Consider the following 57,671-nt stretch of genomic DNA (forward strand, 5'->3'; position numbering starts at 1 on the left):
CCTTGCGCTGGGCGCCGGTTGGGTCATCGCCTACGCGTCCCGGCGCCTCACCGACCGCGAGACGAAGCTCGCCGTGATGTGGATCCCCGGCAGCGCGGTCGCGGCGGGGATGCTGTGGCTGTGGGGCCGCGGCCAGGGCCGCTGGGGCGAGCCGATCGCCGAGGGGCACATGAACGACGCGGTCTCCGAGACGTGGCCGTGGGTGGTGCGGGGAGCGGCCGTCGCCTCGGCCCTGTACCTGGTGTGGCGGTCGCAGCGGAACAAGTAGCCGCGAAGGGCCACGTACGGCCGAAGTCGTAACCGGGTAGTACCCAAGGGGCGATCACGGCTGCTGAGACACTCGGAGACATGACCGCACCCGAGCCCACCCCGGCCCCCGCCCCTGCCTCCGCCCCCTTCCCGCCCCTTACCCCCGTCGTCGGCTTCGACCTCGACATGACCCTCGTCGACTCCCGCCCCGGAATCCGCGCCTGCTACCAGGCCCTCGCCGAGCGGACCGGCGTGTACATAGACGCCGACCTCGTGGTCAGCCGGCTCGGGCCGCCGGTCGAGGACGAGATGGCCCACTGGTTCCCGGCGGACAAGGTCGTCGAAATGGCCGCGCTCTACCGCAGGTTGTACCCCGAGTACGCCGTGACCGGGACCCTCGCGCTGCCCGGCGCCCCCGAGGCGATCGAGGCCGTGCACGCGGCGGGCGGTCGCGCCATCGTCGTCACGGCCAAGCACGAACCCAACGCGAAGCTGCACATGGAGTACCTGAGGCTTACCCCTGACGTGGTAGTCGGTGACCTGTGGGCCGAGCAGAAGGCGGAGGCGCTCAAGGAATACGGCGCCCACGTCTATGTCGGCGATCACGTGGGAGACGTCAGGGGTGCCCGGACGGCCGGCGCGCTCTCGGTGGGGGTGACCACCGGACCGTGCGGTGCGGAGGAATTGCGGACGGCCGGTGCGGATGTGGTGCTCGACGATCTGCTCGCGTTCCCGGGATGGCTTTCGGCCTATCTCGCGGACGCCCCGGAAGCCGCTGATCCCTCCCTCGCCTGACGCCGCCCGGCGGCGATCGAACGCAGTACACCGGCTCCCGCGATCAGGAAGCCGACGCCCATGAGCATGCTCAATCCGAACATGTACGCAGGAAAAGGCGTCGTACCGAGGAACAACGGGGTCACGGTGACGAGAGTGGCCACCGTACCGGCGAAGAACACGATCGCACCGGCGCGGATCAGTCGGTCACCGGGAGCGGCGGAATTCGTTTGGGTTTTGTCACGCACCGGACCAGGGTAGTTCCCAGCGCGAAGGAACAACCGGGGGACGTCTTGTCACCCGCGCACAGACCATTAGCCTTGGTACCGGCGGGTCATGGTCGACCCGCTGTACTGCTATCCGGAGCCGTTCGCGCGGTGCCAGGGCCGAGGTGCCGACGGTTCCGCGGGCGGTTTTCGGAAGCGGTTTTACGACAGAAGCAGTTTTCCGACGAGTACGAGGACGAGGACAGACGTGCCTACCGGCAAAGTCAAGTGGTTCAACAGCGAGAAGGGCTTCGGCTTTCTCTCCCGCGACGACGGCGGTGACGTCTTCGTTCATTCCTCGGTCCTCCCCGACGGAGTCGAGACACTCAAACCGGGACAGCGCGTCGAGTTCGGAGTCGTCGCCGGTCAGCGCGGCGATCAGGCCCTTTCGGTCGTTCTCCTCGACCCGACCCCTTCGGTCGCAGCGGCACAGCGCCGTAAGCCGGACGAACTCGCCTCTATCGTCCAGGATCTGACCACGGTCCTGGAGAACATCACGCCGATGCTGGAGAAGGGGCGTTATCCGGACAAGGCTTCCGGCGCGAAGATCGCGGGATTGCTGAGGGCGGTCGCGGACCAGCTCGACGTGTAGGAATCCCCGGGTAACTCTCAAGTATCACGGAAACCGCAGTGCGTCCGGTCCGAGGGGCGGTACCAGCCCCTCGGCCGCCGCCCGCGTGAGCAGCCCCCGTACGGCGGCATACCCCGCCTCCCCGAGATCCGCCGTGAACTCGTTGACGTACAGCCCGATGTGCTGGTCGGCGACGGCCGGGTCCATCTCCTGCGCGTGCTCCATGACGTACGGCCGGGACGACTCGGGGTCGTCCCAGGCGGCCCGCACCGACGCCCGGATCGACTCGGCCAGCAGCTCCAACCGGTCGGTGCCCAGGGACCGTTTGGCGATGATCGCCCCCAGCGGGATCGGCAGACCGGTCGTCTCCTCCCAGTGCTCGCCCATGTCCGCGAGCTTGTGCAGCCCGTAGTTCTGGTACGTGAACCGCGCCTCGTGGATGACGAGCCCCGCGTCGACCTTCCCGTCCCGGACGGCCGGCATGATCTCGTGGAACGGCATCACCACGATCTCCCCGACCCCGCCCGGCACGGTCTCCGCCGCCCACAGCCGGAACAGCAGGTACGCCGTCGACTTCTCGCTCGGCACCGCGACCGTACGCCCTACGAGGGAGACGCCCGCCTCCCTCGTGAGGACCAGAGGTCCACAACCGCGCCCCAGGGCCCCGCCGCAGGGCAGGAGGGCATAGTCCTCCAGTACGTACGGAAGGACCGCGTACGACACCTTCAGGGCGTCGTACTCCCCCTGCTGCGCGAGGCCGTTGGTGATGTCGATGTCCGCGAACGTCACATCGAGCGCGGGGGCGCCCGCGATGCGGTCGTGGGCGAGGGCGTCGAAGACGAACGTGTCGTTCGGGCAGGGGGAGTAGGCGATCCGCACAGGCCGCTCGGAGGTCATGGGCTGCTCAGAGGTCATGCTGTCTCCAACTCTCCAGAACGGGGGCGAGCTTCCCGAAACCCGCCGTCAGCGACTCCAGCGCGTCCTTGATGCGCCAGGCCGAACGGTCGCGCGGGCCAACGGGGTTGGAGACCGCGCGCAGTTCGAGGACGGGGACGCCGTGCGCGCCGGCCGCCTCCGCGACGCCGAACCCCTCCATGGCCTCGGCGAGCACGCCGGGGTGCCGGGTGCGCAGGGCGTCGGCCCGGCTCGCGGTGCCGGTGACCGTCGAGACGGTCAGGACGGTGCCCGTGCGAGCGCCGGTCGCGTCGGCCGCGCGGCGTACGAGGTCGGGGGGCGGGAGGTGGGTGACGGTGCCGAAGCCGAGGTCGGTGACCGGGAGGAACCCGTCGGCGGTCTCCGCGCCCAGGTCGGCGGCGGTGATGTGGTCCGCGAGGACCAGGGAGGCTACGGGGGCGTCCGGTGCGAAGCCACCCGCGATGCCCGCCGAGACGACGACGTCGTACGGGTCCCTCTCCAGTACTGCGGCGGTGAGGGCGGTCGCGGTGGAGGCGGCGGCGAGGGCGGGGCCTACCCCGGCGGCCAGGACGTCGTACCTGTGGGGTACGGGGGTGAGGCGGCGGACGGTCAACCCGCCCGGCAGCGTACGGAGTTCGCCGGACGGGTCCGGGAACGCCTGTGCCACCGCGTCCCGTTCGGCCGGGACGGCGGTGGCGACAAGGATGCGGACGGCGGACGTGGTCAGCTGTCCTTCTTCAGGCGGAACGACCACAGACCCGTGACGGCCTGGCTGTCCTTCTTGCCGTCACCCGCCTTGATGGTGACGAGCGTGGAGTCGCCCTGCGCGCCGTACTGGGCGTTGAAGAAGACGCTGCTCGGGATGGTGAGGTACGTCTTGTCGCTGTCCCCGGTGAGCGGCTGGCCGTTCATCAGGACCGTCCACCGCTTGTCGGCGATGTCGGGGTCCACACCGAACCGGACGTTCCCCGCCTCGGGGTCGACCTTGATGGACTCGATGTCCTCGTCCTTCAGGCAGGCCGTCAGCTTCGACGTGTCGAGCTTGGAGCTCTCACCGCCGCAGGTGGCCTCCTCGCTCACCGACGACGAGCCGAAGGTGATCGTGGCCCGAGGCGTCGGCTTGTCGCAGGCCGAGAGCACGAGCAGTCCGGCGGACACGGCGCCGGCGGCGGCGACGGCGCGGCGGCGTCGCACAGCAGCGGATTGCTTGGTCATAGGCGGAAGGCTATCGGGCCCGCCCGGCGCAGTTCCTACGCGGGGTACGGCGTCGCTGTGCGTTAGGCCACGCGGGGTGGGGGGGCGGCTCTCGGGGAGGGGCGGGGGGCGTGGCTCTCGGGTACTACCCGGGTACGACCGGGCCGCGCTCGCGCCGGATCCCTCGCCAGCCCGCTCACCCCCAGGTACTACCCGGGTACGACCGGCCCGAGCCCATGCCCGCCCCTCGCTCGCCCCTGTCGCCCTCGGGTACTAGAGCTCTACTCCACCCGGGCCCGGCCCCCGCCGCCCCCGCCCGCCACGCCTCCGTGCCGGGCCGACCCGAGTAGCCCCTTCGCGGTAGCGACCCAGCCGACCGCCACCACTCCCGCCGCCACCGACAGCCCCAGCGTCCCGTTCAGCGGCATCACGATCCCCACCGCCCCGCCGAACACCGACGACACCTGGAGCAGCGTCTCCGACCGGGCGAACGCCGACGTCCGCACCAACTCCGGTACGTCCCGCTGGATCAGCGCGTCCAGCGACAGCTTGGCCAGCGCCTGCGAGAACCCGGCGACCGCCGCGAGGCAGGCCACCAGGAACGCCCCGAACAGCAGCGCCGCCGTGATCGTCGCGCCGAGGACCACCGCGACGACCGTCACGACGATCACCTCCGGCGCCCGCGACCGCAGCCACGCCCCCACCGTCGTACCCAGCGCGTTCCCCGCCCCCGCCGCGACCGCGACCATGCCGAGCGAGACGGCGGCGCTCTGCCCCGTCAGGGGGTGCTCGCGCAGCAGGAACGCGAGGAAGAACGTGAGGAACCCCGACAGCCACCGCAGCGCGGCGTTCGCGCCGAGGGCGTGGGTGACGCCGATGCCGACCGTGCGCAGGCCGGGCCGCTTGGCCGACTTGAGCGGGCCGTGCAGATGGTTCTCGTCGGCGGCGAGGAGCGCGACGTCCTCCCCCTTCGCCGAGTCCACCTTCGGAGGGAGCGTGAACGACAGGAACGTACCGAGCACGAAGATCACGAACGCGCCGTACAGCGGCCACCCGGGCCCGATCTGGTGCAGCCCCGCCGCGATGGGCGCGGCGATCCCCGTGGCCAGGAGTCCCCCCAGGGTGACCCGGGAGTTGGCCTTCACGAGGGACAGGCGTGGTGGGAGTAGCCGGGGTACTACGGCGGAACGAACGACGCCGTACGCCTTGGAAGCTACGAGTACCCCCAGGGCCGCCGGGTACATCTCCAGGCTCCCCGTCGCGACGGCACCCGAAAGTACTAGGGCGAGCAGGGCCCGCGCGAGCATCGCACCGGCCATCGCCGCGCGCCGCCCGTGCGGGAGCCGGTCGAGGAGCGGGCCGATGACGGGGGCGAGGACGGTGAACGGAGCCATCGTGATCGCGAGGTAGAGCGCGACCCGCCCGCGCGCCTCGTCCGTCGGGACGGAGAAGAAGACCGTGGAGGCGAGCGCGACCGTGATCATCACGTCGCCCGCGCCGTTCACGGCGTGCAGTTCGATGAGTTTGCCGAGGCCCGACTCGCCCGCGCCGTGCGCGTGCGTGGCCTTTCTGATGCCGCGCGCCGTACCGGTGAACGGGAAGTGCAGGGCACGGCCGATCGAGCGGACGGGTCCGCCCAGCCGACCCGAACCGCCGCCTCTCGTCTTCCCCTGCCCGCCGATTCCGGTCGCGCCCTGGGGTGTCCGCGCGGTTGCCACGACGTTCATAGTGCCCCGAGAACGCGGTGCGTAGTGCGGTTAGCGCGCGGACGGCGCGGTAGTTCTCCGGGTTTACCCGGGTAGTCCTCGGGTACGGAAGGGCCGCTCGGGGCGCTGCCGGAGGGCTTCCGGTACTACCCGGGGACGACCTCAGGGTGACGATCCGGGTGTCGTTGTCGACCGTCGGGTCCCGTCGGTGTGGGCTGAGCGGCCGTGAACAGGTAGCGTGCGTATCTCAGCCATCCCGCACAATGGATGGCACAGGTGCGCCCGAGCACGATCGGACGCGGACGTCGACGCGGCCCACAGGTCCGCTCCGTCCGTTCCGCGGCCCGAGACACCGCACCCGACAGACGGCGTAGGAGAGAAGCGATACCTGTGAGCGCAGCGACCACGCGAAGCCGCACCCCCGACCGCCTGTGCGCCGAGGCCGTCGACCTCGCACGCACCGCAGCCGAGGAGGCGGCGGCACCCGGAGTCGTCGGTGAGCACGTGGGCCTCGTCTCCGAGGGTGACCGCGTCGTCACCCACTTCTTCGAGTGCAAGGAACTCGGCTACCGCGGCTGGCGCTGGGCGGCGACCGTCGCACGCGCCTCCCGCGCCAAGATCGTGACGCTCGACGAGGTCGTCATGCTCCCCGGCCCCGACGCGGTCCTCGCGCCCGAGTGGGTGCCGTGGAGCGAGCGGCTGCGCCCCGGCGACCTCGGCCCCGGCGACCTCCTGCCGACCGACGCGGACGACGACCGCCTGGAGTCCGGGTACGCCGACGACCGTCTCGCCCCCGGCGACTCCGGCGACGACGAGCCCGCGCCGGAACTCGCCGCCGCGTCCGACGACACCGAGGACACGCCCGGCCTCGTCACGCCGCCCACCCGCGGCACGATCGCCGCCGTCGCCGACGAACTCGGCCTGCGCCGCGCCCGCGTCCTGTCCCGCTACGGCCTCCACATCGCCGCCGACCGCTGGGAAGAGGCGTTCGGCGCGCAGACCCCCATGGCCCAGGCCGCCCCCGCGACCTGCGTGAGCTGCGGTTTCCTCACACCGATCGGCGGCAGCCTCGGCCGGGCGTTCGGCGTCTGCGCGAACGAGTTCTCCCCCGCCGACGGTCGCGTCGTCTCCCTCACGTACGGCTGCGGCGGCCACTCCGAGGCGGCGGTCATGCCCGCGCCGCCGCGGCCCGCTCTGCCGGTGGTCGACGAGACCCAACTGGACCCGTTCCCGCTGCGGCCCGCCGCCGATTCGGGGTCGGTGCCGGTGGGGGACGGGGACGAGGAGACGGCTGAGCTGGGGCACTCGTAGCTCGTTCGGCGGAGTACCTGCGGGGTAGTACCGGGGAGCGACTACCTGGGAGGTAGTACCTGCGGGCGGCTACCTGGGAGGTAGTACTTGAGGGCGGCTACCTGCGGGGGACTACCCGGGTACTACGCGCTCAGGCAGTCGGCGGTCTCAGGCGGTCGGCAGTCCCGGCAGAGGGTGCCCGGGGGTGTGGGGCGCCGGTAGGGGCGCTCGCACTCGGGGCAGGCCGTGGGATTCCGGAGGCCCGGGGGGAGCGCGGGTTGTACGGGTTGTACGGGTACGAGGCTGTCGGCGCCGATCGCCGGGGGCGCGTCCGGCGTGGTGTACACGGGTAGTACCGGGCGTCCGGCGCCGAAGTACGGCAGGGGCGGGAGCAGTACCGTCAGCCGGTGGGCGACGAACGCTGCCGGGCGGTAGAGGGGGTCCAGGGGGAGGTTCTCGGCCAGGACCCGGCGTACGGTCCTGGGGGAGACCTCGCGTTCCAGCCAGGCGGCGACGCCGGGGGCCAGGTGGGCGATGTCGGCGGCGGAGAGGTGGAGGCGGGGGTCGTGGCGGCGGAGGTCGGCGAGGACCTCGGAGGCTTTCTGGAAGATGCCGGGGGTGGTGCAGGAGGGCTGGGGTACGGAGGGGAGGGCCTTCTTGCGGGGTTGCTGTGAGGGCGGGTGGCAGGGGGAGTGGTCCGGGGTGTCGTGGGCCTGGACGCACTGAGGTTGGCTGCCGGGGGTGTTGTCGTCGATGTGGCCCACGCGGTGGCCCTCGCCGTGGTCGCTCCCGTCGCTGTGGCCCCGACTGCCCACGTCCGGGCCGGTGTTGCCCTGCGTGCCGTGGCCTCCCCCGGCGTACTCCGCGCCGCAAGGTGTGGAACTGCCCTTGTGGCCAGCCCTGTTGGTGCGGCCCGGCTGGTTGCAGGAGACGGTGCGCGTGACGATGCGCCCGCCCTGGATCTGGTGGCGTTCGCGGCGGAGGTAGCCGTGGGTCTCCAACTCCCGTAGCCCCGAGGCGATTCGGTCGGCGCCCTCGGTGAAGCGACCCGTGAGGGCCTTGATGCTGATGGGAGTGCCGGCGGGGAGTGACTGGATGTGCGTGCCGAGTCCGATCGCGAGCAGCGACAGGTCCGGGTGCTGGGCGAGGTGGTTGCCGATCACCGTGAAGCGTTCGGTGTGGCGGGTGTTGTCGTGAACCAGACCTGCGTGCGGGTGACGCCGGTTCGGGTGTTTCCCGTCACGGGGACGGGACTGGGCACGCGGGGACGCGTTAATGTCTTGGGTATCCATCGGGAAGGGTCTTTCTTCCTTGGTGGTGAGGCCCTCGCATTGGGATGCCAGTCCCGGCGGGGGCCGTTGAGTTTTCTGAAGGTGTGTGAGGCAGAGCGTAAGGCATACAACCCGCCCCAGATCAAGTCCGGTTGGCGAACATCACTCACGGGAGTGACCTCAGCTCCCGCTCGTCGGGCGCGGGCGGGAGGGGTGGGGTTTGGCGGGTTCCTTTTCCCTCACCGTTCCTTTCGGGAGGGGCTGGCAGCACCGCGACACGGAAACCCGGGTCCCGGCGAACCCAACGCGATCTCGGCCCAGACGGTTTTGCGCGGGGTCGGCCCCTCGGTGACGCCCCACGCGGTGCTCAGCGCGTGCACGAGGGCGAGCCCGTACCCCGACTCCGCGTCGGGCCCGGCGAGTTGAGGCTGAGGGAGGCGGTCCGTCCGCGTGTCGGACACCTCGATGCGCAGGGTGCCGCCGAGGTCCTGGAGGAGCAGCAGGAAGTCCCGTCCGGGTACGCGGCCGTGCTGGACGGCGTTGTTGGCGAGCTCGGCGATGACGAGACGGGCGGGGTCCAACGGGAGTCCCCAGGAGCGGAGTTGTTCCGTGGAGAGGAGACGGGCGAGGCGGGCGCCGCGTCGGGTGGGGGAGAGTTGGACGCTGAAGTGGCGGACGGGGGTGGTGGGTTGGGGCGCGGGCTGGGCCGGGGGAGTTTTGTGAACCATGTACCGCGACTCCAGCCCCCGCCTCGCCGTGATCCCCGCCACGTGGACCGGCTTCCTCGCCTGCGCCGCCCGCTGAACGCCGTCGCCGCCGGTCACGCAACCGGCAGCGCGGTCTGTCGTGGCGGTGGCGGCAGCTGCATGATCCTCAAGACGTCGTTGCACCCGAAGATCCGTCCGTAGTTCCCCTCGGACCGCTGCGTGAGGATGCCCAACTCGGCGAGTTTCGCCACGGCTTGATTGGCGGCCTGGTACGTCACCCCGTACCGCTCGGCCGCATCCCTCACCGTCAGCATGGGGTAACCGATCAGGTCCTCGGCGATCTGGAGCGAAACCCCCTTGGCTCGCAGTGCGCGGAGCTGGTCCATGAACCGCTGCTTGATCTCGATCAGGCCGTCGACCTGGCGCATCGCTTCGTACGCCTGTGCCTCCACGGCCTGGCAGAAGAACGTGACCCAGGGGTTGTAGTCCCCGGTGACGCTGACGTCGAGCAGGTGGTCCTGGTAGGCCCGGCGGCGTACTTCGAGCCACGGCGACAAGTTGAGGATGGGGTACTGGAGTTCCCCCGCCGCCATGAGTTGGAGGATGACCACGAGGCGACCGAGGCGACCGTTTCCGCCGTTGAAGGGGTGCAGGGTCTCGAACTGGTAGTGCCCGAGAGCCATTTTCACGAGGATGTGCATCTCCTGGGCGCTGTTGATCCACCCCTCCCACATGAGCAGGCCGTCGCGGAGCCGGTGATCGGGCGGTACTGGAACGAAACGCGCGTCTTCCACGTTGGCGCTGTTGAGGCCGATGAACACCTGGGTCGTTCTCACCTGCCCGGCGTCGCGCGTCTCGCTGGGGGTTCCTCGGACCAGGATTCCTTGGAGATGCTGGAGCAGCGCGAGGGTGATCGGGCGCTCGTGCACCCAGGCGATGGCTTCCTCCGCCGCATGGACGTAGTTGAGCACTTCGGCGACCGACGCGGACAGCTGGGCCTGGTCCTTGAAGTCGGCTTCGAGGACGTCGGTGAATGCGGCGTACGTACCTTCCAGGGCGGAGGTGCTCACCGCCTCGCGCCGGATGGAGGGGCGGACCAGGAGTCGGGGGTTGGGTAGTTGGCGAGCCGCTTGGTCGGCCCTCGCCACGGCAGCGGCGGCCTTCGCGACTGCCAGATGGGTCGGTCCGGTGAGTTCGACGTCGTTCGGCAGGTTGTCCGGGACGTAGGCATCGGCGTGATACTCGCGGCCGGCGCGGGGGTCGTAGCCAGTGATCGGCACCAAGGTGCCGATCGGTGATCGTCCCAGGAGGTCAGCATCCACAATGTCAAGGATACTCGGGCAACCTTGAATTTGGTCGCGAGGATTTCAAGGGTGTCGAGCCATGGACGAGGTCGGGCATAGGGCATTTGAGCTGGCAGTTTAACCAAATCGGCGCTACTCCCTGGCGTTGTGTGACCTTGAAGTCTGCTGTGCCAAATTCAAGGTACGAAGCACTCGCCCCCTCCGGAGTGCTGTGACTCCAGGCGTGGCGCTCACGTGATACCGAAGTACACCCCCGTAAGACCTGAGCGGTACGGTCTCCTCACGCCGATGAGGAGAGTGAACGTGAGTAACTTCGTGCGGCCCGCGACGGAGGGCGCCGACCCCTTCGGCACCGCCCGGCTGCGACGCGGAGTCCTGGACGCCTGGGCGACCAGTCCCGCCCGCTTCCGGGAGGACGCGAACGCCGAGGAGGACCTCGTACTCGGGGGTTACCGCGATCGGCTGATCGTCGAGCTCGCACAGAACGCCGCCGACGCCGCCGCCCGCGCGGGCGTACCGGGACGACTCCGGCTCACCCTGCGTGAAGGCGTACTCGTCGCTGCCAACACCGGCGCCCCCCTGGACGCCGCCGGAGTCGAGTCGCTCGCGACGCTCAGGGCCTCGGCGAAACGCGACACCCCGTCCATCGGCCGCTTCGGCGTCGGCTTCGCGGCGGTCCTGTCCGTCACCGACGAGCCGGCGGTCGTCGGACGGCACGGCGGGGTGCGCTGGTCCCTCGCCGAGGCCCGCGAACTCGCCGCCGACACGGCCCGCCACAGCCCCGGTCTGGGCGACGAGGTACGCCGCCGCGACGGCCACGTACCCGTACTACGCCTGCCGTACGCCGCCGAGGGCACCGCCCCCGACACGTACGACACGGCCGTCATCCTCCCCCTGCGGGACACGGCGGCGGCCGACCTCGCCGAGCGGCTCCTCGACGCCGTCGACGACAGCCTGCTCCTCACCCTCCCCGGGCTCCAAGAAGTCGTCGTCGAGGTGGGTGACACCCCCGCCCGCACCCTGTGGCGCCGCACCGACGGTCACCTCACGGTCGTAGAGGACTCCCGCGACGGTACGACGACCTGGCGCACCCTCTCCGCGCACGGCGAGAGTGCGCCGGACCTCCTCGCCGACCGCCCGGTGGAGGAACGCCTGCGCCCGCACTGGTCGTTGACGTGGGCGGTGCCGGTGGATACCCAGGGACTACCGGTACGACCCCGGACCGCGCCCGTCCTGCACGCCCCCACCCCCAGCGACGAACCCCTCGGCGTCCCCGCCCTCCTCATCGCCTCCTTCCCTCTCGACACCATCCGCCGCCACGCCGCACCCGGCCCCCTGACCGACTTCCTGGTCCAGCGCGCGGCCGACGCGTACGCCCAACTCCTCGCGGACTGGCGCCCCGTGGGCACCGGCATCATCGACCTCGTCCCCGGCCCGCTCGGCAAGGGCGAGCTGGACGGGGCGCTCCGCCAGGCCGTGCTGGAGCGGCTGCCGCGCACCGCGTTCCTGCCGCCCGCCGCAGCACAGGGAGACCGACGAGGCGAGACGGCCGGACCGGCCTTCGGTGTCGCCGGGGAGCTGTACACCGGAAGTGCTGCCGACGCCCCTGGCTCCGAGGTACTACCCCTGCCGGGGGACGACCAGGGAGCTACCTCCGAGGTACTACGACTCCCGGCCGACGACCCGGGAGCTACCCCCGAAGTACTCCTCCCCGAAGCCCTCCGCCCCCGCGACGCCGAGATCGTCGAGGGCGCCGGAGCCGACACCGTCCGCGTCCTCGCCGAAGTCCTCCCCACCCTCCTCCCCGCCGGACTCGAACGCCGCGTCGAACTGCGCACCCTCGGCGTCCCCCGCGTCCCCCTCGCGGACGTCATCGACCGGCTCGCCGGGCTGGAGAAGGACCCGGACTGGTGGTACCGGCTGTACGACAGCCTCGCGGGCACCGACCCGGACCGCCTCTCCGGCCTGCCCGTCCCCCTCGCCGACGGCCGTACCACCATCGGCCCCCGCCAGATCCTCCTCCCCCTCCCCGACACGGCGACCGGCACCGACCCGGAGGTCCTCGCCCGCCTCGGCCTCAAGGTCGCCCACGAGGACGCCGCGCACCCCCTGCTGGAGAAGCTCGGCGCGCTCTCGGCGACCCCGCGCGCCGTCCTGACAACTCCCCAGGTCCGCGCGGCCGTCGCCGCCTCCCTGGACGACGACGACGGCGCCTGGGACGAAGACGCCCCGGACGCCGAGGAGTTGGCGGACACCGTGCTCGCCCTCGTCCGCGAGGCGGGCCTCGAACCCGGCGACGAACCCTGGCTCGGCGCCCTCGCGCTGCCCGACGAGGACGGTGAACTCGTGCCCGCCGGTGAACTCGTCCTGCCCGGCAGCCCGTTCGCCTCCGTCATCCGCGCCGACGAACTCGCCGAGGTCGACCACGAGTTGGCGGAGAAGTGGGGCGAACAGCCCCTCACCGCCTGCGGCGTGCTCGCGAACTTCGCCCTGGTCCGCGCCACCGACGTCGTCCTCGACCCCGACGAACTGGAGCCCCGCGAGGGCGACTTCGCCGAACCCGACGACGCGGGCCTGCTGGACGCCGTCGACGTCTGGGCCGAGGACGTCCTCGACCGCTTCCCCGACTCGCCGGTCCCCCCGGTCGCGACGGAACTAGTCGCCGTCCGCGACCTGGACCTCGTGGACGACGACAAGTGGCCCCAGGCGCTGGCCCTGCTGGCACAGCCGCCGCTGCGCGACGCCCTGGTCCAGCCGCTGCGGATCCTGCTGCCCGACGGCACCCACGAGGTCGTACGGCCGTACACCGCCTGGTGGTTGAGGGGGCACCCGGTCCTCGACGGCCGCCGACCGGCGGGCCTGCTCGCGGCGGGCGGCGACCCGCTGCTGCACGGGCTGTACGACGAGGCCGACGCGACCGGCTTCGACGACGAACAGGTGCTGCGCGCCCTGGGAGTCCGCACGTCCGTGTCCGCGCTCCTCGAAGAGCCCGGCGGCGCCGCCGAACTCCTGGAACGCCTCGCCGACCCGGACCGCGAGGTCACCCCGGCCCAACTCCACGGCCTCTACGGCGCCTTGGCCGACCTCGACCCCGAACAGGTCACGCTGCCGGACGACTTGAGGGCCGTGGTCGACGGCTCGGTGGACGTCGTGGACGCGGCCGACGCCGTCGTCGTCGACTCCCCGGACCTCCTCCCCTTCACCGACGGCACCCCCCTGCTGCCCGTACGCCCCACCAGGGCAGCCGAGTTGGCGGAACTCTTCCAGGTGCGCCGCCTCAGCGAGTCCGTCACCGGCGGGGTCGACTCCGAGGGCGCCGAACACGACGTACCCGACTCCGTGGCCGTGCTCCTCGGCCCCCGTACCCCCAAGTCCTACGTGGAACACGACGAGTTGATCGTCGACGGCGTCGAGATCGACTGGCGGCTCACCGACGACGGGGTGCTCCACGCGTCGACCCTCGAAGGCGTCGCCGCCGGGCTCGCGTGGGCGGCGGGGCAGTGGCCGCGGCGGTTCGAGGTGGCGGCGCTGCTGGAGGACCCGTCCAGGACGGCGGAGCTGGCGCGGGACCGCTGGTTCGACTGAGGGGTGGACCCGTAGCTCTTGAGAGGGATCGGGGTGTTCAGGGTAAAGGTTTCACCAAATGCCCTCACATCCGCACAACTGTTCCCAAGGGCTACGGGTCTCACGCGTGAGTCAACAGACTCCCTGGACATTCATTTTCACTGGGGAACGCACATGCGCATACGCGCCACCGCCACCGCTGCCGCCGTCCTGGGCGCCGTGGCACTCTCCGCCCTCGCCGCTCCCGCCGCGCAGGCCGCTCCGGCCGCCGCCGGTCCGAAGGTGACCTTCTCCAACGTCAAGATCGCCAAGACCCTCGTGGTCGGTGCTTCCGGCCGGGCCTCCTTCCCCGTCACGTACACCGTGACCAAGCCGGAGGGTCTGGACGCGAAGTCGTTCCAGAGCGGTCCGGTGATCTACCGCGGCGCGACGATCGCCAAGCCGTCGGACATGTTCATCAGCGAGAACCCCGGCACCTGCAAGGCCGCAGCTGCCTCCAAGACGGTCCTGAACTGCACGGCCGCCTTGGTCTTCAACGTCACCGACGGCGACCTCATCAACTCCGAGTCCGGTGCCTGGAAGGTCGGCGCCGTCGCCGTCCACACGAACAAGGCCGGCGAGACCTGGCAGGGCGACCTCGGCTCCACCAAGCTCCTGCGCCAGGCCAAGCTCACCACCGACGCCACCCCGGAGCCGGTGAAGAAGGGCCGGACCATCACGGTCAAGGGCACCCTCACCCGCGCCAACTGGGAGACCAACAAGTACGCCGGTTACGGCGCGCAGACGGTCCAGCTCCAGTACAAGAAGGCCGGCGCCAAGACCTGGACGACCGTCAAGTCCGTCAAGACCACGGCCAAGGGCACCCTGAGCACCACGGTCAAGGCCACGGCCGACGGGTACTACCGGTACAACTTCGTGGCTACGTCGACGACGGGCGCGGTCGCCTCGGCGGCCGACTACGTCGACGTCCGCTGACCTCGGGTACTACCCCTTAAGAGGTACGCCTCCTGAGACACGCAAGAGCGCGGCACCCGGAAACAGGTGCCGCGCTCTCCTCGCTCAGGGCCTAGTCCGCGAACCGCCGGTCCACCCACCGCCACACGACCTCCAGCACCGCCGACGCCGCCACGGCGATCCCCACCGCGATCCACGGCATCGTCGTCCCCACCAGCTTCAGCGCGAAGAAGTGCTGGAGCCACGGCACGGCGAGCACGACGAGGAACGACAGCCCCATCGTCGCGACGAGCAGCACCCGCCACCACGTGTACGGCCGCGCCACGATCGCCAGCACCCACATCGACACCAGGAACAGCGTCAGCGTCGCCGCACTGGTCTCAGCGTCCAACGCATCGGCCCCCGTGTAGTAGTGACGGGCGATCAGATACGACGTGAAGGTGGCCACCGCCGCGATCACCCCGCCGGGGATCGAGTACCGCATCACGCGCCGTACGAAGTGGGGCCGCGCCCGCTCCTTGTTGGGCGCAAGGGCGAGGAAGAACGCGGGAATTCCGATGGTCAGCGTGGACAGCAGGGTCAAGTGCCGGGGCAGGAAGGGGTATTCGACCTGCCAGCACACCACCAGCAGCGCGAGCAGCACCGAGTAAACGGTCTTGACGAGGAACAGCGTCGCCACGCGGGTGATGTTCCCGATGACCCGGCGCCCCTCGGCGACGACCGAAGGCAGCGTCGCGAAGCTGTTGTTGAGGAGCACGATCTGCGCGACGGCCCGCGTCGCCTCGGACCCGGAGCCCATCGAGACGCCGATGTCCGCGTCCTTGAGGGCGAGGACGTCGTTGACGCCGTCACCGGTCATCGCGACGGTGTGCCCCCGAGACTGGAGCGCCGCGACCATCTCCCGCTTCTGCTGCGGAGTGACCCGCCCGAACACCGTGCCCTCGTCGAGCGCCTTGGCCATCTCCTCCCGGTCGGAGGGGAGTTGGCGCGCGTCCACGGCCTTTCCCGACAGGCCCAGCTTCCCGGCGACCGCGCCGACGGACACCGCGTTGTCCCCGGAGATGACCTTCGCCTGGACGTTCTGGTCGGCGAAGTACCGCAGGGTCTCCGCCGCGTCGGGCCGCAGCCGCTGCTCCAGCACGACAAGGGCGGCCGGTTCAACACCTACGGCGACGTCGGGATCGCCCAGATCACGGGCCGTACGCGCCAACAGCAGGACACGCAGGCCCTGTTCGTTGAGCCGCTCGGTCTCCGCGAGGGCGGGGGCGCTCGCGCTCAGCAGCACGTCCGGCGCCCCCAGCAGCCAGGTGCTCGACTCCCCGCCGGCCTCGCTGAAGCTCGCGCCGCTGTACTTGCGGGCGGAGGAGAAGGGCAGCGACTCGGTGCAGCGCCAGTCCTCCGCGTCGGGGTAGGCGTCGATGACCGCTTGCAGCGAGGCGTTGGGCCGCGGGTCCGACTCGCCCAGGGCGCCCAGGACTTGGCGTACGTACGACTCGTCGTGGCCGTCGAGGACGCGCAGCTCGGTGACGTCCATGCCGCCCTCGGTGAGGGTGCCGGTCTTGTCGAGGCAGACCGTGTCGACGCGGGCCAGGCCCTCGATCGCCGGCAACTCCTGGACGAGGCACTGCTGTCGGCCCAGCCGGATGACGCCGATCGCGAAGGCGACCGAGGTGAGCAGGACCAGGCCCTCGGGGACCATCGGGACGATGCCGCCGATCGTGCGGGCGACGGAGTCCTTGAAGTCGTTCTCCTTGACGACGAGTTGGGTGATGACGAGGCCGATCGCGGCCGGAATCATCATCCACGTCACGTACTTGAGGATCGTCGAGATACCGGTGCGCAGTTCGGAGTGGACCAGCGTGAACCGCGAGGCTTCCTCGGCGAGTTGAGCGGCGTACGCCTCACGGCCCACCTTCGTCGCCCGGAACGCCCCGCCGCCCGCGACCACGAAACTCCCGGACATCACCTGGTCGCCGGGGCGTTTGACGACCGGGTCCGCCTCGCCGGTCAGCAGCGACTCGTCGATCTCCAGGCCGTCGGCCTCGACGCAGGCGCCGTCCACGACGATCTTGTCGCCGGGGCCGATCTCTATCAGGTCGTCCAGCACGATCTCCGAGGTGCCGACCTCGACCGCGGCACCGTCGCGCCGTACCGTCGGCCGCGCCTCGCCGATCACCGCGAGGGAGTCCAGGGTCTTCTTGGCCCGCCACTCCTGGACGATGCCGATCCCGGTGTTGGCGAGGATCACGAACCCGAACAGCCCGTCCTGGATGGGCGCCACGACCAGGGTGATCAGCCACAGGACGCCGATGATCGCGTTGAACCGGGTGAAGACGTTCGCCCGGACGATCTCCCCGAACGTACGACTGCTGCGGACCGGGACGTCGTTGACCTCGCCGCGCGCGACGCGCTCCGCGACCTCGGCGGTGGTCAGTCCGGACGCCGGGAGCGCCGGGGCGACTGGTACGGCGTCAGCCGCATCGGTGTGGGCCATGCCAACGACGGTACGTGTGGATCGCCCGGTTCACCCGCTGAGGGTGCCGAAGATCCGACTCGGGGAGGAGGGGCGTAGTGCCCTGGTTGTAGGGGGTGTCACCTACGGGGGTACTACAGGGACGACCCCCGTCATACCCGTACTACTCGGGAGCTACCGGCGACGACGCCTCCGGCGACTCCGACGCCTTCAGCGCCGCGTCCCGCTTGATCGCCGCGTCCCTGCGCCGGACGAACCAGATGCCGAACAGGCCGAGCCCGGCACCCGCGAGGCAGGTCCACACCCACCAGAGGTGGCCGTGCTCGTCGTACCACCCGTAGAAGGGGAGCTGGGCGAGGAAGAGGACGAACCACAGGATCGTGCCGCCGGTGATGGTCGCGACCACGGGGCCCTCCAGGGGCTCCGGCGCCTCGTGCTGGGGTGTCCACTTCGCCATGGGCCTTAGCTTACGAGGCGATTACATCTACGCGCGGAGATGGTTGTTTCCTTCCTCATATGTTCATACTGAAACCGATTACACGTGACCGCTTCTCTTCGTAGGAACCACCAAACGATGCCTACCCCGGCCCTCGGCGCCCTCGACCGCTACTTCAGGATCTCCGAACGCGGCAGCACGCTGTCCCGGGAGGTTCGAGGTGGTTTCGCCACTTTCTTCGCGATGGCGTACATCATCGTGCTCAACCCGATCATTCTCGGAAGCGCGAAGGACATGTACGGACATCAGCTGGACAACGGCCAGCTCGTCACCGCGACCTGCCTCACCGCCGCTTTCACGACACTGCTGATGGGTGTCATCGGCAACGTCCCGATCGCGCTCGCCGCGGGCCTCGGCGTCAACTCCGTCGTCGCGCTCCAGCTCGCGCCCCGGATGTCCTGGCCCGACGCGATGGGCATGGTCGTCCTCGCCGGTCTGATCGTCATGCTGCTGGTGGCGACCGGGCTGCGCGAGCGGGTCATGAACGCGGTGCCGTTCGGGCTGCGCAAGGCGATCTCGATCGGTATCGGCCTGTTCATCATGCTGATCGGGCTCGTCGACTCCGGCTTCGTCAGCCGTATCCCCGACGCCGCCCACACGACCGTGCCGCTCCAGCTCGGCACCGGCGGTCACCTCCTGGGGTGGCCGGTCCTGGTCTTCGTGCTCGGCGCGCTGCTCACCCTCGCCCTCATCGTCCGCAAGGTGCCGGGCGCGATCCTCATCTCCATCGTCGCCATGACCGTACTCGCGATGATCATCGAGGCGGTCGTACACGTGCAGTCCTGGGGTCTGACGACCCCGAAGTGGCCCGGTAACCCCGTAGCCACCCCCGACTTCGGGCTGATCGGGAAGGTCAGCCTGTTCGGCGGGTTCGGCGAGGTCGGCGTACTGACCGGGATCCTGTTCGTCTTCACCGTCCTGCTGTCCTGCTTCTTCGACGCCATGGGCACGATCATGGGTGTCTCGGACGAGGCGAAGCTGACCGACGCGTCCGGCCAGATGCCCGGGATCAACAAGGTCCTGTTCGTGGACGGCATCGCCGTCGCCGCCGGTGGCGCGACCTCCTCCTCGGCCACCACCTGCTTCGTCGAGTCCACCGCCGGGGTCGGCGAGGGCGCGCGGACCGGCTTCGCGAACGTCGTCACCGGCGCGCTCTTCGCCGTCGCGCTGTTCCTCACGCCGGTCGCGACCATGGTCCCCTCGCAGGCCGCGACCCCGGCGCTGCTCGCGGTCGGGTTCCTGATCCTGGCGGGCTCGGTCAAGGAGATCGACTGGGCCGACCACACCATCGCGATCCCGGCCTTCATCACGATGGTGATGATGCCGTTCACGTACTCCATCACCAACGGCATCGGCATGGGCTTCATCGCCTTCGCCGTCCTGCGCCTGGCCGCTGGGCGCGGGCGGGAGGTGCCGGTGGCCATGTACGTGGTGTCGGCGGTGTTCGCGTTCTACTACCTGATGCCGGCACTGGGTCTCACCTGATCGGGCAGGCCCGACCTTGAGAGGTACCCGGGGACTACCTGAGGGGTATCCGGGGGCTACCTGAGAGGTAACGCTCCTCAGGTGAGCCCGTAGAACTTCTCCGTCTCCTCGACGGCGGCCTGGAACCGCTCGTCGAAGTCATCGCGAACGAGCGTCCGGACGACATAGTCCTGGACGCTCATTCCTCTTCTGGCCGCGTGGTGCCGGAGCCGTTCGAGCAGCTCGTGGTCTATTCGCAGGCTGAGCACTGTGGTCCCCATGGGTACGAGGGTCGCGGGACGGTTCGGGGTGATGGGAGGGCTTCTGGGACCCTGTCACCCGTTTGAGTGAAAAAGTGCTGTGAGGGCGCCCAGTGGTGGGTATCACGGGCGGACCGGCGCGTTCCGGCTGGTATTTAGCCAGAGTAATGAGTTAGGCTAAGAAACATGCCGGACCTCACCCACGACGACGATGCCGCCGCCGTGAACGACCTCAGATCAGCCGTGATGCGGCTCTCCCGCAGACTGAAACACCAGCGGGTGGACGAGTCGCTGAGCCCGACCGAGATGTCGGTGCTCGGGACGCTGTCGCGCTGCGGCAGCGCCACCCCCGGCGAGCTGGCGCGCAAGGAGCACGTCCAGCCGCCCTCCATGACCCGCATCGTGGCCCTCCTGGAGGCCAAGGGGCTGGTCAGCCTGGAGCCGCACCCCGAGGACCGGCGCCAGAAAGTGGTCACCCAGACCGAGCAGGCCGAATCCATGCTGGAGCAGAGCCGCCGCAAGCGGAACGCGTTCCTGGCCGGTCTGGCGGAAGAGCTCGACGACGACGAGTGGGCGAAGCTGAAGGCCGCCGCCCCCGTGCTGGAGAAGCTCGCGCATCTGTAGGCAGTCACAAGGAGGCGAACCCCTTTGAGTCCGGGACCCGGAGCAGACTCCGCACCCGCACCGATCCGCACGACCCCGGAGGGACCCCCGGGGGATACCCGTAGTACCCGTAGTGCCCGTAGTACTTCGGAGGGCACCCTTAGTACCCCTAGTACTTCCGAGGGACCGGAGCCGGCCGCGGACCCCGCGGAACCCGCCCGCAAGTCCTCGATGTTCAGCTCGCTGACGGTCCGCAACTACCGCCTCTTCTTCCTCGGCCAGGTCGTCTCCAACATCGGCACCTGGATGCAGCGCATCGCCCAGGACTGGCTCGTCCTCAGCCTCACCGGCTCCGCGACCGCCGTCGGCGTCACCACCGCGCTCCAGTTCCTGCCGATGCTGCTGTTCGGGCTGTACGGCGGTGTCCTCGTCGACCGCTTCCCCAAGCGCCCGACCCTGCTGGTCACGCAGACGTCGATGGGCGTCGCCGGCATAGCGCTCGCCGCCCTGACCCTCTCCGGACACGTCCAGGTGTGGCACGTCTACGTCGCCGCCTTCGCCGTGGGACTCGCGACCGTCGTCGACAACCCGGCGCGCCAGTCCTTCGTCTCCGAGATGGTCGGCCCTGGCCAGCTCCAGAACGCGGTCAGCCTGAACTCCGCGAACTTCCAGTCCGCGCGGCTCGTCGGACCCGCCGTCGCCGGTCTGATGATCACCGGGGTCGGCACCGGCTGGGCGTTCCTCTTCAACGGGCTGTCCTTCGTCGCCCCCATCGCCGGCCTGCTGCTCATGCGCGGGCGCGAGCTGCACGCCGTCGAGCGCGCGCCGCGCGCCAAGGGGCAGTTGCGCGAGGGGCTGCGCTACGTCGCCGGGCGGCCCGACCTGATCTGGACGATCGCGCTCGTCGGGTTCATCGGCACGTTCGGGTTCAACTTCCCCGTCTACCTCTCCGCCTTCGCCGACGACGTCTTCCACGCGGGCGCCGGGTCCTACAGCCTCTTCAACACGCTGATGGCCGTCGGCTCGCTCGCGGGCGCGCTGCTCGCCGCGCGGCGGGGGACCTCGCGGATGCGGGTGCTGATCGGGGCTGCGGTCGCCTTCGGCGCGGTCGAGCTGGCCGCCGCGTTCGCGCCCTCGCTGTGGCTGTTCGCCCTGTTCATGGTGCCGATCGGCATGTTCGGCATGACCGTCAACGTCACGGCGAACACGGGCATCCAGATGTCCACCGACCCCGCCATGCGCGGGCGCGTCATGGCCCTCTACATGATGGTCTTCCTCGGCGGCTCGCCGGTGGGCGCGCCGATCGCCGGGTGGATCACCGACGCGTACGGGGTGCGGGCCGGCCTCGCCGTCGGGGGCGCGATCTCCCTGCTGGCCGCCGTCGCGATCGGGCTCGTGCTGACACGTGTCGGAGGGTTGCGGCTCTCCTTCGGGTGGAATGGGGGGCATCCGCGGGTGCGGTTCGTGCCACGGGGTCCGGTGGGGGAAGAGGCCGGGGCCGAGGCGGGGTTGGCTCGGGCGGCGTAACTCTGGGGGGGTAACCCCGGGGGTGTACGGGGGCGGGGGTACCGAGGTAGTGGTACGGGGGTAGGGGTACGGCGTGACCCGGGCTCGGGTGGGTCCGGGGTACGCCGTACCCGTCGTACGTCCGTGGAGTGGCGCGGCGGCGTGGCTCTGGAGGGGGACGGGGTGTACGGGGTGAGGGGGCACGGGGGTTGATGGCTCTGGAGGGGTACGAGGGTCAGACGCGGCGTTCCAGGAGTTGCCCCGGCCAGCTGTCGTTCACGGTGAACGCGTGGGTCGGCGTGAAGCCGTTGGCCTCGTAGTAGGCGACCAGCCCTCGGTCGTCGCCCGCGTAGCAGTCGACGCGCAGGAGGGACACTCCGGCCGCGTGGGTCGCTCCGGCGGCATGGGTGAGGAGGGCGCTGCCGATGCCGTGGCCCTTGAAACGGCGGTCCGAGGCGAGCCAGTGGATGTAGCGCTCGGGTTCGCCGGGGGAGGGGAGGTGGGCGAGGTAGGCGCCGGGGGCGTCGGTGAGGGTGAGGGTCGCGGCCGGTACGCCGTCCGCCTCCGCGATGTACGTCACACCCTCGTCCATGTACCGGGTCACCGACTCCAGCGTCTTCGGGTTCTCCGAGAGCGGCTTCGACCCCCACTGGCCCGTACGGCCCTGCGCGGCCAGCCACTCCACGGCGCTGTCGAGCATGGCGAGTATGACGGGTATGTCGTCCGGGGTGCCTTCTCTGATCGCGATCTCCATGCCGACCATCATGCCGGGCGGCACAATCCCGGTATGAGACTCTTCGCCGCAGTCCTGCCGCCGGACCGGGTCCGTGCCGAACTCGACGCCGTGGTGGGTGAGTTGCGCACGCTGCCCGGCGCGGACGCGCTGCGCTGGACCGGGCGGGAGGGGTGGCACTTCACCCTCGCGTTCTACGGTGACGTCGACGACGACGCCGTACCGGAACTGTCGGCCCGGCTGGAGCGCGCGGCCGGTCGCACCGAGCCCTTCGAACTCGCCGTGCGCGGGGGCGGGCAGTTCGGGCAGGGGCGGGTCGTGTGGGCCGGGGCGGCGGGAGAGGTCGCGGCACTGCGGCTGCTCGCGGACCGGGCGGAGGCGGCGGGGCGCAGGGCCGGGGTGGAGATGGAGCACCGGCGCTACAAGCCGCACCTGACGCTGGCGCGCGGTCGGGAGGGCGTGGCTCCGGAGGCGTACGTCGGCGCGCTGGGCCGGTTCTCCGGGCGGGGGTGGCGCGTCGGGGAACTGGCGCTGATGCGGAGCGAGCTGCCGCGGTCGGGGGTGGCGGGGGAGAGGCCGCGCTATGAGGTGGTCGGTCGGTGGGGGCTCGGCGGGGGCGGTTAGGCTCGGTGGCGTGGATCCTAAGACCCGGAACCGGATCATGGCCGGTGCGCTCGTGTTGATGTTCGCGGTGGTGGCGGTGGCGGCGGCTGTGGGGAGGTAGGCCCCAGGCGGGGATACCCGGGAGGTAGCCCTCAGGTAGGGGGTACCCGGGAGGTAGCTCCCTGGTACGGGGTACCTGAGAGTAGCTCTCGGGTACGGGATACCGAGGGCGGTACCCCTCACGTACGGGGTATGGGGGAGGTAGCCCTCAGGTACGCCCTACGGGAGGCGTACCCCTCGGGTACGGGATACCAGAGGGGTAGCTCTCAGGTACTGCCTCCTACCAGGCGAACGCCTCCGGCGACGGGCCCGGCCCCGGGAACACCTCGTCCAGCCCGGTCAGCAGCTCCTCGCTCAGCTCCAGCTCCACCGCGCGGATCGCCGACTCCAGCTGCTCCGCCGTACGCGGGCCGACGATCGGGCCGGTCACGCCGGGGCGCGTGAGGAGCCAGGCCAGGGCGGTCTCGCCGGGGTCGGCCCCGTGCTTGTCGAGGAGATCCTCGTACGCCTGGATCTTGGCCCGGACACTCGCGTCGGCGATCGAGTCGGCGGCCCGGCCCGAGGCGCGACGGCCGCCCTGGACCTCCTTCTTGAGGATGCCGCCGAGGAGCCCGCCGTGCAGCGGGGACCAGGGGATCACGCCCACCCCGTACTCCTGCGCCGCGGGTATGACCTCCATCTCGGCGCGCCGCTCGTACAGGTTGTAGAGGCACTGCTCGCTGACCAGCCCGAACGAACCGCGGCGCGCGGCAAGCTCGTTGGCCTGGGCGATCTTGTAGCCGGGGAAGTTGGAGGAACCGGCGTACAGGATCTTGCCCTGCTGGATCAGGACGTCGACGGCCTGCCAGATCTCCTCGAAGGGGGTCAGGCGGTCGATGTGGTGGAACTGGTAGAGGTCGATGTGGTCGGTCTGGAGCCGCTTGAGCGACGCGTCGACCGCGCGGCGGATGTTCACCGCGGAGAGCTTGTCGTGGTTGGGCCAGGCGTCGCCGTCGGCGGCCATGTTGCCGTACACCTTGGTCGCGAGGACGACCTTGTCGCGGCGGGCGGCGCCACCGGCCGCGAACCAGTTGCCGATGATCTCCTCGGTGTGGCCCTTGTTCTCGCCCCAGCCGTAGACGTTCGCCGTGTCGAAGAAGTTGATGCCGGCGTCCAGCGCCGCGTCCATGATCGCGTGGCTGTCGGCCTCGTCTGTCTGCGGACCGAAGTTCATCGTGCCGAGCACCAGTCGGCTGACCTTGAGTCCCGTGCGTCCGAGCTGCGTGTACTTCATGGTCCTCAAGCCAACGACTTGGAGTGGACTCGACGCAAGCGACTTGAGGGGTGGGAGCAAGGCCGTACCGGGGAGGGGCTAATACCTGCGAGTGCTATCTAGAAGTTAGCGCTTCCCTGTGGTTAGGATCAGGGTCGAGGGGTGAGGTTGAAAGTTCAAGCTGACCCCTGCCTGAGAGCCATGCCTCTGGAAGGAAACGCCGTGTCCCCCACCACGTCCGCCCGTCGGGTGCTCGCCGCGGTCCTCGCGGCCGGTGCTCTGACGGTCACCGCCGCCACCGTTCCCGCCGTCGCCGTGCCGTACGACCGGCCCGGTCACGTGTCCGTCGACTCGCCGCTGCGCCTCGCGTACCAGAAGGACGTCGCCGTCCGGGTTCTCAAGGGGGTCTTCGAGCGGGGAGACGGGGCCGTCGTCGACCGGTACGTCCGCGCCGACTACATCCAGCACAACCCGTTCGCGCCCGACGGCGCCGCGACGCTGAAGAACCTCGGCACGTCCGTCCACCAGCAGTTCCCCGACGCGAAGTACGACGTCAAGAGGGTCATCTCCGAAGGGGACTTGGTCGTCGTCCACTCCAACGTCGTGATGACTCCCGGGAGTTCGGGGAGCGCCGTCTTCGACATCTTCCGGTTCCAGGGCGGGAGGATCGCCGAGCACTGGGACACCGGGCAGAACGTGCCCGACACGACCGCCAACGGCAACGACATGTTCTCCACGGTGAGTTGGCCCCGTACCCAGCAGCCCGGGCCGGCCTGGCTGACGTCGTACGACAAGAAGCTCGTGGTGAAGGCGTTCGACCAGTTGCTCGTGCGGAAGGACGTCGGCGCGATCGACCGGTACTGGAGCACCGGCTACCAGCAGCACAACCCGAACATCCCCAACGGGGCCGCCGGTGCCAAGGCCGGGCTCGGCGCGTACTTCGCCCAGTTCCCCCAGCTGAAGGTCGAGCCCAAGCGGGTCATCGCCGAGGGCGACCTCGTCGCCGTCCACAGCCACTACATCCCGGCGCCCGGTCAGCGGGGGCAGGCGATCGTGGATCTGTTCCGGGTGCGGGGCGGGAAGATCGTCGAGCACTGGGACGTCATCCAGGACGTGCCGGAGACCTCGGCGAACGACAACACGATGTTCTAGAGCGGGAGCCGGGGACTCCGGGGGTAGTACCGGAGTCCCTGAGAGCTAGGGCCTGTCCGGTGGATCAGGCTGCACGAGAGTGACGGTTTCCGTATCAGACCCCGCGACCGCGGCCTGATCCGCCGGGCAGGCCCTAGTCCCGGGGGAACCCGTCGGTCTTCAGGACCAGGTCGATGACGGTGCCGGTCAGGTCGATGTCCTTGCCGAAGTCGACCCTCAGCATTTTGGCGTAGTCCCCGTCGGTGGGGTCGGTGTAGACGTTGCAGCGGCCCTGGTAGGGGTCGGCCACGAGGTAGACGGGTACCTCGGCGGTCGCGTACGCGGTGAGTTTGGGGCCGTAGTCGTTGGCGGCGGTGCCCCGGGAGATGACCTCGGCGACGAACTCGACGTCCTTGTGGCTCCAGCGGCCGTAGTCCTTTTCCGCGGAGTCGCGCAGCTTGACGACATCCGGGCAGAAGGCGTTCCCCTTGCCCGGGAAGTCGATGCGGACGTCCGACAGGACGTTGACGTCCATCCCGAACCGGTCCTCGATGGCCCGTACGATCCGCCGGATGATGGCCCAGTGGGTGTCCCGCTGCGGTGTCATGAAGACGCTGCCCTCGACGATCTCGACCCTGAATCCTTCGGGGACGGGCATCCGCTCCAGCCGCTCGAACCACTCGTCCAAGCGCTCGGTGTTGGCGTCGGCCATGGCGATCCTGTCGTCAAGGACGGTCATCGTGGCGCTCCTCCCCGGCTGCCCTCGTGCAGGCGCAGCCGCGCAGTACAACGATACGTACGGTGCCGAGGCCACGCACGAGCTCACGGGGCCCGCACAAATGTGCTTGCGGCCACCACCCCGGCGCTGCCTACCGTGCGCCTATGGCGTTCAGAGCTCGCCGCCTGCCACCGGCGGACGCGCTCAACTTCGAGTGGGCGGAGCGGCATTGTGCTGGGGAGCAGGGAAGCGGAGTTGCTGCGCGGGGTGGTGGGGGAGGGGGAGTTGCTCGGCGCTTATCTGCACGGGTCGGCCGTGCTGGGCGGGCTTCGGCCGCACAGCGACATCGATGTGCTCGGGGTGGTGCGGAAGTCATTGAGTGAGCGTCAGAGAAGGGCGCTCGTCGGTGAGTTGCTGGATCTGTCCGGGCAACGCGGGTATCGATACGTCGAGTTGACCGTCGTCGTGCAGGGGGACGTGCGGCCCTGGCGGTTTCCGCCTGTCTGCGATTTCCTCTACGGGGACTGGCTGCGCGGGGAGTTCGAGAGCGGGGTGCTGCCCGTGCCGGAGGCCAGTGCCGATCTGGCGCCGGTGCTCACCATGGTCCTTCAGGGGAACGCGCCTCTTCTCGGCGGCCCGCCTCCGTCCGCCCTCCTCGACCCCGTCCCGCACGCCGACCTTCTGCGGGGGATCACCGCCGGCGTCCCGGACCTCATGGCCGACCTGGAGCACGACACCCGGAACGTCCTGCTGACCCTCGCCCGTATCTGGATGACCCTCGGTACGGGGGGCGTGGGTGCCAAGGACGAGGCGGCCCGGTGGGCGGAGGCGAGGCTGGCGGGGGAGCACCGGCCCGCGCTGGCGCGGGCCCGCGCGGCGTACCTGGGTGAGGACCAGGAACCGGGGGCCGGGGCGAGGGCGTGCGCCGAGGCGATGGCCGAGGTCATCGAGGGGTTCGGTGAGGGGTTCGGTCCCCCGTAGGTACTACCCGGGGACTACCTCGGGGCCGGGGACTACCCGGGGCCGGGGACTACCCGGGGCCGGGGACTTGCCCTGCGCCCCGAGTGCTGCTCGGGTACTACCCCTCCTCGTAGGGCCCGCCCAGCCCCCACCCCTGGTACATCGCCTCCGCGAACGCCTCCGCCAGCTTGTGCTCGCCGCTCGCGTTGGGATGCGTCCCGTCGTAGGTATCCGTATCGATGTCGTACCTGGGAGGGATGGAGGCGAGGAGCAGGGGTGACCCCGGCTCGTCGAGGTCGGCGACCGTCTTCGCGAGGAGCTCGTTGAAGAGGCCGACCTGTTCGGCGAATTCGGGGTCCGCGGTGGCGCGGACGTTGGGGATGACGGGAAGGAGGACGGCCCGGACGCGGGGGCGCGCGGCGCGGGCCTCGGCGATGAACTCCCGTGCGTTTTCCGCGGTTTGCTCCGCGTTCGTATAGAAACCCAGGTCGATGAGGCCGAGGGAGACGAGCAGCACATCCGCGCGTCCGGCGCGCACCGCGTCGCCGATCAGCGGAGCCATGTGCTGCCACCCCTCACCCCACCCGGCGAGGTGCCCGCGCGGAAAGTCGGGTTCGGCGTACGCGTAGGAGACCGGAGAGCCGGCCCCCGGGTCGTACAACGTCTCGCGCGGCCCGACCAGCGTGAACGGGCCGCCGTACGTGGCGCACAGATGCCGCCAGAGACGGTACCGCCACGTGTGATCGCCCGCGCTGCCGATCGTCATGGAGTCGCCGACGGGCATGAACCTGAGCATCCGCTCATGATGGACGATCACCGCCCCGGCCGGGGTGTGAGTCCCGACACCCCGCGTGTTGCGCCGCGCGGGATGGCAGGCTGGGGGGATGCGCCGACCGTTCGCCGTCCTCGCCGGGTTCCTGCTCGTGGGGGCCCTCGCCGTACCCGCGTCCGCCGCCGACGACGGCGGGTTCACCATCAAGGACCCGCGGATCAAGGAGTCCAGCGGCCTCGCCGCCTCCCACCAGCACCCGGGCGTCTACTGGACGCACAACGACAGCGGTTACGGCCCGCAGATCTACGCCGTCGACGGCGCCACCGGCGAGACGGTCGCCACGGTCACGCTGCGCGGCGTCGGCACCCCGCGCGACGTCGAGGCGATCTCCGTCGGCCCCGACAACCAGATCTACGTGGGTGACATCGGCGACAACTTCGACGGCCGCTGGCCCTACCTGTGGATCTACCGGCTCCCCGAGCCGAAGGTACTCAAGGACCAGACGGTCAGGGCGACCCAGTACATCGTCAAGTACGCGGACGGCGGGCGCGACGCCGAGTCGATGATGGTCCACCCCAAGACCGGCCGGGTGTACATCATCGACAAGAAGGAGGACGGCGGCCACCTGTACGAGGGCCCGGCCAAGCTCACCGCGTCCGGCGACAACATCTTCAAGCCCATAGCTCCGGTGGACCTCTGGGCCACCGACGCCGCGTTCTCCCCCGACGGCCGGCAGCTGGTAGTACGCGGGTACTTCGGAGGTATCACCTACGACTGGAACGGCGGGAAGATCCAGAAGACCGGCCGCCTCGACGTCCCCCTCCAGCGCCAGGGCGAGTCCGTCACCTACTCCGCCGACGGCAGGAAACTGCTGTTCGGCAGCGAGGGCGTGGAGAGCGGCGTGGTCGCGCGGGACGCCCCCGGCGCCGACAAGTCCTCGCCCGCCAAGGGGAGTTCGACCGACTCCGGCTCCGCCTCCACGAGCGGCGGCGACTCCGGCGGCGGGGTCACGAAGGGCGCGATCGCCATCGCCGTCGTCTGCGCGGCGGTGTTCGGGCTACGGCGGCTGCTGCGCCGCAGCTGAGTCACTCCCCGGCGCGTCCCCCCGGCGTCACTCCCCCGCGCGTCCCTCGGCGGCGCGCCGGGCGACGAGCGCTTCGAGGCCGTCCAGGATGCGCTGGAGGCCGAAGCCGAAGTGGTCGAAGGAGGTCGTCCAGGTATCGGCGTCGAGGGAGGCGAGCACCGGGAACCGGCCCGGCTCCATCACCCTGGAGAGGTAGGGGGATTGCGCCTCGTAGAAGTCGGACGTCGGCATGCCCGAGGTGCGCTCGGCCTCCTGGTAGTACACCTGGGTGCGCGCCGCGCCGACGACGTACCCCTCGACCGTCATGATCGCCGAGACCAGCTCGGTGTCGGTGAGTCCCATCGGCCGGATCCGGGCGAGCACCTTCTCCAGCCCGTCCATCGCGCTCGGTCCGAGCAGGGGGCGGGAGCGGCTGGCGGGTAGTACCCAGGGGTGACGGTGGTAGAGGCCGAGCATGGAGTGGGCCATGACCTCCAGGGCCTCCCGCCAGGAGCCGTCGCCGAGGTCGCCGGGGTCCTGCGAGACGCGGTTCACCCGGTCCAGCATCAGCTCGACCAGCTCCGACTTGCCGGGGACGTAGCGGTAGAGCGACATCGCCCCCGTGCCGAGTTCGGCCGCGACCCGGCGCATCGACACCGCGTCCAGGCCCTCCTGGTCGGCGATCTCGACGGCGGCCTCGACGATCCGGTCCAGGGTGAGCGTCGGCCTCGGGCCGCGCGCGGGGCGCCGGGCGCCCTCCCAGAGGAGTTCGAGCGTGCGCGTGATCTGGTCCCGGCAGTGCTGGGCCTGGTCCTGGCTGCTCGTCATGGGGGCAGTCTAGTTCCGGGCCGAAAAACTGAGTACGTCGTACGCGAAATCGGGTACGGTGTACTCGGTTATCGGGCGGGACAGGACCCGAGAGCTACCGCCTGAGGGCTACCGCTCGGGAGCTACGACCTCAGAGTTACGACCTGAGAGCTACCGCCCGAGGGCTACCACCGCAGAGTTACGACCTGAGAGCTACCGCCCGAGGGCTACCACCGCAGAGTTACGACCACGGAGTTAGGGGACCCCATGGAGTACGCCGTCCGCGCCGAGGCCTTACGCAAGAGCTACGCCGGAAAACCCGCCCTCGACGGCTTCGACCTGGCCGTCCGCGAGGGCACGGTCCACGGGCTGCTCGGCCCGAACGGAGCCGGCAAGACCACCGCCGTCCGTATCCTGGCCACCCTGCGCCGCCCCGACGGCGGCACCGCGGAGGTCGCCGGGCTCGACGTGGTCCGCAGGGCGCGCGAGGTGCGCGCGCGGATCGGGCTCACCGGCCAGTACGCGGCGGTCGACGAGGTCCTCACCGGCAGGCAGAACCTGGAGATGTTCGGCCGCCTCTTCCACCTCGGCGGCAGGCGGGCCCGGCAGCGCGCCGCCGAACTCCTGGACCGCTTCGGCCTGACCGAGGCCGCCGACCGGGGCGTCGACGGCTACAGCGGCGGCATGCGGCGCCGGCTCGACCTCGCCGCGTCGATGATCCTCGCCCCCGCGGTCCTCTTCCTCGACGAGCCGACGACCGGCCTCGACCCCCGCGCCCGGGGCGAAGTCTGGGAATCCGTACGGGCGTTGGTGGCGGACGGCACGACGGTCCTGCTCACCACGCAGTACCTGGAGGAGGCGGACCGGCTGGCCTCCCGCGTCACCGTGCTCGACCGGGGCCGCGCCATCGCCGACGACACCCCCGACGGCCTCAAGGACATGATCGGCGGCGACCGGATCGAGGTCGTGCTCGCCGAACGGGCCGACATCCAGCGGACGATGAAGGTGATGGCCGGCGTCGCGGACGGCGAACCCGAGGCGGACGAGGGCGAGTTGAGGGTCCACGCCACCGTCACCGACCGGGTCCTCGCGCTGACCGCGGTGGCCCGCACCCTCCAGGACGAGGGCGTGCGGGTCGAGGACATCGGCCTGCGCAGGCCCAGCCTCGACGACGTGTTCCTGCGCCTGACCGGCCACCGCACCGAGACCGGCCCGACCGCGAAGGAGGCCGCCGCGTGAGCGCCGTCGACCTGACTCCGATCCGCCGGCACGGCCGCGCCTACTGGGCGTTGGCCGACTGCTGGAACCTCGTCCGCCGGGGGCTCACCCACTACCGGCGCCAACCGGTCAACATCCTCTGGCAGTTGGGCTTCCCGATCCTCTCCGTCCTGCTCTACGGCTACGTCTTCGGCAGCGCGATGCACGTGCCGGGCGGCGGGGACTACAAGGACTTCCTGATGCCGGGCATGTTCGTCATGACGATGGCGTTCGGCTTCATCAACACGGCGACGGTCGTCGTGTACGACGCGCAGAAGGGGGTCGTCGACCGGTTCCGCTCCATGCCGATGGCGTCCTCGGCGGTCGTCGCGGGGCGCGGGGTGACCGATCTCCTCGTCGCCTGCGCCGAGTTGGCCATCATGATGCTCACGGCACTGGCCATCGGCTGGCGCCCGGAGGGTAGTTGGGGATTCGTCGGCGCCTTCGGGCTGCTGCTGTGGCTGCGGCTCGCGCTGATCTGGCTGGGGGTGTGGCTCGGCTTCGTCGTCCCCAACCCCGAGGCGGCGGGCGGGCTGTTCGCCGTGGCCTTCCCGCTGACGATGATCTCCAGCGTCTTCGTCGCGCCCCAGCTCATGCCGGACTGGCTCGGGTTCGTGGCCGCGTGGAACCCGATCTCGGCGACGGCCGGGGCGACCAGGGAACTCTTCGGGGCACCGGCGGGCGCGGGCGACACCTGGGTTGAGCAGAACGCCCAACTGATGGCCCTCGTCTGGCCGTTGATCCTGGGCGCGCTCTTCCTGCCGCTGGCGGTGGGGAGGTTCAGGAAGCTCGGGAAGTGATGTCGTAGTCCTTGACGGGGTGATGGGACCGGTCTTCTCTGGGAGGTGCGGAAGTGGGAGCGCTCCCATAGTTCCGGATCCGCACCCCCGAGAGGAACAAGGGACATGTTCCGCAACGTGCGAAGAGCGCTGTGCGCGGTGGCCGCCGCGCTGCTGCTGCCCGTGGGTCTGGCGGTCGCGCAGCCGGCGCGGGCCGCCGAGGCGCCGGGAGCCGGGTACTGGCACACCAGCGGCCGTCAGATCCTCGACTCGGCCGGGCAGCCCGTCCGGGTCGCCGGGATCAACTGGTTCGGCTTCGAGACCGGCAACTACGTGGTCCACGGCCTGTGGTCGCGCGACTACAAGAGCATGATCGACCAGATGAAGTCGCTGGGCTACAACACGATCCGCATCCCGTACAGCGACGACATCTTCAAGTCCTCGACCGTCCCCAACAGCATCGACTTCTCCAGCGGCAAGAACGCCGACCTCCAGGGCCTCAACTCCCTCGGCGTACTGGACAAGATCGTGTCGTACGCGGGCCAGGACGGCCTGCGCGTCATCCTCGACCGGCACCGCCCGGACTCGGGCGGCCAGTCCGCCCTCTGGTACACGGCGGCCGTCCCCGAGTCGACGTGGATCGCCAACTTGAAGTCCCTGGCGTCCCGTTACGCCGGGAACCCGGCCGTCGTCGGCATCGACCTCCACAACGAGCCGCACGATCCTGCCTGTTGGGGCTGCGGGGACACGGCGACCGACTGGCGGCTGGCCGCCCAGCGCGCCGGGAACGCGGTCCTCTCGGTCAACCCCGACCTGCTGATCTTCGTCGAGGGCATCCAGACCGTCAACGGAGTCTCCGGCTGGTGGGGCGGCAACCTGATGGGCGTCGCCCAGTACCCGGTCCAACTCTCCGTCCCGGGACGGCTGGTGTACTCGGCGCACGACTACGCCACCAGCGTCGCCCAGCAGAGCTGGTTCAGCGACCCCACGTTCCCGAACAACATGCCGGGGATCTGGGACAAGTACTGGGGCTACATCTTCAAGCAGAACATCGCCCCGGTGTGGGTGGGCGAGTTCGGTACGACGCTCCAGGCGTCCGTGGACCAGAAGTGGCTGGCGGCGCTGGTGAGTTACCTGCGCTCGACGTCGGCGAACGGCGCCGACTCCTTCCACTGGACGTTCTGGTCGTGGAACCCCAACTCCGGTGACACCGGCGGGATTCTGAAGGACGACTGGCAGACCGTCGACACGGTGAAGGACGGCTACCTCGCCAGCATCAAGGCGCCGGCCTTCCCGCCGGTCGGCGGGAGCGGTGGCGGTGGGGGCGGCGGAGGCGGTGGCGGGAGCGCCGCCTGCACCGCGACCTACGCCGTCACCAGCGACTGGGGCGGCGGCTTCAACGGCGAGGTGAAAGTGGTGAATTCGGGGACGACGGCCATCTCGTCGTGGAAGGTCGCCTGGAACTTCCCCGGCTCCCAGCAGATCTCCAGCATGTGGAACGCGTCGTACACCCAGAGCGGGGCGGCGGTGACCGCCGCCAACGCGGCCCACAACGGGGCCTTGTCAGCGGGGAGTTCGGCCACCTTCGGGTTCGGTGCCGCACCCGGCGGGGGCAGTGCGCCGACCCTGACCTGCACGGCGACCTGAACTGCGCGAAGGGCGCCCGGAGTTCACCGGGCGCCCTTCAACCTCGTACCTGTGCGCGGCGGACAACTACGCCGTGCGGCAAGGGAGTCAGAGGTTCTCGATCACGTGGTCGACGCACTTCGTGAGGGCCTCGACGTCCGCCGGGTCGATCGCCGGGAACATGGCGACGCGCAGCTGGTTGCGGCCGAGCTTGCGGTAGGGCTCGGTGTCGACGATGCCGTTGGCGCGCAGGACCTTGGCGATCGCGGCGGCGTCGATGTCCTCCGCGAAGTCGATCGTGCCGATGACCTGCGAGCGCTTCGCCGGGTCGGTGACGAACGGCGTCGCGTGCTTCGACTCCTCGGCCCAGGTGTAGAGGCGGGTGGAGGAGTCCTTCGTCCTGGCGGTGGAGAAGGCGAGGCCGCCCTGCCCGTTGATCCACTTGAGCTGCTCGTTCAGCAGGAACAGGGTGGAGAGCGCGGGGGTGTTGTACGTCTGGTTCTTGCGGGAGTTGTCGATCGCCGTGGGGAGGCTGAAGAACTCCGGGACGTGCCGGCCCGAGGCGTGGACGCGCTCGGCGCGCTCGATCGCGGCCGGGGAGAACACGCCGATCCACAGGCCGCCGTCGGAGGCGAAGGACTTCTGCGGGGCGAAGTAGTAGACGTCCGTCTCGGCGATGTCGACCGGGAGGCCGCCCGCGCCGGAGGTGGCGTCGACCAGGACCAGCGCGCCCTCGTCGGCACCGGCGACGCGCTTGATCGGCGCCGCGACACCCGTCGACGTCTCGTTGTGGGTGAAGGCGTACACGTCTACACCCGCCTCCGCCTGAGCCTCCGGGTGGGTGCCCGGGTCGGAGGAGATCACGGTGGGCTCGGCCAGCCAGGGGGCGAGCTTGGCCGCCTTGGCGAACTTCGAGCTGAACTCGCCGAAGGTGAGGTGCTGCGACTTGTTCTCGATCAGCCCGTGGGTCGCGACGTCCCAGAACGCGGTCGAGCCGCCGTTGCCGAGGACGACCTCGTAGCCCTCGGGCAGGGAGAAGAGCGCGGAGATGCCCTCGCGGACCTCACCGACCAGATTCTTCACCGGGGCCTGTCGGTGTGACGTACCCAGGAGGGAGGTACCGGTGGCGGCGAGGGCGTCCAGCGCCTCGATCCGCACCTTGGAGGGACCCGCGCCGAAACGACCGTCCGCGGGCTTGATGTCAGAGGGAATCCGGATCTCAGCCACGGGGGGAGGGTAGCCGTTACGGGAAACGTGAGCGAAACGTGGTCCGTCCGGTGAGACACCGTGTGGACGTCAGGACGGGGGTAGTACCGGTCCCTCCCAGGTACTACGCGAGGCACCGTCTCGAAGGATCTTGAACGTCCGGACCCCTGCCCCCGGACGCCCGGCCTGATTTCCTGTACCCATGCCGAACCTGGAAGCGGATCTGCGCGCGGCCCTGCGAGGCGACGTCGGCTTCGACACCACCTCCCGTGCCCTCGTGACCATGGACGCCTCGAACTACCGGCGGGTCCCCCTCGGGGTCGTGGCTCCCCGGGACGACGCCGACGTGATCGCCGCCCTGGAGATCTGCCGGGAGCACGGGGTACCCGTAGTACCCAGGGGTGGGGGTACCTCCATCGCCGGGCAGGCCACCGGCACCGGCGTCGTCCTCGACTTCACCCGGCACCTGAACCGCGTCCTCGACCTGGACCCCGCCGCCCGTACCGCCGTGGTCCAGCCAGGCCTGGTCCTCGACCACCTCCAGGACGCCGCCGCCCCGCACGGCCTGCGCTTCGGCCCCGACCCCTCCACGCACAGCCGCTGCACCCTCGGCGGCATGATCGGCAACAACTCGTGCGGCTCCCACTCGGTCGCGTGGGGGACGACCGCCGACAACGTCCGGAGCCTGGACGTCGTGACCGCGCGCGGCGCCCGCCTCACCCTGGGGAGGGACTGGTCGGGCAGCCCCGAAGGACTACGCCGGCTGGTCGACACCGAGCTGGCCCGCCTGCGCACCGGCTTCCCCGAACTCCCCCGGCGCATCTCCGGGTACGCCCTGGACGCCCTGCTCCCCGAGAACGGCGCCGACACGGCCCGCGCCTACTGCGGCTCCGAGGGCACCCTCGCGGTCCTCACCAGGGCCACCGTCCGCCTCGTCGAGGCACCCCGCGCGCGGGCCCTCGCCGTCCTGGGGTACGGGGACGAGGGCGACGCGGCGGAGGCGGCGGCCGGGCTGCTGCCGTACGGGCCGTTGACGGTCGAGGGTATGGCGGCCGACCTCGTACCCGAGAGCTACGGGTTGCCCCGCGGCGGTGCCTGGCTGTTCGTCGAGACCGGCGGCGATACCCCGGACGAGGCACGGGTACGGGGTGAGGCGATCGTCCGCGCGGCCGACGCCGTCGACGCGGTGGTCGTCACCGACCCCGCCGGACAGCGCGCCCTGTGGCGCATCCGGGAGGACGCGAGCGGTACCGCGACGAGGACGCCGGACGGCCGCGAGGCGTGGCCCGGCTGGGAGGACTGCGCCGTACCCCCGGCCCGCCTCGGCGCCTACCTGCGCGACTTCCGCGCCCTCCTCGCCGCGCACGGGCTGCGAGGTACCCCCTACGGCCACTTCGGCGACGGCTGCATCCACGTCCGCATCGACTTCGACCTCCTCACCGGCCCCGGCATCGCCCGCTTCCGCCGCTTCTCGGAGGAGCTCGCCGACCTCGTCACCGCCCACGGCGGCTCCCTCTCCGGGGAGCACGGCGACGGCCAGGCACGCGCGGAACTACTACCCAGGATGTACGGGGTGGAGATGGTCACCCTCTTCGAACGCGTCAAGGCGCTCTGGGACCCCGACGACCTCCTCAACCCCGGCATGCTGGTCCGCCCCGCCCCCCTCGACGCCAACCTCCGCTTCGCACCGCTGCCCCGCGAGCCCGTCCCCGTCGTCTTCGGCTACCCCGCCGACGACGGCGACTTCTCCGCCGCCGTACGCCGCTGCGTCGGCGTCGCCAAGTGCCGTACGACGACGGCGTCCGGCCCCGCCGTCATGTGCCCGTCGTTCCGCGCGACCGGCGAGGAGGCCCACTCCACGCGGGGACGCGCGAGGCTCCTGCACGAGATGCTCGCGGGTGAACTCGTCACCGACGGCTGGCGGTCCACGGAGGTCCGCGACGCCCTCGACCTCTGCCTCTCCTGCAAGGGATGCCGCTCGGACTGCCCCGTCGGCGTCGACATGGCCACCTACAAGGCCGAGTTCCTGCACCACCACTACGAGGGGCGACGGCGTCCGGCCGCGCACTACAGCATGGGACGGCTGCCGCAGTGGCTGCGGTGGATCGCCCGGACCCGGACCGCTCCGATCATCAACTCCCTTGCCTCCGTACGGCCGTTGGCGGCGCTGGGGAAGCGGGTCGGGGGCGTCGCGCCCGAGCGGGGGATTCCACGGGTGGCGTCGGAGACGTTCAGCCGGTGGTGGCTGCGGCGGTTCAAGACGGTGCTGAAGCGAGCCCGGGCCGGGCGGCGGGCTCCCGTCGAGTGGCGGCGGGACGGACAGCTGGTCGTGCTGTGGCCGGACACGTTCACTGATTACCTGTCACCAGCCGTCGGCACGGCGGCAGTTCGGGTGCTGGAGGCGGCCGGGATGACGGTCCTGCTGCCGCCGACCGTGCGCTGGAAGGGCGGGGCGGCGCCGTGGGCGGTGCGGCGGGGGAAGGTGTGCTGCGGGCTGACGTACGTCTCCACGGGGCAGTTGGAACGGGCGCGGGAGGTGCTGCGGACGACGCTGGATCTGCTGGATCCGTACCTGATCTCGGCCGACGATCTGCGGGATGCGCGGGAGGAGGAGCTGCTGGAGGAGGTACGGGACGGTGGACTCGACGCGCTCAGCGGTCTCGGCGGACTCGATGAACTCCCCGACGAGGACGACGACTTGCCGCTCCCGCCCTTCGTCGTCCTGGAACCCAGCTGCGCCGCCGCGCTCCGCGCCGACCTCCCCGAACTCCTCCCCGACGACCCGCGCGCCGCCCGGCTCGCCGCCCGGGTGCTCACCTTCGCGGAGGCGCTGGAGAAGTACGCCCCCGACTGGACGCCGCCCCGGCTGGACCGGCCGGTGGTCGGACAGACCCACTGCCACCAGCACGCGGTGCTCGGCGACGCGGCCGACCGGCGGCTGAGGGAAGTCGCCGGTCTCAGCGGGGAATTGAGCGGCGGATGCTGCGGCCTCGCCGGTAACTTCGGCTTCGAGAAAGGGCACTTCGAGGTGTCATCCGCCTGCGCCGAGGAGCAGCTCCTGCCGTCCGTACGGGAGGCACCGCAGGACGCGGTCGTCCTCGCCGACGGCTTCTCCTGCCGGACCCAGCTGGAGCAGCTGGCCGGGGTGCGGGGCAGGCACCTCGCGGAGGTCCTCGCCGAGGCGCTGGACGACGAGAGGGACACCAAGTGACGTACGGAGACGCCGAGTCGACGTATAGGGGTGCCAAGTGAGGTACGGAGACGCCGAGTCGAAGCACAGGGAAGCCGAGCCGACGTACGGGAAAGCCGAGTCGGTCGCCGTCCTGTCCGACATCCACGGCGTCCTGCCCGCCCTCGAAGCGGTGCTCGCCGAACCGGACGTCGCCGCCGCCGACCGGATCGTCCTCACCGGGGACATCGCGGCGGGACCCCAACCCGCCGAGGTCATCGACCTGTTGAGGGAGCAGGGCGACCGCGTGCTGTGGGTCTCCGGCAACGCGGACCGGGAACTGGTCGAGTACCGGCGCGGCCTGCGCGCCGAAATCCCGGACCCCATCGGCCCGTTCGCCGCGCGGGCGCTGACCGAGGAGCACATCGCCTTCCTCGCAGCCCTCCCGGCGACCCGCACGCTCACCGTCGCCGGGCTGGGCGCGACCCTGTTCTGCCACGCAACTCCCCACGACGACGAGGAAGTCGTCCTCGTCGACTCCCGCCCGGCCCGCTGGCGCGAGGTCCTCGCCGGGCTCGACCCCGCCGTGCGCACGGTTGTCTGCGGGCACACCCACATGCCGTATCTCCGCCTCGCCGAGGGCAAGTTGGTCGTCAACCCCGGCAGCGTCGGGATGCCGTACGGCCGTTCCGGCGCGCACTGGTGCCTGCTCGGGCCGGGGGTGGACCTGCGGGTCACGCCGTACGACGTGCCGGGAGCCGTCGCGCGGCTGGTCGCCGAGTGCGCGTACCCGGGGATCGCCGAGTGGGCGGACACCTATCTGTACGCGCGGGTCACGGACACGCTGGCGCTGGAGACGTTCGGGCCGCGTGACGGACGCGGCTGACCAGGCACTCTGTGAATCAGCTGGGCGGCTCCGACGAAATGCCCAGCTTTTTCAAAGGTATTCACAGCGCCTCTTTGCCAACTTTGCCGACCCTGAACAAGGGAGCCGTGTAAGTTCCTCGGTATCGGGTTCCGGACGCGGAATTCGACGAAATCGAAGGTACAGTGCAATCCCCCTTAGGAGTTGGAATGAGCTTCAAGAAGCTTGCCCCGCTGCCCCCGAAGCCCAAGTCGAAGCAGCTCCCGCCCCCGCCGAAGCCGAAGCCCAAGGGTAAGCGCCCGGTTCCGCCGGCCCCCAAGCCGATCCCCGGCCGGGACAACTGATCCCGAGCTGAACTCTGAAAAGGGGCCGGTGGTGCACCGTCGGCCCTTTTTCGATTCATTTGCCGATGGCGGGCCGACGGTGAGGAAAGGGCGTGTCGCATGGCCGACAAGAATGCGGGGGTCGATGATCTCGATACCGATTCGGACGCCGAAGAATACGCGTACGGCACTCCGGCCATTCCGCCCCGGGTCGCGTTCCGCCGTTTCTGGCCGCTGACCAGAGGACTGCGCACCTGGCTGCTGCTCGTCTGGGTCTGCACCGTCCTCGCCGCCCTCGCCGAGACCGAAGCCGTGCTGCTGTTCGGCGAGTTGACCGACCACGCCCTCAACCAGGGCTCCCTGAACGCCTTTTGGGCCCCCGCCGCGAAGTGGCTCGCCGTCGCGGTCGTCGGCGCGGTCGTCGCCTACGCCGGCAACTCCCTCGCCGCCTGGGCCACCGAACGCTTCGTGATGAGACTGCGCGAGCATGTCTTCGACCACGTACAGCAGTTGCCCCCGCACTTCTTCCAAGTCCACCGCCGGGGCGACCTGTTGTCCCGGCTCACCAGCGACGTCGAGGCGATCGAGACGCTCGTCGTGTCCGGCCTCGTGGGCGCCGCCTCCGCCGGGTTCAGCGCCCTCTTCTACGCCGCCGCCGCGTTCTGGCTGCGCTGGGACCTGGCCGCCGCGACCTTCGTCCTCGCGCCCTTGTTCTGGCTCGCGGCCCGCCGTTTCTCCGGCTCCATCAAGGACGTCTCCCGCGCGGGCCGGGTCGCGGACGGCGCGATCACCTCCGTCGTCGAGGAGTCCCTCGGCAACATCGTCCTCACCCAGGCGTACGGCCGCCGCGACGCCGAGCGGCGGCGGCTGCACGAGGAGGCGACGGCGTGGTTCCGCGCCTCCGTGCGCTCGACCCGGCTGAACGAGGCGTACGAGCAGCTCGTCCAGGTCATCGAGACCGTGTGCGTGCTCGCGGTGATCGGCGTCGGCACCTGGGAGATCTCCACCGGGCGCATGACGCTCGGTCAACTCCTCGCGTTCGCTGCCTTCTTGGGCTACCTCTACCCGCCTGTGCGCGGCCTCGCCCAGCTCGGGCTCACGGTCACCGCGGCCACCGCCGGCGCCGAGCGGCTGATCGAGATCCTCGACGTACAGCCGTCGGTCGCCGACCCCAGGCACGCCGCCGACACCGGCCGCCCCGACGGCGCGATCACGGTCCGCGACGTCGCCTTCCGCTACCCCGGCGCGGACCGCGACGCCCTCCGGGGGCTCTCCTTCGACGTCAGCCCTGGCGAGCTGGTGATCGTCACCGGCCCGAGCGGCGCCGGGAAGTCCACGGTCTCGAAGCTCCTCCTCAGGTTCTACGACCCTGATACCGGAGAGGTGCGCCTCGACGGCACTCCTCTGAGGGACCTCCCCCTCACCCGGCTGCGGGAGTACGTCACCCTCCTCCCCCAGGAGACGCTGGTCCTGCACGACACCGTCCGCGCCAACATCGCCTGCGGCCGGCCCGGTGCCAGCGACGAGGCGATCGAGGCGGCGGCACGCGCGGCCGACGCCCACGACTTCGTCGTACGCCTCCCCGACGGGTACGACACGCGGATCGACCCCGGCACCGCGCGCCTGTCCGGCGGTCAGCTCCAGCGGCTCGCCATCGCCCGCGCGATCCTGCGGGACTCCCCGGTGCTGGTCCTCGACGAGCCGACGACCGGGCTCGACGCGATGTCCGCACGCCGGGTGGTCAAGCCGCTGCGGCGGCTGATGGCCGGGCGGACGACCCTGATGATCACCCACGACCTCAACCTCGCGCCCGACGCCGACCGCATCCTCGTCGTCGACCGGGGGCGGGTCGTCGAGACCGGGCGGCACGAGGAACTGCTCGCGCGCGGCGGGGCGTACTCCCGGCTGCACCGCTCGCAGAACAACGCCGTCATGGACACGGGGGAGCTGCGGATGCCGGTGTTCCTGGAGGAGGGAGCGGCGGAGACGGGGTTGGGCGATGGCGTGGGCCAGGGGTACTACCCCGGTGACACGGATGGAGCGGGGCCCTACGGGTACGGGCCCTACGGGTACGGGGGCTACGGGTATGACGTACCGGCTTCCGTACCGGCACCCGAGCCCAACCCCTACACCGCATACGACACGAACCACCCCTACTACGGTCACCTCTTCCGGCCCGGCGACTGAAGGCATCTCACGCTCCGAGACAGCGGCAAACCCGGTTCACACGCCTGACCGAGTCCATTACCGTGGACTCGTAAGTGCATCATGATGAACTCGCCGAGCACCGGGACCGCCAGTGACCACCCCTGAACCGACGATCGCGATCCCTACTGGCGGCGTACCCGGAACCCTCCGAGGCGAGGGCGGCACTCGGGGCGGTACCCCTGGCGGGGGACGGGTACGGGGTACCAGCCCCCTCGGGCCCATCGGCCTGGTGCTGGCCGGCGGCGTGTCGGTGCAGTTCGGCGGCGCCCTGTCCGTACTTCTGATGCCGAGGGCGGGCGCGCTCGGCGTGGTGACGCTGCGACTGGTGGTCGCCTCGGTCGTGCTGCTCGTGATCTGCCGCCCCCGCCTGCGCGGCCACTCGCGCGCGGACTGGGGCACGGTGATCGTCTTCGGCGCCACGATGGCCACCATGAACGGCCTCTTCTACCAGGCCGTCGCCCGCATCCCCCTCGGCCCGGCCGTCACCCTGGAGGTCCTCGGCCCGCTGGCCCTCTCGGTCCTGGCCTCCCGCCGCGCGGTGAACGCGGTCTGGGCGGCCCTCGCCCTCGCCGGCGTCTTCCTGCTCGGCGGCGGGAGCTTCGACAGCCTCGACCCGGCCGGCGTCGCGTTCGCGCTCTCGGCGGGCGTCGCCTGGGCGACGTACATCGTCTTCAGCGCCCGCACGGGCCGCCGCTTCCCGCAGGCGGACGGGCTCGCGCTCGCGATGGGCGTCGGGGCCGTCCTCTTCCTGCCGCTCGGGATCGCGGAGGCGGGTACGAAGCTGCTGCACCCGGCGACCGTCGGCCTCGGCGCGGCCGTCGCGATCCTCTCCTCCGTCCTCCCCTACACCCTCGAACTCCTCGCGCTGCGCCGCCTGCCCGCCTCGACCTTCGCGATCCTCATGAGCCTCGAACCCGCGATCGCCGCGGGGGCCGGGTTCCTCATCCTCGACCAGGCCCTGACCTCGCTCCAGGCGCTGGCGATCGCACTCGTCATCGCCGCGAGCATGGGGGCGGTACGTACGCAGGTGGGGAGGGGGAGGGCGGAGGTGCCGGACGCGCCCGGCGCCTCCGGCAAGCCCAGCGCCTCCGGCGGCTCCGAAACCTCCACCGGCTGAGGCGCCCCGTCGTCCCTCTGCGGGTGTACCCGGGTAGTACCCGGGAGGGACGACCGAGGTGAGGAGGCCGGGACCCCGTACCCGTCCCCGTTTCGTCCCTGTACTCGTACTCGTCCCTCCCAGGTATCCCCTACCTCAGTAGCGCTGTACGTCCTTCGTCAGGACCCCTTGCTCGGTCGCGAGCGTGTGGTCGTAGCAGACCCCCGGCCCCCGGACCCGGTACCGCTCACTCGTCGTGGCCACGGCGTGCCGCTGCTCGCGGGGTACGCCGAGCGTGAAGGTCGCGTCGCCGCGGTACTCGTCGTCGACGCGGGTGGCGCCGACGGCCGAGCGGTCGCCGACGGACATGATCACGCGCAGCCGGTTGGCGCTGTCGATGGTCGCGCGGCCGTCGAGGGTGTAGGTGCGGTCGGTGCGGGAGACGTGCCCGCCGGTGGTGACGGCCTGGTGGTCGGTCCACGTGCCGGTCTGGTCGTCGGTGTTCTCGTCGGGCGTCCACCGGTGGTCGATCGCGGTCGTGACGGTCCGCTCGACCGTCGTCGTGACCCGGCCGTGCGAGGTGTCGACGTACCCGGTGACCTTGAGCCGGTCCGAGCCGTCGGTCGCCAGGTGCCGCAGCGAGCCGTCAGTGTAGTGATTGACGACCTGAGGACCACTCTGCCGGTACGACGTGACGGCCCCGGTCACGACCGCCTTGTGGTGGTCCTGCCAGACGAGGACGTTCGTCGGCGCGCTCCACCCGGTCTGCCCGGCCGGCACCCCGATCACCGACACGTCGACCTTGTGCGCCTTGCCGTCGTTCAGGACTCCCGCGAACGGCGTCAGGTCGTACACCAGCGGTCGTACGTCGAAGGAGTGAGGCGAGGGGATCACCGACCAGAGGTACGGGGACCAGCCGCCGGTCCACACGTTCGGGTACGGGGACGCGATCCCGGCGACCTTCCCGTCGACGCTGATCCGCACCTCGCGGTACGGCCCGTCGTCCCCGCCCTTGCAGGAGTACGACGCCGAAGGGGTGACCGCCGAGTACCAGAACTCCTCGCAGCCGCCGCCCGACCCGGTGGCGTACACCTCCGCGAGGATCCGCTCGGAGTTGCGCGGCACGGTGAGCGAGGCGCCCGTCGTCACCCGGTCGGCGTCGCTCAGCGGGATGACGCGGTCGGGCCCAAAGACCCGTACTCCAGGGGTAGACGCGTAGAACGTGAGAGTGGCCTTGACGTTCAGGACGCCCGTGTAGGTGTCGTCGACAACGTTGCCGATGAGCATGTCGACGGACTGCGGGGTGCTGAGGGTGGGCGCGTACTGGGTGACGTCCTTCTCGACGGACCAGTCGATGCCGTCCTGCGAGGGCTCGGGCGTCGAGGTGCGGAGCATCTGTACGCCGCCGATGTCCAGGTAGCCGAGCCGGTCGAACTGCCTGCCCTGCACGCTCCCGTCGAGGCGCAGCACGACCTTGGCCCAACTGCCGGGCGCGCCGCAGCCGTTGGGCGGGGTGTAGGTGCCGGTGTACGGGGTGAAGTCCTTGAACCGGGCCTGCGCGACGGTGACCGAGCACGACCTGGTGTGCGGGGTCGCGATCGGCGGGGCGGCGGTGACGGGGTCGTGGTAGTCGGTGCCGAACTCGGGCGGCACGGCGGTGGACGGCGTGGTGGCGGTCGGCGTGGTGGCGGAGACCGGCACGGCGGCCGGTGTGCCGGTCGCCGGGACCGGCGTGCCGGCGGCGGAGGCGCTGCCCAGCGACAGGCCGAACGCGGCGACGGCGGTGGCCAGCACGGTGAGCGCCCGGCCCGGACGGATCGTGGGTCCCGAGGGGCCCGGGGCCCTGGTCCTCGTGGTTCGTTCGACTCTCATGCGGCGCAGTGAACTGCCACGCCCAGGGCCGGGCCAAGAGGACTTGGAAAGGTATTGACCAATTCCGGGGCGTAATCCGACCGGGCGTCGATACGGCCGTGACCTGCCCGCCCTCGACCGCATCCCCCTCGGGCCGCGAAAACCCCGTACCCCGCGCGTACTACGCGAACTACAGTCAGCGCTCATGCCCACACCCACCAGGACAGTAGAAGCCGCAGCCATCGCCGACGCCTACTCCCTCGGCCCCGGCCCCTGGACCGTCACCCCGGTGACCCGGGGCGCCCTCGGGCAGATCTGGCGGCTGACCGGCGCCGGATCGTCCTGGGCGGTGAAGGAGATGCTGTTCGGGTGCGACGAGGACCAGGTCCGCAAGGAGGCCGGACTCCGGGACGCGGCGGAGGAGCTGGGCATCTCGGCGCCCCGCCTGCACACCAACCGCGACGGCGCCCACGTCACCCGCCTGGAGTCCTCCGCGGTCAAGCTGTACGACTGGGTCGAGGGGAGCGCGGCCGACCCCTCCGACCCGGCGGTCCTGGACTGGTTCGGGCGGACGGCCGGGATCGTCCACCGTGCGGGGGCGGGCGCCGAGGGCCCGGTGGACGACTGGTATGAACGCTGCCCCGACGACGCCGAGTGGAAGGAACTCGGCGAGAAGGTACGGCGCGCGGGGCTCGCCTGGGCCGACGACCTGGACCGCTTCGTCGAGGGCGTAGTACCTGAGCTGTCCGCCTGGGTGATACCCGCGGGTGACGCCGGCCTGGTGATGTCGCACCTCGACTTCCAGCCGCAGAACGTCCTGGTGGGCCCCGCCGGGCCGGTCCTGCTCGACTGGGACAACGCCGGTCCCATCTCCGCCGAACAGGAGCTGGCGCGCGCCCTGTTCATCTGGTCGGGCGCGAACGAGCCGGACCCCGGGAGGGCTCAGCGGATCGTCCGGGCGTACCGCGCCGCCGGTGGCCCGGGCGTGATCAGGGGGACCCGGTCGTTCTCCATGCTCTTCGCAACTGCCTTGAACTACGTGCGGGTTCAGGCAGACTGCGCGGTCGAACCGACGGTCACCGAGGAGCAGCGGGCGTTCGGTGCCGAGCAGGCGGTCCACTGCATGCGGGTGATTCCGCGGCTGGACGCGGTCGGTGTGCTGGCGGAGGCGGCTGCGGAGGTGGGCTGAACGGCCCCGCGGCCGGGAGGCGAACTGAACGTCCTTGCGGCCCGGGGGTGTTGACCGGTCGTGCTGCCGGGCACCCTCGGGCCGCCGCCGTGACCAAAATCCATGCAAGCATGCTTGATTGTTTTCACCCCCACTGCCATGCTCGCCCCATGGCCGACCCCACCCCCGTCATCGACGACCTGCGTGCCGAGAGCGAGGAACTCGACCGGCTGGTAGCCGAGTTGAGCCCCGAGCAGTGGAAACTCCCGACGCCGGCGGCCGGTTGGACCATCGCCCACCAGATCGCCCACCTCGCCTGGACGGACCGCTCCGCCCGGCTGGCGATGACCGACCAGGACGCGTTCTCGCGCGAGGTCGAGAAGGCGCTCGTGGCGCCCGGCGACTTCGTGGACGACGGAGCGCGGGCCGGGGCGCAACGCCCGCCCGAGCGCTTGCTCGGGGGCTGGCGGGCCGAACGCGAGGCGCTGGAGAAGGTGTTGCGGACGGCGCCCGAGCGGGGACGGTTCCCCTGGTACGGCCCGCCGATGTCCACCGCGTCCATGGCCACCGCCCGCCTGATGGAGACCTGGGCGCACGGCCTGGACGTCGCGGACGCGCTCGGCGTCACGCCGGCCCCCACCGACCGGCTCCGCCACATCGCCCGACTCGGCGTCAGGACACGGGACTTCGCGTTCGGCGTGCACGGGCTGGCGGCGCCGTTCGAGGAGTTCCGCGTCGAACTCACCGCTCCTTCCGGCGAGTTGTGGACGTACGGGCCCGAGGACGCCGACCAGCGGGTCACCGGTCCCGCCCTCGACTTCTGCCTCCTCGTCACCCAGCGCGCCCACCGCGACGACCTCGCGCTCGACGCCGAAGGGCCGGAGGCGGAGCAGTGGTTGGGGGTCGCCCAGGTGTTCGCGGGGCCGCCCGGAGGGGGCCGCCCGCCGAAGTCGGAGACCACCGAACGGCAGGCGGGGGAGGCCGGGTGACCCTCCGGATCGGCAACTTCTCAGGGTTCTACGGCGACCGTCTGGACGCCCTCCACGAGATGCTGACCGGAGGCGAACTCGACGTCCTCACCGGGGACTTCCTCGCCGAGCTGACCATGCTCATCCTCGGCCGGGACCGGCTCAAGGACCCCGGCGCCGGGTTCGCGCGCACCTTTCTGCGGCAACTGGAGGACTGCCTCGGCCTCGCACACGAACGAGGGGTGCGGATCGTCACCAACGCCGGCGGGCTCAATCCGGCTGGACTCGCCGACGCCGTACGGGAGTTGGCGCGGCGGCTCGGGGTTCCGGCCAGAGTCGCGTACGTCGAGGGGGACGATCTGCGTGGGCGGTTCCCGGACGCGCTCGCCGCGCACGCCTACCTCGGCGGGTTCGGGATCGCCGCGTGCCTGCGGGAGGGCGCCGACATCGTGGTGACCGGGCGGGTGACCGACGCGGCGCTCGTCACCGGGCCCGCCGCCGCGCACTTCGGGTGGGGGCCCAGGGAGTACGACCGGCTCGCGGGCGCGGTCGTCGCCGGGCACGTCCTGGAGTGCGGGACACAGGCCACCGGCGGCAACTACGCCTTCTTCCGGGAGGCCGACGTACGCCGTCCCGGCTTCCCGCTCGCCGAACTCCACGCCGACGGCAGCTGCGTGATCACCAAGCACCCCGGTACGGGGGGTCTGGTGGACGTCGGTACGGTCACCGCCCAACTCCTGTACGAGACGGGCGGCGCCCGGTACGCCGGGCCCGATGTGACCGCCCGCCTCGACTCCGTGGTCCTGGAGAGCGACGGGCCCGACCGGGTCCGGGTCACCGGGGTACGGGGGGAGGCGCCGCCGCCGGACCTCAAGGTCGGGCTGAGCCGGATCGGGGGCTTCCGCAACGAGGTCGCGTTCGTGCTCACCGGGCTCGACATCGAGGCCAAGGCCGCGCTCGTGCGGGAGCAGACGGAGACGTACGCCTTCGGCAAGTCCCTTCCCGCCGAGGTGCGTTGGGACCTCGTCCGCACCGACCGGGCCGACGCCGGGACCGAGGAGGAGGCCAGTGCCGTACTGCGCCTGGTCGTACGGGACGCACGGGAGGAGGCCGTCGGACGTGCCCTGTCCGGCGCCGTCGTCGAGCTGGCTCTCGGGAGCTACCCCGGGTTCCACGTCCTCGCGCCGCCCGGGCGCGGGGCGCCGTACGGGGTGTTCGAGGCGGCGTACATACCCCAGGGGGACGTCGAGCACGTGGCCGTCCTCGACGACGGGCGGCGGATCGCCGTACCCCCACCCACCCGTACCACCGCACTCGAACCCGCACCGGAGCCGCCGCTTCCCGAGCCGTTGCCTCCCTCTCAGGTACTAGTACGGGTACCCCTGGGGACGTTCGCCGGGGCGCGCAGCGGCGACAAGGGCGGTGACGCGAACGTCGGGGTGTGGGTACGCGCCGACGAAGCCTGGCGCTGGCTCGTCCACGAGCTGACGGTCGACCGGTTCCGCGAACTGCTCCCCGAGACCCGCGAACTCCCCGTCACCCGCCACGTCCTGCCCGGCCTCCGCGCCGTGAACTTCGTGGTCGAGGGCATCCTCGGCACGGGCGTCGCCTCCCAGCACCGCTTCGACCCTCAGGCCAAGGCCCTGGGGGAGTGGCTGCGGGCGCGGTACGTGGACGTGCCGGAGGGGGTGGCGGCGGGCGTCCCGCGCGCGGGGGCGAGGGACGAGGGACTTGCGCGCGGGGGTGGGGCGGTGGCGGTCGTACCTGCCGGTCCTGCGCCCAGAGGCGCGGCGGCGGTGACCGTTCCTGCCGGTCCTGCGCCCGGGGGCGGGACGGCGATGGGCGTTCCCGGCGGGTGCGCGCCCGGACGTGGGGTGGTGACCCCCGACTCCGACGGCCCAGGCGGCCGTGCGCCCGCGCGCGGGGCGGGGGCGGTCGATGCCGGTGACCTCGCGCCCGGGTGCACTGAGGCTTCGTCTCCGGCTTCGGGGGCGGGTGATGTGGGTGACCTCGTGCCCGTGCGCATTGCGGGTTCGCCCCGGCCTTCAGGGACGGGGGATGCGGGTGACCCCGTGCTCGCGCGGACCGTGGCCCCGGCCGGTCCTGGCGACGAGGGGCCCGCGCGCACGACGCACCAGGCTGCTCCCGCCGTTCCTGGGGTTCCCCCGGCGGCGGCCACCACTGCACCCGCGCGTGAGACAACCGCCCCGGGAGGCTCTCCGCGCGCAGCGGTCGGCCTGAGCGGGCAGGCCGTCTCCGAGGGGCCGCGCGCACCCACAGCCGGCGCCTCGGACGTGCCGGTTCCCGTTGCCGTCCCGGAGTGCGCGCGGGTGCCCCCGGAAGCGTCCGCCCACGCCGCAGCGCCGCGCGGCCCCGTACGCCCCGCTGCCGCCACAGTTGGTCCGCCGAGTCCCCGAGGGGCTCCCCAGCCCTCCTGCACGGCCTCTGACGGCCCGCAGGCCCCGCAGGAGGCGTCCGGACGCCCGCCGTCGCCCTCGGACTCCGCAGCGGCCTACGCAGGCCCCTCGCGCCCCGCCGCGACGGAAGCTCCGCCCCCGGAACCCGCCCGGCCCCCGGAACCCGCCCCGCCCCCGCACGCCCCCTCGGGCGCTGGAACCGCGCCGCTCACCCCCATGGAGGCCGCCCCGTGACTGTCCTGACCACGGCCCTGGATGTGCACGGCCCCGACTACCGGGCGAACCGTGAGGCCATGCTCGCCAAGCTCGACGAACTGGCGGCCGAGCAGGCGAAGGCGCTCGCGGGGGGCGGGCCGAAGTACGTCGAGAGGCATCGCGCGCGCGGGAAGCTGCTCGCGCGTGAGCGGATCGAGCTGCTGGTGGACGCCGATACGCCCTTCCTGGAGCTGTCGCCGCTCGCGGCCTGGGGGAGCGAGTACCCCGTGGGCGCGTCGCTGGTGACCGGGATCGGGGTCGTGGAGGGCGTCGAGTGCCTGATCACCGCGAACGACCCCACCGTGCGCGGGGGCGCGAGCAATCCCTGGAGTCTCAAGAAGGCCCTCAGGGCGAACGACATCGCGCTGGCCAACCGGCTGCCCTGCGTCAGCCTGGTGGAGTCCGGAGGCGCCGACCTGCCGTCCCAGAAGGAGATCTTCATCCCCGGGGGCGCGATCTTCCGCGATCTCACGCGCCTGTCGGCGGCGGGCATCCCCACGGTCGCCGTCGTCTTCGGCAATTCCACCGCGGGCGGCGCGTATATCCCCGGGATGTCCGACCACGTGATCATGGTCAAGGAGCGCGCGAAGGTGTTCCTCGGCGGCCCGCCCCTCGTGAAGATGGCGACCGGCGAGGAGAGCGACGACGAGTCCCTCGGCGGCGCCGAGATGCACGCGCGCGTGTCGGGTCTCGCGGACCACTTCGCGGTCGACGAGCGGGACGCGATCCGGCAGGCACGTCGCGTGGTGGCCCGCCTCAACCACCGCAAGGCGTACGGGAACCCGCCCCCGGCGCTCCCCCCGAAGTACGACGAGGACGAGCTCCTGGGGATCGTCCCCGGCGATCTGAAGATTCCGTTCGACCCGCGCGAGGTGATCGCGAGGATCGTCGACGCCTCCGACTTCGACGAGTTCAAACCGCTGTACGGGACGAGCCTCACGACGGGCTGGGCGACCTTGCACGGCTATCCCGTGGGGGTGCTCGCGAACGCGCAGGGCGTGCTGTTCAGCCAGGAGTCCCAGAAGGCGGCCCAGTTCATCCAGCTGGCCAACCAGCGGGACGTTCCGCTGCTGTTCCTGCACAACACCACCGGCTACATGGTCGGCCGGGAGTACGAGCAGGGCGGCATCATCAAGCACGGCGCGATGATGATCAACGCGGTGAGCAACAGCCGGGTGCCGCACCTGTCGGTCCTCATGGGCGCCTCGTACGGCGCCGGCCACTACGGGATGTGCGGCCGGGCCTACGACCCGCGGTTCCTGTTCGCCTGGCCGAGCGCCAAGTCGGCCGTGATGGGCCCTCAGCAGCTCGCAGGCGTCCTGTCGATCGTGGCCCGGCAGTCCGCCGCCTCCAAGGGCCTCCCGTACGACGAGGAGGCCGATCAGGGCCTTCGCGCCATGGTGGAGCGGCAGATCGAGTCGGAGTCCCTGCCGATGTTCCTGTCCGGGCGGCTGTACGACGACGGCGTGATCGACCCGCGCGACACGCGCACGGTGCTCGGCCTGTGCCTGTCGGCGATCCACACCGCCCCCTACGAAGGCGCGCGCGGCGGCTTCGGCGTCTTCCGCATGTGAGAGGTGCCTTGTGATTTCCACCGTTCTGGTCGCCAACCGGGGCGAGATCGCCTGCCGGATCTTCCGCACCTGCCGCGAGGCGGGCATCGGCACGGTCGCCGTGCACTCCGACCCCGACGAGAACGCCCTGCACGCGCGCGTGGCCGACCGCTGCGTACGGCTGCCCGGGGCGACGCCCGCCGAGACGTACCTGCGCGGCGACCTGATCGTGAAGGCCGCCCTCGCGTCCGGCGCGGACGCCGTGCACCCCGGGTACGGCTTCCTGTCCGAGAAGGCCGCCTTCGCGCGCGCGGTGCTCGACGCCGGCCTGGTGTGGATCGGGCCGCCCCCGGAGGCGATCGAGGCGATGGCGTCCAAGACGCGCGCGAAGGCCCTCATGGGGATCGCCCCGCTGACGGACGTCACCGACGCCGACCTGCCGGTGCTGGTGAAGGCGGCGGCCGGGGGCGGCGGGCGCGGCATGCGGATCGTGCGCCGCGCGCGGGACCTCGCCCCCGCCCTGGAGGCCGCCCGCGCGGAGGCCGCGAGCGCCTTCGGGGACGGCGAGGTGTTCGTAGAGCCGTACGTCGAGCGCGGGCGCCACGTCGAGGTGCAGATCCTCGCCGACACGCACGGCACGGTGTGGGCGCTCGGCACGCGCGACTGCTCGCTCCAGCGACGCCACCAGAAGGTGATCGAGGAGGCGCCCGCGCCGGGGCTGTCCGAGGCCACCGGGCGGGAACTGCGGGACCTGGCCGTACGCGCGGCGCGCGCGGTGTCGTACGCCGGCGCCGGGACCGTCGAGTTCCTCCTCGCCCCCGACGGCACGGCGCACTTCCTGGAGATGAACACCCGCCTCCAGGTCGAACACCCCGTCACGGAGGCCGTGTTCGGTCTCGACCTCGTCGCCGAGCAGATCCGGATCGCCGAAGGGGCCGCCCTCGCGGACGAACCGCCTCCCGCGCGCGGGCACGCGATCGAGGCCCGCCTCTACGCCGAGGACCCCGCGCGCGCGTGGACCCCCCAGACCGGCACCCTGCACCGCCTCGCCGTCCCGGGCGGCGTCCGCCTGGACACCGGGTACGCCGACGGCGACACGATCGGCGTCCACTACGACCCGCTGCTCGCCAAGGTGATCGCCCACGCGCCCACGCGCGCGGAAGCGGTCCGCAAGCTGGCCGGCGCCCTCGAACGGGCCGCCGTCCACGGCCCGACGACCAACCGGGACCTCCTCCTGCGCTCCCTGCGCCACGAGGAGTTCACGCACGCGCGCATGGACACCGGCTTCTACGACCGCCACCTCACCGCCCTCACGCGCGCGCCCGCCGACCCGCTCGCCCCTCTCGCGGCGGCTCTCGCGGACGCACACGGCCGTTCACGCTTCGGCGGCTGGCGCAACGTCCCCTCGCAGCCCCAGCGCAAGCGGTACGAGCTGGCGGGGGAGGAGCACGAGGTCGAGTACCGGCACACCCGCGCGGGCCTCGACGCGGACGGGGTGCGCGTCGTCCACGCCGACGCGGGGACCGTCGTCCTCGAAGCGGACGGCGTACGGCGCCGGTTCGAGGTCGCGCGCTACGGCGACCGCGTGCACGTGAACGGGACGGCCCTGACCGCGCTGCCCCGCTTCCCCGACCCGGTACCCCAGCGCGCCCCGGGTTCGCTGGTCGCGCCGATGCCCGGCACGGTCGTCAAGGTCGCGCCCGGCCTTGTCACCGGATCGAGTGTCGAGGCGGGCGAACCGATCGTGTGGCTCGAAGCGATGAAGATGCAACACGCCCTTTCGGCCCCGGTCTCCGGGACGCTGACGGCGCTGGAGGTACAGGCGGGACAGCAGGTGGAGGTGGGAGCCCTGCTGGCCGTGGTCGAGGGCGACCGACAGGACGAAAGCGAAGGAGCGGCACCGTGAGCCAGGTCATCGAATCCGACGAGCACAAGGCCCTGCGCGAGGCGGTCGCGGCCTTCGGCAGGCGCTACGGCCGTGCCTACCTGACGAAGGTCGTCGACGAGGGCCGCCACCCCACCGAGCTGTGGCAGGAGGCCGCGAAACTCGGCTACATCTCGGTGAACCTCCCCGAGGAGTACGGCGGCGGGGGCGGCGGCATCGCCGAACTCGCCTTGGTCCTCGAAGAGCTGGGCGCGGCCGGCTCGCCCCTGCTGATGATGATCGTCTCCCCGGCGATCTGCGGCACGGTGATCGCCCGCTTCGGCACCGAGGCGCAGCGGCGCGAGTGGCTCCCCGCGCTCGCGGACGGCTCCCGCCTGATGGCCTTCGGGATCACCGAACCCGACGCCGGCTCCAACAGCCACCGCATCACCACCACGGCCCGCCGCGACGGCGCCGACTGGCTCCTCACCGGCCGCAAGGTCTTCGTCTCGGGCGTGGACGCGGCCGACGCCACCCTCATCGTCGGCCGCACCGAGGACGCGCGCACGGGCCGCCTCAAGCCCTGCCTGTTCATCGTCCCGCGCGACGCGCCGGGCTTCACCCGCCGCAAGATCGACATGGAACTGCACGGCGCGGAGAAGCAGTTCGAACTCGCCCTGGACGACGTCCGCCTCCCCGCCGAAGCCCTCGTCGGCGACGAGGACGCGGGCCTCGCGCAGCTCTTCGCCGGCCTCAACCCCGAGCGGATCATGACGGCCGCCTTCGCGATCGGCATGGGCCGCTACGCGCTCGCGCGAGCCGTCGAGTACGCCCGCGAACGCACCGTCTGGGACACCCCCATCGGCGCCCACCAGGCCATCGCCCACCCCCTCGCGCAGGCGCACATCGACCTCGAACTCGCCCGCCTGATGACGCAGAAGGCGGCCTGCCTGTACGACGCGGGGGACGACACGGGCGCGGGCGAGGCCGCCAACATGGCGAAGTACGCGGCCGGAGAGGCGTGTGTGAAGGCCGTCGACCAGGCCGTGCACACCCTCGGCGGCAACGGCCTCACGCGCGAGTTCGGCCTCGCCTCGCTGATAACGGTCTCGCGCGTGGCCCGTATCGCCCCGGTGAGCCGCGAGATGATCCTCAACTACGTCTCCCACCAGAGCCTGGGCCTGCCCAAGTCGTACTGACCGCCGCCCCTGTGCGAGGAGGAACCGTGTTCCGCAGCGAGTACGCAGACGTCCCGGCAGTCGACCTGCCCATCCACGACGCCGTCCTGGGCCGCGCCGCAGAGTTCGGCGACCTGCCCGCGCTGATCGACGGCACCGACGGCACGACCCTCAGCTACGAGCAGCTGGACCGCTTCCACCGGCGCGTCGCCGCCGCGCTCGCCGACGCGGGCGTGCGCAAGGGCGACGTGCTCGCCCTGCACAGCCCCAACACGGTCGCCTTCCCCATCGCCTTCTACGCCGCCACGCGCGCGGGCGCCTCGGTCACCACCGTCCATCCCCAGTACACGCCCGAGGAGTTCGCGGGGCAGCTGCGCGACTCTGCCGCCCGCTGGATCGTCACCGTCTCGCCGCTGCTGGAGACCGCCCGGCGCGCGGCCGAACTCGCGGGCGGCGTCGAGGAGATCTTCGTCTGCGACGAGGCACGCGGACACCGCTCGCTGATCGGCATGCTCGCCTCCCAGGCCCCCGAACCGAGCCCGTACATCGACCCGGCGGAGGACGTCGCGGCCCTCCCGTACTCGTCCGGGACGACCGGGCTCCCCAAGGGCGTCATGCTGACCCACCGCCAGATCGCCACCAACCTGGCCCAGCTGGAGCCCGTGATGCCCTCGGGCCCGGGCGACCGGATCCTGGCGGTACTCCCGCTCTTTCACATCTACGGCTTGACGGCCCTGATGAACGTCCCCCTGCGCCGGGGCGCCACCGTCGTCGTCCTGCCCCGCTTCGACCTGGAGACGTTCCTCGCGGCCGTCGAGAAACACCGCATCACCGGCCTGTACGTCGCCCCGCCGATCGTCCTCGCGCTCGCCCGGCACCCCGCCGTCGAGCGCTACGACCTGTCGTCCCTGAAGTACGCCATCAGCGCCGCCGCGCCCCTGGACGCCGGCCTCGCCGCCGCGTGCGCGCGCAGGCTGAACCTCCCGCCCGTGGGCCAGGCGTACGGCATGACGGAACTGTCGCCGGCCACCCACGTCGTCCCCCTGGACGCCATGGCCGCCGCCCCGCCCGGGACCGTCGGCAAGCTCATCGGCGGCACCCGTATGCGGATCGTCTCCCTCGACGACCCCGGCAAGGACCTCGGCCCCGGAGAGGCCGGTGAACTGCTCTTCCGGGGGCCCCAGGTGATGAAGGGCTACCTCGGGCGCCCGGACGCCACCGCCGCGATGATCGACGCCGACGGCTGGCTGCACACCGGGGACATCGGGTACGCCGACGACGCCGGCTGGCTGTACGTCGTCGACCGCGTCAAGGAACTCATCAAGTACAAGGGCTTCCAGGTCGCTCCCGCCGAACTCGAAGCCCTCCTGCTCACCCACCCCGGGATAGCCGACGCCGCCGTGATCGGCATGTACGGCGACGACGGCACCGAGGTCCCGCACGCGCACGTGGTGCGCCGCCCCGACGCCGCCGGCCTCTCCGAGGGGGAGGTGCTGATGTACGTCGCCGAACGCGTCGCGCCCTACAAGCGCGTACGCAAGGTCACCTTCGTCGACGCCGTCCCGCGCGCGGCCTCCGGGAAGATCCTCCGACGCGAGCTGAGGGAGCGCGCATGACCCTGATCGGCCGCAGCCGCGAACGCGGCGTCGAACGCCTCAGCCTCGACGCCGTGGACACCCGCAACGCCCTCTCGGCGGCCCTCGTCACCGGCCTCGCGGACGCGCTCGCCGACTGCGCGCGGGACCCCGCCGTACGGGCCGTCGTCCTCACCCACAGCGGGGGCACGTTCTGCGCGGGCGCCGACCTCAAGGACCCGCCCGCGCCCGAGGAGTTCGTCGGGCTGCTGCGCGCGGTCGTCGGGCTCGGCAAGCCGGTCGTCGCGCGTGTGGCGGGGCACGTGCGCGCGGGCGGCCTCGGGCTCGTCGCCGCCTGCGACGTCGCCGGGGCGGCCACCGGATCGACGTTCGCGTTCACCGAGGTGCGCATCGGGGTCGCGCCCGCCGTCATCTCGCTGCCCCTGCTGCCCCGCGCCGACCCGCGCGCGCTCGCGCGGTACTGCCTCACCGGCGAGCGGTTCGACGCCGCCGAGGCCGTGCGCGCCGGGCTCGTGACCGTCGCCGGCGACGACGTCGACGCCGCCCTCGCACCCGTCCTCGACGGGCTGCGCCGGTCCGCGCCCGACGGGCTGGCCGAGACGAAACGGCTGCTCACGGCTAAGGTTCTCGAAGCCTTCGACCGGGACGCCGCCGAGCTGACGGCCCTCTCCGCGCGGCTCTTCGCCTCGCCCGCGGCCCGCGAGGGCATGACGGCCTTCCTCGAACGACGGGATCCCGCATGGGTGCTGTGACCGCGGACGACCGCGCGCGGGGAGGACGGATGCCGGAGGAGCGAGCACGGGAGGAAGGGATGCGGGGAGAAAGCGCGCGGGCAGAGCGCGTGTCGGCCGGCCGGGCGCCGGACGACCAGCAGGGGGACCGTACGTCCGGCACCCGCGCGCGGGGGCAAGAGGGGCCGGACGGGCACGCGCGGGAAGTCCGCGCCTCCGCCGACCGCCCGCCCAACGACCGCGTGCCCAAGCAGGACCGCAGTCGCGTCACCCGGCAGCGGCTGCTGGAGGCCGCCGTCGCCTGTCTCGCCGAGTACGGGTGGGCGGGGTCCACGGTCGCCGTCGTCGCGGAGCGCGCGGGGGTCTCACGGGGTGCCGCCCAGCATCACTTCCCCACCCGCGAGGACCTGTTCACCGCCGCCGTCGAGTACGTCGCCGAGGAGCGGTCCGGTGCCCTGCGCGCGCTGTTCCCGCAGGGGGCCACCGACCGCGCGGCCGTCGTCGGCGCGCTGGTCGACCTCTACACCGGGCCCCTGTTCCGCGCCGCCCTGCACCTGTGGGTCGCCGCCTCCAACGAGGAGCAGCTCCGGCCCCGGGTCACCGAACTGGAGGCGCGCGTGGGCCGGGAGACCCATCGCATCGCCGTCGAACTCCTCGGCGCCGACGAGAGCAGGCCCGGCGCGCGCGAGACCGTGCAGGGCCTGCTGGACATGGCCCGGGGGCTCGGCCTCGCCAACCTCCTCACCGACGACCGGGCCAGGCGGGAGCGGGTCGTGGGGCAGTGGGTGGCGCTGGTGGAGGCCGAGCTGGGGTGAGGGGCGGTGAGAAGGCGCAGGTCGGGGGCGTTGTCGGTGGCGGGTTCTACGGTGGGGGCATGGGAGATCGGTTCCAGGTGATCGTGGACCTCGACACGGGCGAGGCGGAGGCGGCCCGGCTCAAGGAGCGGGTCATCGCGTGGCTGGTGGGGGAGGGGATCGTCGTGGCGGACGCGAGGGGGTACGCGGCCGGTCCCGGCTGGGCGCGGGCCGTGGACGACGACTGGGACCACGAGCCGTCGGGCGGGCTCGCGGCGCACGTGGGGCGCGGGGCCTTCCACAGCGGCGCGGACGCCCCGGAACACGCCGTCTGCCCGAGCTGCGCCGCCCGCAGAGGGCTGGACGCGGACGGCTGGGCCTGGGTCGGCACGGCGATCGAGACCTGGTCCGAGGCGGGTACGGCGACCCTGACCTGCCCGTCCTGCACGCGCACCGCGCCCCTGCCGGACTGGCGGTGGGACAACGCGCCCTTCGCCTTCGGCCACCTGGGCCTGAAGTTCTGGGACTGGCCCGACCTCTCCGACGCGTTCCGCGCGCGCATGACCGGCGTCCTGGAGGGCCACCGCACGGCGTACCTCTGGGGCAAGATCTGACGGCACCTCAAGCGCGCGGGGGCGCGGGAACTCCGGGCGGGCGCTCGCCCCAGGGCCCCGACGGCTCACGGTTCCCGCGGCTCAAGGCCCCGGCGCCTCAGGGGCTCAGCCGCTCCACCCGCCACCCTCCGTCCGCCTCCTCGACGTACCGCAGCCGGTCGTGGAGCCGGTTCTCCCGGCCCTGCCAGAACTCGACCGACTGGGGAGCGACCCGGAACCCGCCCCAGTGCGGGGGCACCGGCACCTGCTCCCCCTCGGGATAGCGCGCCGCCAACTCGGCGTACGACGCGTCGAGTTCCGCGCGCGAGGGGACGACGGAGGACTGCGCGCTGGCCCAGGCGCCGAGCTGGGAGCCGTGCGGGCGGGTGCGGAAGTACGCGGCCGTCTCGTCGCGCCCGGTACGGCGCGCCACGCCGCGCACGATGACCTGGCGGGCCATCGGGTGCCAGGGGAACAGCAGCGAGACGTACGGGTTCTCGGCGAGGTCG

48 protein-coding genes and 2 pseudogenes (2 of these 50 running past the window's edge) are annotated in these 57,671 nt (G+C 71.4%); 31 read left to right on the forward strand and 19 right to left on the reverse strand.

The genetic code is table 11. From position 1 onward, the window contains the following. Together PV682_RS27135 and PV682_RS27140 are read left to right on the forward strand one after the other, a co-directional pair. Nucleotides 1-268, forward strand: the 3' end of a protein-coding gene (locus tag PV682_RS27135; protein WP_319734353.1) for a hypothetical protein. The gene continues 776 nt to the left of window position 1, outside the view; the window shows 268 of its 1,044 coding nt (coding positions 777-1,044); the start codon falls outside the window, past its left edge; it ends in the stop codon at nt 266-268. A gap of 80 nt (nt 269-348) precedes the next feature. Further along, nucleotides 349-1,044, forward strand: a complete 696-nt coding sequence (locus PV682_RS27140) for an HAD family hydrolase (RefSeq protein ID WP_319734354.1) — start codon at nt 349-351, stop codon at nt 1,042-1,044. Here the strand turns inward: PV682_RS27140 and PV682_RS27145 are convergent. Continuing rightward, nucleotides 999-1,271, reverse strand: a complete 273-nt coding sequence (locus tag PV682_RS27145) for a hypothetical protein (protein ID WP_079057066.1) — start codon at nt 1,269-1,271, stop codon at nt 999-1,001. The genes PV682_RS27140 and PV682_RS27145 overlap by 46 nt on opposite strands. A gap of 226 nt (nt 1,272-1,497) precedes the next feature. Between PV682_RS27145 and PV682_RS27150 the strand changes: the two genes are divergently transcribed. Next, the gene (locus tag PV682_RS27150) at nt 1,498-1,881 is read left to right on the forward strand and encodes a cold-shock protein (protein ID WP_010351235.1); all 384 of its coding nucleotides are present in this window, start codon (nt 1,498-1,500) and stop codon (nt 1,879-1,881) included. A 24-nt stretch (nt 1,882-1,905) separates the two neighbouring features. Here PV682_RS27150 and PV682_RS27155 read toward each other — a convergent pair whose 3' ends face one another. The 4 genes from PV682_RS27155 to PV682_RS27170 all read right to left on the reverse strand — a co-directional run bounded on the left by PV682_RS27155 (nt 1,906) and on the right by PV682_RS27170 (nt 5,687). Continuing rightward, nucleotides 1,906-2,757, reverse strand: coding sequence for a 1,4-dihydroxy-6-naphthoate synthase (locus PV682_RS27155; protein WP_319734492.1), 852 nt, complete (start codon nt 2,755-2,757; stop codon nt 1,906-1,908). A 7-nt stretch (nt 2,758-2,764) separates the two neighbouring features. Next, complete coding sequence (locus tag PV682_RS27160) at nt 2,765-3,529, reverse strand: futalosine hydrolase (protein ID WP_319734355.1); 765 nt, start codon at nt 3,527-3,529, stop codon at nt 2,765-2,767. After that, the gene (locus PV682_RS27165; RefSeq protein WP_407705747.1) at nt 3,499-3,969 is read right to left on the reverse strand and encodes a DUF2771 domain-containing protein; all 471 of its coding nucleotides are present in this window, start codon (nt 3,967-3,969) and stop codon (nt 3,499-3,501) included. Before PV682_RS27165 ends, PV682_RS27160 begins: the two co-directional genes overlap by 31 nt. Nucleotides 3,970-4,250: 281 nt before the next feature. Next, the gene (locus tag PV682_RS27170) at nt 4,251-5,687 is read right to left on the reverse strand and encodes an MFS transporter (protein ID WP_319734357.1); all 1,437 of its coding nucleotides are present in this window, start codon (nt 5,685-5,687) and stop codon (nt 4,251-4,253) included. Between the two features lie 378 nt (nt 5,688-6,065). On the opposite strand from PV682_RS27170, the gene PV682_RS27175 reads away from it, so the two are divergent. Beyond that, nucleotides 6,066-6,986 (forward strand): DUF3027 domain-containing protein, encoded by a 921-nt coding sequence (locus PV682_RS27175; RefSeq protein WP_319734358.1) that lies wholly within the window; start codon nt 6,066-6,068, stop codon nt 6,984-6,986. 398 nt (nt 6,987-7,384) lie between these two features. Here the strand turns inward: PV682_RS27175 and PV682_RS27180 are convergent. The 3 genes and pseudogenes from PV682_RS27180 to PV682_RS27190 form a co-directional block, all read right to left on the reverse strand. Further along, nucleotides 7,385-8,257, reverse strand: a pseudogene (locus PV682_RS27180) (hypothetical protein); the annotation flags it as partial. Nucleotides 8,258-8,475: 218 nt separating this feature from the next. After that, entirely contained in the window at nt 8,476-8,964 is a 489-nt protein-coding gene (locus tag PV682_RS27185; protein ID WP_319734360.1) for an ATP-binding protein, read from the reverse strand. A 92-nt stretch (nt 8,965-9,056) separates the two neighbouring features. Next, entirely contained in the window at nt 9,057-10,223 is a 1,167-nt protein-coding gene (locus PV682_RS27190) for a Fic family protein (protein WP_319734494.1), read from the reverse strand. A 327-nt stretch (nt 10,224-10,550) separates the two neighbouring features. Between PV682_RS27190 and PV682_RS27195 the strand changes: the two genes are divergently transcribed. Beyond that, nucleotides 10,551-13,832 (forward strand): sacsin N-terminal ATP-binding-like domain-containing protein, encoded by a 3,282-nt coding sequence (locus tag PV682_RS27195; protein WP_319734362.1) that lies wholly within the window; start codon nt 10,551-10,553, stop codon nt 13,830-13,832. 153 nt (nt 13,833-13,985) lie between these two features. Beyond that, nucleotides 13,986-14,786 (forward strand): hypothetical protein, encoded by an 801-nt coding sequence (locus tag PV682_RS27200; protein ID WP_319734364.1) that lies wholly within the window; start codon nt 13,986-13,988, stop codon nt 14,784-14,786. Nucleotides 14,787-14,877: 91 nt separating this feature from the next. Here PV682_RS27200 and PV682_RS27205 read toward each other — a convergent pair whose 3' ends face one another. Together PV682_RS27205 and PV682_RS27210 are read right to left on the reverse strand one after the other, a co-directional pair. Further along, nucleotides 14,878-17,259 (reverse strand): cation-translocating P-type ATPase, encoded by a 2,382-nt coding sequence (locus tag PV682_RS27205; protein WP_319734366.1) that lies wholly within the window; start codon nt 17,257-17,259, stop codon nt 14,878-14,880. Between the two features lie 142 nt (nt 17,260-17,401). After that, nucleotides 17,402-17,695 carry a DUF2530 domain-containing protein gene (locus PV682_RS27210; RefSeq protein ID WP_319734368.1) on the reverse strand — a complete coding sequence of 98 codons (294 nt, stop codon included), beginning with the start codon at nt 17,693-17,695 and terminating at the stop codon, nt 17,402-17,404. 117 nt (nt 17,696-17,812) lie between these two features. Between PV682_RS27210 and PV682_RS27215 the strand changes: the two genes are divergently transcribed. Next, entirely contained in the window at nt 17,813-19,219 is a 1,407-nt protein-coding gene (locus PV682_RS27215) for an NCS2 family permease (RefSeq protein WP_319734370.1), read from the forward strand. A gap of 77 nt (nt 19,220-19,296) precedes the next feature. Here the strand turns inward: PV682_RS27215 and PV682_RS27220 are convergent, their stop codons facing one another. Further along, complete coding sequence (locus PV682_RS27220) at nt 19,297-19,479, reverse strand: ribbon-helix-helix protein, CopG family (protein WP_055722695.1); 183 nt, start codon at nt 19,477-19,479, stop codon at nt 19,297-19,299. Nucleotides 19,480-19,644: 165 nt separating this feature from the next. Here PV682_RS27220 and PV682_RS27225 point away from each other — a divergent pair, with 165 nt between their 5' ends. Further along, a complete protein-coding gene (locus PV682_RS27225) occupies nt 19,645-20,082 on the forward strand; it encodes a MarR family winged helix-turn-helix transcriptional regulator (protein WP_187748958.1) in 438 nt (145 codons plus the stop codon). A 210-nt stretch (nt 20,083-20,292) separates the two neighbouring features. Continuing rightward, the gene (locus PV682_RS27230; RefSeq protein WP_319734374.1) at nt 20,293-21,588 is read left to right on the forward strand and encodes an MFS transporter; all 1,296 of its coding nucleotides are present in this window, start codon (nt 20,293-20,295) and stop codon (nt 21,586-21,588) included. A 214-nt stretch (nt 21,589-21,802) separates the two neighbouring features. Here the strand turns inward: PV682_RS27230 and PV682_RS27235 are convergent, their stop codons facing one another. Continuing rightward, nucleotides 21,803-22,321 (reverse strand): GNAT family N-acetyltransferase, encoded by a 519-nt coding sequence (locus tag PV682_RS27235; protein WP_319734376.1) that lies wholly within the window; start codon nt 22,319-22,321, stop codon nt 21,803-21,805. A 33-nt stretch (nt 22,322-22,354) separates the two neighbouring features. Between PV682_RS27235 and thpR the strand changes: the two genes are divergently transcribed. Then, nucleotides 22,355-22,924 (forward strand): RNA 2',3'-cyclic phosphodiesterase, encoded by a 570-nt coding sequence (thpR, locus tag PV682_RS27240; RefSeq protein WP_319734378.1) that lies wholly within the window; start codon nt 22,355-22,357, stop codon nt 22,922-22,924. Between the two features lie 319 nt (nt 22,925-23,243). Here thpR and PV682_RS27245 read toward each other — a convergent pair whose 3' ends face one another. Continuing rightward, entirely contained in the window at nt 23,244-24,236 is a 993-nt protein-coding gene (locus PV682_RS27245; RefSeq protein WP_319734380.1) for an aldo/keto reductase, read from the reverse strand. Nucleotides 24,237-24,437: 201 nt separating this feature from the next. On the opposite strand from PV682_RS27245, the gene PV682_RS27250 reads away from it, so the two are divergent. Then, entirely contained in the window at nt 24,438-25,367 is a 930-nt protein-coding gene (locus PV682_RS27250; RefSeq protein ID WP_319734382.1) for a nuclear transport factor 2 family protein, read from the forward strand. Nucleotides 25,368-25,500: 133 nt separating this feature from the next. On the opposite strand, the gene PV682_RS27255 is transcribed toward PV682_RS27250, so the two are convergent. Continuing rightward, the gene (locus tag PV682_RS27255) at nt 25,501-26,085 is read right to left on the reverse strand and encodes a Uma2 family endonuclease (RefSeq protein WP_112473073.1); all 585 of its coding nucleotides are present in this window, start codon (nt 26,083-26,085) and stop codon (nt 25,501-25,503) included. Nucleotides 26,086-26,298: 213 nt separating this feature from the next. On the opposite strand from PV682_RS27255, the gene PV682_RS27260 reads away from it, so the two are divergent. Further along, nucleotides 26,299-27,045 (forward strand): aminoglycoside adenylyltransferase domain-containing protein, encoded by a 747-nt coding sequence (locus PV682_RS27260; protein ID WP_407705748.1) that lies wholly within the window; start codon nt 26,299-26,301, stop codon nt 27,043-27,045. 97 nt (nt 27,046-27,142) lie between these two features. On the opposite strand, the gene PV682_RS27265 is transcribed toward PV682_RS27260, so the two are convergent. Next, nucleotides 27,143-27,820 (reverse strand): GDSL-type esterase/lipase family protein, encoded by a 678-nt coding sequence (locus tag PV682_RS27265; RefSeq protein ID WP_319734387.1) that lies wholly within the window; start codon nt 27,818-27,820, stop codon nt 27,143-27,145. Between the two features lie 88 nt (nt 27,821-27,908). On the opposite strand from PV682_RS27265, the gene PV682_RS27270 reads away from it, so the two are divergent. Then, entirely contained in the window at nt 27,909-28,880 is a 972-nt protein-coding gene (locus PV682_RS27270) for a YncE family protein (protein ID WP_319734389.1), read from the forward strand. A gap of 27 nt (nt 28,881-28,907) precedes the next feature. Here the strand turns inward: PV682_RS27270 and PV682_RS27275 are convergent, their stop codons facing one another. Further along, on the reverse strand, nt 28,908-29,687 hold the full coding sequence (locus tag PV682_RS27275) for a TetR/AcrR family transcriptional regulator (protein WP_319734391.1): 780 nt from the start codon (nt 29,685-29,687) through the stop codon (nt 28,908-28,910). Nucleotides 29,688-29,933: 246 nt separating this feature from the next. Between PV682_RS27275 and PV682_RS27280 the strand changes: the two genes are divergently transcribed. The 3 genes from PV682_RS27280 to PV682_RS27290 all read left to right on the forward strand — a co-directional run bounded on the left by PV682_RS27280 (nt 29,934) and on the right by PV682_RS27290 (nt 33,349). Beyond that, nucleotides 29,934-30,905 (forward strand): ATP-binding cassette domain-containing protein, encoded by a 972-nt coding sequence (locus tag PV682_RS27280; RefSeq protein ID WP_319734393.1) that lies wholly within the window; start codon nt 29,934-29,936, stop codon nt 30,903-30,905. After that, nucleotides 30,902-31,723 carry an ABC transporter permease gene (locus PV682_RS27285; protein WP_319734395.1) on the forward strand — a complete coding sequence of 274 codons (822 nt, stop codon included), beginning with the start codon at nt 30,902-30,904 and terminating at the stop codon, nt 31,721-31,723. Before PV682_RS27280 ends, PV682_RS27285 begins: the two co-directional genes overlap by 4 nt. A gap of 105 nt (nt 31,724-31,828) precedes the next feature. Continuing rightward, nucleotides 31,829-33,349: a cellulase family glycosylhydrolase gene (locus tag PV682_RS27290; protein WP_319734397.1), complete on the forward strand. Its 1,521-nt coding sequence runs from the start codon at nt 31,829-31,831 to the stop codon at nt 33,347-33,349. 87 nt (nt 33,350-33,436) lie between these two features. Here the strand turns inward: PV682_RS27290 and serC are convergent, their stop codons facing one another. Beyond that, on the reverse strand, nt 33,437-34,555 hold the full coding sequence (gene serC / locus PV682_RS27295) for a phosphoserine transaminase (RefSeq protein ID WP_319734399.1): 1,119 nt from the start codon (nt 34,553-34,555) through the stop codon (nt 33,437-33,439). A 181-nt stretch (nt 34,556-34,736) separates the two neighbouring features. Here serC and PV682_RS27300 point away from each other — a divergent pair, with 181 nt between their 5' ends. From PV682_RS27300 to PV682_RS27320, 5 genes are all read left to right on the forward strand, one after another. After that, the gene (locus PV682_RS27300; RefSeq protein ID WP_319734401.1) at nt 34,737-37,745 is read left to right on the forward strand and encodes an FAD-binding and (Fe-S)-binding domain-containing protein; all 3,009 of its coding nucleotides are present in this window, start codon (nt 34,737-34,739) and stop codon (nt 37,743-37,745) included. A 112-nt stretch (nt 37,746-37,857) separates the two neighbouring features. After that, nucleotides 37,858-38,589, forward strand: a complete 732-nt coding sequence (locus PV682_RS27305) for a metallophosphoesterase family protein (RefSeq protein WP_319734496.1) — start codon at nt 37,858-37,860, stop codon at nt 38,587-38,589. 188 nt (nt 38,590-38,777) lie between these two features. Continuing rightward, nucleotides 38,778-38,912 carry a hypothetical protein gene (locus tag PV682_RS27310; RefSeq protein ID WP_319734403.1) on the forward strand — a complete coding sequence of 45 codons (135 nt, stop codon included), beginning with the start codon at nt 38,778-38,780 and terminating at the stop codon, nt 38,910-38,912. Between the two features lie 99 nt (nt 38,913-39,011). Continuing rightward, nucleotides 39,012-41,078 (forward strand): ABC transporter ATP-binding protein, encoded by a 2,067-nt coding sequence (locus PV682_RS27315; RefSeq protein ID WP_319734405.1) that lies wholly within the window; start codon nt 39,012-39,014, stop codon nt 41,076-41,078. Nucleotides 41,079-41,211: 133 nt separating this feature from the next. Then, complete coding sequence (locus PV682_RS27320) at nt 41,212-42,216, forward strand: EamA family transporter (protein WP_407705749.1); 1,005 nt, start codon at nt 41,212-41,214, stop codon at nt 42,214-42,216. 135 nt (nt 42,217-42,351) lie between these two features. Here PV682_RS27320 and PV682_RS27325 read toward each other — a convergent pair whose 3' ends face one another. Further along, the gene (locus PV682_RS27325; protein WP_319734407.1) at nt 42,352-44,067 is read right to left on the reverse strand and encodes a peptide-N4-asparagine amidase; all 1,716 of its coding nucleotides are present in this window, start codon (nt 44,065-44,067) and stop codon (nt 42,352-42,354) included. A 184-nt stretch (nt 44,068-44,251) separates the two neighbouring features. On the opposite strand from PV682_RS27325, the gene PV682_RS27330 reads away from it, so the two are divergent. From PV682_RS27330 to PV682_RS27375, 10 genes and pseudogenes are all read left to right on the forward strand, one after another. After that, nucleotides 44,252-45,235 (forward strand): phosphotransferase enzyme family protein, encoded by a 984-nt coding sequence (locus tag PV682_RS27330; RefSeq protein ID WP_319734409.1) that lies wholly within the window; start codon nt 44,252-44,254, stop codon nt 45,233-45,235. 149 nt (nt 45,236-45,384) lie between these two features. Then, on the forward strand, nt 45,385-46,203 hold the full coding sequence (locus PV682_RS27335; protein ID WP_319734411.1) for a TIGR03084 family metal-binding protein: 819 nt from the start codon (nt 45,385-45,387) through the stop codon (nt 46,201-46,203). Further along, a pseudogene (locus tag PV682_RS27340) lies at nt 46,200-47,867 on the forward strand (acyclic terpene utilization AtuA family protein); the annotation flags it as partial. The gene PV682_RS27335 and the pseudogene PV682_RS27340, both read left to right, overlap by 4 nt. Before the next feature lie 962 nt (nt 47,868-48,829). After that, the gene (locus PV682_RS27345) at nt 48,830-50,428 is read left to right on the forward strand and encodes an acyl-CoA carboxylase subunit beta (protein ID WP_319734413.1); all 1,599 of its coding nucleotides are present in this window, start codon (nt 48,830-48,832) and stop codon (nt 50,426-50,428) included. Nucleotides 50,429-50,438: 10 nt separating this feature from the next. Further along, complete coding sequence (locus PV682_RS27350) at nt 50,439-52,313, forward strand: acetyl/propionyl/methylcrotonyl-CoA carboxylase subunit alpha (protein WP_319734415.1); 1,875 nt, start codon at nt 50,439-50,441, stop codon at nt 52,311-52,313. Then, complete coding sequence (locus tag PV682_RS27355) at nt 52,310-53,470, forward strand: acyl-CoA dehydrogenase family protein (RefSeq protein ID WP_319734417.1); 1,161 nt, start codon at nt 52,310-52,312, stop codon at nt 53,468-53,470. Before PV682_RS27350 ends, PV682_RS27355 begins: the two co-directional genes overlap by 4 nt. Before the next feature lie 26 nt (nt 53,471-53,496). After that, nucleotides 53,497-55,065 carry a 4-coumarate--CoA ligase family protein gene (locus PV682_RS27360; protein WP_319734419.1) on the forward strand — a complete coding sequence of 523 codons (1,569 nt, stop codon included), beginning with the start codon at nt 53,497-53,499 and terminating at the stop codon, nt 55,063-55,065. Then, nucleotides 55,062-55,796 carry an enoyl-CoA hydratase family protein gene (locus PV682_RS27365; RefSeq protein ID WP_319734421.1) on the forward strand — a complete coding sequence of 245 codons (735 nt, stop codon included), beginning with the start codon at nt 55,062-55,064 and terminating at the stop codon, nt 55,794-55,796. The genes PV682_RS27360 and PV682_RS27365 overlap by 4 nt, the downstream gene beginning before the upstream one ends. Nucleotides 55,797-55,855: 59 nt before the next feature. Beyond that, nucleotides 55,856-56,590, forward strand: a complete 735-nt coding sequence (locus PV682_RS27370) for a TetR/AcrR family transcriptional regulator (RefSeq protein WP_319734423.1) — start codon at nt 55,856-55,858, stop codon at nt 56,588-56,590. Nucleotides 56,591-56,649: 59 nt separating this feature from the next. After that, complete coding sequence (locus PV682_RS27375) at nt 56,650-57,183, forward strand: hypothetical protein (RefSeq protein ID WP_319734425.1); 534 nt, start codon at nt 56,650-56,652, stop codon at nt 57,181-57,183. A 97-nt stretch (nt 57,184-57,280) separates the two neighbouring features. Here PV682_RS27375 and pdxH read toward each other — a convergent pair whose 3' ends face one another. Beyond that, on the reverse strand, nt 57,281-57,671 hold the 3' portion of the coding sequence (pdxH, locus tag PV682_RS27380; RefSeq protein WP_319734427.1) for a pyridoxamine 5'-phosphate oxidase. 296 nt of this gene lie beyond the right edge of the window; 391 of the gene's 687 nt are visible here — the last part of the coding sequence; the start codon falls outside the window, past its right edge — the gene reads right to left on this strand; its stop codon occupies nt 57,281-57,283.

Source organism: Streptomyces niveiscabiei (assembly GCF_033794345.1).
GTDB lineage: Bacteria > Actinomycetota > Actinomycetes > Streptomycetales > Streptomycetaceae > Streptomyces > Streptomyces niveiscabiei.

What these genes read in the sequence shown, in the direction of transcription:
- PV682_RS27275 (WP_319734391.1), bottom strand. Translation starts at nt 29,687, where the DNA reads ATGACGAGCAGCCAGGACCAGGCCCAGCACTGCCGGGACCAGATCACG.
- PV682_RS27220 (WP_055722695.1), bottom strand. Translation starts at nt 19,479, where the DNA reads ATGGGGACCACAGTGCTCAGCCTGCGAATAGACCACGAGCTGCTCGAA.
- PV682_RS27375 (WP_319734425.1), top strand. Translation starts at nt 56,650, where the DNA reads ATGGGAGATCGGTTCCAGGTGATCGTGGACCTCGACACGGGCGAGGCG.
- PV682_RS27300 (WP_319734401.1), top strand. Translation starts at nt 34,737, where the DNA reads ATGCCGAACCTGGAAGCGGATCTGCGCGCGGCCCTGCGAGGCGACGTC.
- PV682_RS27225 (WP_187748958.1), top strand. Translation starts at nt 19,645, where the DNA reads ATGCCGGACCTCACCCACGACGACGATGCCGCCGCCGTGAACGACCTC.
- PV682_RS27330 (WP_319734409.1), top strand. Translation starts at nt 44,252, where the DNA reads ATGCCCACACCCACCAGGACAGTAGAAGCCGCAGCCATCGCCGACGCC.
- PV682_RS27210 (WP_319734368.1), bottom strand. Translation starts at nt 17,695, where the DNA reads ATGGCGAAGTGGACACCCCAGCACGAGGCGCCGGAGCCCCTGGAGGGC.
- PV682_RS27335 (WP_319734411.1), top strand. Translation starts at nt 45,385, where the DNA reads ATGGCCGACCCCACCCCCGTCATCGACGACCTGCGTGCCGAGAGCGAG.
- PV682_RS27280 (WP_319734393.1), top strand. Translation starts at nt 29,934, where the DNA reads ATGGAGTACGCCGTCCGCGCCGAGGCCTTACGCAAGAGCTACGCCGGA.
- PV682_RS27155 (WP_319734492.1), bottom strand. Translation starts at nt 2,757, where the DNA reads ATGACCTCCGAGCGGCCTGTGCGGATCGCCTACTCCCCCTGCCCGAAC.
- PV682_RS27270 (WP_319734389.1), top strand. Translation starts at nt 27,909, where the DNA reads ATGCGCCGACCGTTCGCCGTCCTCGCCGGGTTCCTGCTCGTGGGGGCC.
- PV682_RS27315 (WP_319734405.1), top strand. Translation starts at nt 39,012, where the DNA reads ATGGCCGACAAGAATGCGGGGGTCGATGATCTCGATACCGATTCGGAC.
- PV682_RS27140 (WP_319734354.1), top strand. Translation starts at nt 349, where the DNA reads ATGACCGCACCCGAGCCCACCCCGGCCCCCGCCCCTGCCTCCGCCCCC.
- PV682_RS27235 (WP_319734376.1), bottom strand. Translation starts at nt 22,321, where the DNA reads ATGGAGATCGCGATCAGAGAAGGCACCCCGGACGACATACCCGTCATA.
- PV682_RS27265 (WP_319734387.1), bottom strand. Translation starts at nt 27,820, where the DNA reads ATGCTCAGGTTCATGCCCGTCGGCGACTCCATGACGATCGGCAGCGCG.
- thpR (WP_319734378.1), top strand. Translation starts at nt 22,355, where the DNA reads ATGAGACTCTTCGCCGCAGTCCTGCCGCCGGACCGGGTCCGTGCCGAA.
- PV682_RS27185 (WP_319734360.1), bottom strand. Translation starts at nt 8,964, where the DNA reads ATGGTTCACAAAACTCCCCCGGCCCAGCCCGCGCCCCAACCCACCACC.
- PV682_RS27230 (WP_319734374.1), top strand. Translation starts at nt 20,293, where the DNA reads ATGTTCAGCTCGCTGACGGTCCGCAACTACCGCCTCTTCTTCCTCGGC.
- PV682_RS27205 (WP_319734366.1), bottom strand. Translation starts at nt 17,259, where the DNA reads ATGGCCCACACCGATGCGGCTGACGCCGTACCAGTCGCCCCGGCGCTC.
- PV682_RS27310 (WP_319734403.1), top strand. Translation starts at nt 38,778, where the DNA reads ATGAGCTTCAAGAAGCTTGCCCCGCTGCCCCCGAAGCCCAAGTCGAAG.
- PV682_RS27255 (WP_112473073.1), bottom strand. Translation starts at nt 26,085, where the DNA reads ATGACCGTCCTTGACGACAGGATCGCCATGGCCGACGCCAACACCGAG.
- PV682_RS27245 (WP_319734380.1), bottom strand. Translation starts at nt 24,236, where the DNA reads ATGAAGTACACGCAGCTCGGACGCACGGGACTCAAGGTCAGCCGACTG.
- PV682_RS27325 (WP_319734407.1), bottom strand. Translation starts at nt 44,067, where the DNA reads ATGAGAGTCGAACGAACCACGAGGACCAGGGCCCCGGGCCCCTCGGGA.
- PV682_RS27215 (WP_319734370.1), top strand. Translation starts at nt 17,813, where the DNA reads ATGCCTACCCCGGCCCTCGGCGCCCTCGACCGCTACTTCAGGATCTCC.
- PV682_RS27370 (WP_319734423.1), top strand. Translation starts at nt 55,856, where the DNA reads ATGCGGGGAGAAAGCGCGCGGGCAGAGCGCGTGTCGGCCGGCCGGGCG.
- PV682_RS27365 (WP_319734421.1), top strand. Translation starts at nt 55,062, where the DNA reads ATGACCCTGATCGGCCGCAGCCGCGAACGCGGCGTCGAACGCCTCAGC.
- PV682_RS27200 (WP_319734364.1), top strand. Translation starts at nt 13,986, where the DNA reads ATGCGCATACGCGCCACCGCCACCGCTGCCGCCGTCCTGGGCGCCGTG.
- PV682_RS27290 (WP_319734397.1), top strand. Translation starts at nt 31,829, where the DNA reads ATGTTCCGCAACGTGCGAAGAGCGCTGTGCGCGGTGGCCGCCGCGCTG.